Here is a 57671-nt window from a genome sequence, read left to right as displayed (position 1 = left end):
CACGGCGCACCCCAACGGCACCTTTACCCTCACGCAGTCGCTCGCTCCGGTCCGCAAGTGGTCGGGGCACGCCTGGAAGACCCTCGATGCGACGCTGCACAAGAACGCCGACGGCAGCATCGCCACCTCCGTCACCAGCAGTGATCTGACCCTGTCGGGCGGCGGCCCGGGGCCGCTGGCCGTCATGAACAGCCGCGGCCGCAGCCTTGAGCTCACCCTGCCCATGCACCTGCCGGCCCCCACCCTCTCCGGTGCCACGGCCACCTACCGCAATGTCCTCAGCGGGGTCGACCTGACCGTCACCGCCGACGCGCAGGGCGGCTTCTCCGAGGTGCTGGTCGTCAAGAACGCCCAAGCGGCGGCCAACCCCGCACTGCAGCAGCTCACCCTGGCCACGCGCACCCATGGGGTGACCATCTCTGCGGACCACGCGGGGAACATCACCGCGGCCGACCGCGGCGGACACGCGGTCTTCACCGCGTCCGCCCCTCAGATGTGGGACTCCGCCTCCACCCACATAGCCGCCGCATCAGTGGTCCGTGACCCGATCACCGGCCGTGACGTCGACCGCGCCAGCGGCCAGCCCATCACCTCCTCAGCCACCGGGCCCGGCAAAGGTGCGCACCACGCCCGTATCACCGCCAAGTTCACGGGCAAGGGGATCGCTCTGACGCCTTCCGGGTCACTGCTGAAGGGCCACGGGACGGTCTACCCGGTCTACATCGACCCCGACTTCAACTCCCCGTCCGCCTCCAGCCCCCGGCAGGCCTGGACACAGACCAACTCCTACTACCACGACTCCAGTTACTGGAAGTCCTCCGACCTGCTGCGCGTCGGGTACCAGGACTGGCAATCGCCCGTCTTCACCGCACGCTCCTTCGTGCAGATCGGCGTGCCTTCCCAGATCTACGGCTCCACCGTGGACTCCTCCGAGATCGACTTCACCGAGGAGTGGTCCCCGTCCTGCACCGCCACGCCGGTGCAGCTGTGGAAAACTAGCCCCGTCACCTCGTCCACGACCTGGGACAACCCGCCCAGCCTGATCAGCGAAATCGACCAACCCCAGACTGTCGCGCACGGCTGGAGCTCCTCGTGCCCCGCGGCCAACGTCGGCTTCGATCTGAGCCAGCTCATGCAGTCGGCGGCCGACAACAAGTACACCAACCTCACCCTCGGGCTGCGAGCCGGGGACGAGAGCGATCCGTACGGGTGGAAGGAGTTCGCCAACACCATCACCGTGTCCACCAAGTACGACCACAAGCCGAACACCCCGACCCACCTGACGACGTCACCGTCCACGTCGTGCCAGGACGACACCGTCGTCGGCGACGGCAGCGTGACCCTGTACGCGGGCATGTCCGACCCCGACGGCGGAACGCTCGGCGCTCACTTCCAGCTCTTTCCGCACGGCAGCAGCACCGTCGTCGCTCAGTCCGACTCCAACTCCCTGACCGGTCAGTCCGGGTCGACCGCCGTCTATGTGATCCCGAAGGCCACCCTGGAGGGGGCAGCGGGAGGCAGGGTCACCGAGTTCGACTGGAACGTGGCGGTGAGCGACTTCAAGTACTGGGGCGGCACCTCGACCACCTGCCACTTCTCCTTCGACCCCACCCGACCGGGCGCCCCGGTGATCTCCCAGCCCGGGAGCACGACCATCGGGCAGCCGTTCACGGTCACCATCGCCCCGCCGGCCACCGGCACTACACCGTCGAGCTACGAGTACCAGGTCAACGGCGGCGACCCGGCGAACGTCACCGCCGACTCCTCGGGCAACGCCACCATCAGCATCACGCCCTACCGGCACATCAACGTGCTGTCGGTGTCCAGCCTGTCCGCCGGCTCCAACTACGGTGACAGCGACGCCATCACCTTCGACTCCGGCAACCCCGCGAGTCCGCAGGCCGACGGCGACCTGACCGGTGACGGCGTCCCGGACCTGCTGACCGTCGGCGGCCAGAACAACCTTCCCTCCGGCCTGTGGCTGGCCGGAGGGAAGACCGATCCGGGCAAGATCACCGGTAACGGACACGTCGTCAGCGCTGCGGGCAACATCGGCGTCGACGGTGACGGACTGAACGGTCAGTCCTCCGACTTCGACCATGCGATCGCCATTACCGGGCAGTTTACGGACAGTGGCTTCCAGGACGTACTGGTCTACTACCCGCCCAGCACCACGACCCAGGTCGCCGACGCTGGCGGGGGACTGCTCGTCAACGGCAGCGGAGACGGCTCGCCCCTCAGTCCCGCCGACAATACGCATGAGGTTCCCTCTGTGGGCCTCTGGGACTACAACAGCGACAGTCCCATCCAGCTCGCCAATGCCGGTATGACCTCGGGCAGCAGCGGCGGCTTCCGCAGCCCGTATCCCGATCTGATCGGCACCTCCGGTGATCCGACCCACGGCTACACCCTGAACGTCTACAAGGCTGATCAAGGCATCGGCAGCTGGGTCGCCTGGCCCTTCACCGTCAATAGCCCTGATGGCACAGCCGACTGGAACAACTGGACGCTGGCCACCATGCAGCTGCCCTCCAGCGGCGGTGGCAGCAGCACGGCGATGTTCCTGTGGAACAAGTCCACCGGCCGACTGGACCTGTGGGAGAACCTCGCCGCCGACATCGACAGCGGCACGCTGACCTACACCGATTACCCGGTCGCCACCGGCTTCCACACCGGTATGGCCCTCACCCTGCAGGCCGGCGACATCAACGGCGACGGCACCCCCGACCTGTGGACCACCGGAGCCGGTGCCACCACCACCGCGAACCTTTTCACCAACCTGTCCACCACCGCGCCGGCCAACCTCGCGCAGAACGTCGACACCCTCACCGCCGCCCACGACGCCTGGCCGCTCAACGACGCCCAGACCGGCGCTATCACCACCGCCAAGGACGCGATCGGCAGCCTGAACGCGACCGGGAGTGGCGGCGCCTCCTGGGCCACCGGAGGCCTGTTCTCCCCCGCCGCCCACCTCGACGGCACCGGCACACTCAAGACCAACAGTTCCGCCGTCGCGACCAATGGCAGCTTCACGATTTCCGCGTGGGTCAAGCCGGAAAGCCTCGGTGGCACGGTCCTCAGCCAGAAGGGCACCAGTACCTCCGGCTTCGCCCTTTACACCGACGCGGCGTCCAAGACCTGGCGGTTCCAGATGCCGCAGAGCGACACCTCTTCCCCCACCATGGACACGGCCACAGCCAATGGGCTGACTGCTCAGATCGGTGCCTGGACCCAGCTGACCGCCACCTACGACGCATCAGCCGGCACCATGACGCTGTACGTCAACGGCAAGCAGGCCGCCACCGCCACCCATACCAGCAAGTGGAACGCCACCGGCGCCTTCACAATCGGCAACGGCAGCACCGCCTTCACCGGCAGCGTCGCTGACGTGACCACCTACCAGCAGGCCCTCACCGGCGCGCAGGTCGCTTCCCTCGCCGACGTTTCCTACGTCCCCGCGGGCTCTGTGATCGCCCAGGTGACCGGAGACTTCAACGGTGACGGCAAGGCCGACGTCGCCCACCTCATCGACGCCGGCGGCGGACATGATGCCATCACTGTCGCGCTCGCCGACTCAAACGGCAGCTCGGTCGGCGACGGCGGCTTCCAGCCCGTCCGTCTGATCTGGGACGACCCGGCCTTCGGGCCCAACACCAAGTACATGGCCGCCGGCGACTTCAACGGCGACGGCAAGACCGACCTCGCCCTCTACTACAACTACAGCGACAACAACAGCCAGCACGACGCGATCTTCACCCTCACCGCGACGGGAGGCGGCGGATTCGCAGCGCCGGTCAAGGCGTGGGACGACACCGCGTTCGGCTCCAACACCAAGTACGTGGCGGCCGGTGACTTCGACGGCGACCACAAGAGCGACCTGGCCCTGTACTACACCTACAGCGACAACCAGCACGACGCGGTCTTCACCCTCACCGCCGCGTCCTCCGGCAGTGGCGCTCTGGCCGCACCGGTCAAGCGATGGGACGACCCCACGTTCGGCCCGAACACCAAGATGATCACGGCCGGTGACTTCAACGGCGACCACAAGGACGACCTCGCCCTGTACTACAACTACACCGACAACAACAACCAGCACGACGCGATCTTCACCATGACCGCCGGCACCGGCGGCGCCCTGGCCGCACCGGCGAGCATCTGGAACGACACCAGCTTTGGCCCCAATACCAAATACATGACTGCCGGCGACTTCAACGGCGACGGCAAGGCCGACATCGCGCTGTTCTACAACTACACGGCCAACAACAACTGGGACGTCGCCATCTTCACCATGAACGGCAGCAGCCCCGTCTCCTCCCCCAGCGCCGTGTGGTCACAGACCAACTGGGGTCCCAGCACCCAGTACATGACTGCCGGCGACTTCAACGGCGACGGCAAAACCGACCTCGCCCTCTACTACAACTACGCCGCCCAGACGCCGGCCGTGTTCACCCTCACCGCCGACAGCAACGGCGACGGCGGCTTCGCCGCACCCGTACGCCGCTACACCGACCAGTAACGACACCCCACACCAACCAACCATCGGGCCGGGCCCCTCGCGGGCCCGGCCCGGCTCACTCACAAGGAGGAATGGGTGGCCCAGCACACCCTGAGAAGCGGATGCATCGCGGTCGCCGCGGCATGCGCCCTCACTTCAGGGGCCCTGCCCCTGACCGCAGCCACGGCCTCGGCCGACACCTCCACCGAGACGGTCATACCGGCCGCGCTGCTCAACGACCCGCCCCAGGACGCCATCGCCTTTGCGGGCACCGGTGGCTTCATGCACCAGACCGAAGCCCAGTCCACCTTCGTGTGGACGAAGTACGCGGGCGGACCGGACGTCCCGCTGCCGGAGATCGGGAGCAATGGCTGGGTCCCCGCGACCTCGGGTGCGGGCTCCGACGTGGTGGCCACGCCGTCCGGCGACGGCTACCAGCTGCACGACATGGACTCCGGAACGACGACCACCATCACACCTGGTGCCGGCCAAAGTTACGTCGGAACCTTCGGCTCGCGCGTGCTGACGGTCACCAAGGCCGCGGACGGAAGCGTCACGGGCTTTCACGTGCTCGGCACGGCGGACGGGCAGCAGACCGACACACCGGTCACCGGATGGCCCGAGGGCGCCGTACTGCGGACTCCGGTGCTCGCCGGGGACGCTGACTCGGTGGTGATCTCCTACACCGAGACCGGCAACGGCACCTCCGAGCAGCGGCTGGCGCTGGTGGATCTGGCGACCGGTGCGGTCACACCCACCATGGGGCCGCTGGCCCCCCGTGCCCACGTCGTGCTGTCCCGCAAGTACCTCGCCTGGTACACGTGGACCGGGGCCGACGGAACCGTATCGGCGGGGCAGGTCCACATCGTGTCCCGCTCCGCTCCCGCCGGAACGGAGACCACCATCCAGGTCCCGCCGGCGCCGCTCGGCAGCGGGTACAGCAGCATCTTGCGCTCGATGGGCATCATCGGCGACTCCCTCGTGATGAGCTACGGGGTGACTCACTCCGGTGCGGCCACCACGGACGACAAACTGGGCTACCCGCTCTACACGATGCCGCTGTCCGGCTCCACCACGGTGACCCCGGTCCTGGACCACACCAACAGCATCAAGCAGGAACCGGATGGAGTCGTCGCCGTGGGCGGCTCGTCCGACACCGACTGGGCGGCCCACCTGTTCACCGCCGGAGCGGACGGCACCCCGACGGGCACCGCCGTGGACTCCGACCCCGGCGTGCCCGCTCCCCTCGACGGCCTGGCCCTCGGCGGCGGGACGCTCTACACCGTCCGAAGAGATCCAAGTGGTACGGACAACGTCTACGACCGGATCGTGCAGCTTGGTTCCCCACCCTCCTATGGTGCCGAGCAGGGCTTCGGCCAGCCCTTCGCACCCACCGACTGCGACTCCGCCGCCACCTGCAACCCGCCCATCGCCACCGGCGACGGCAACATCTCCCAGCTGTGGCCGAACGCCAACGCACAGGGCGACGCCGTCACTCTGCAGAACCACAACGGCACCGCGGATCTGGTCACGCCCGGCGCCACCGGCGGCACCCTCGTGGACGCCGAGGGCCACTACGTGATCTACAACGGCGGCTCCACGAAGAGGCAGTACATCGGCGACACGGACCCCGGCGCAGGCGGCACCAGCCACGTCCTGTTCACCCGCCCCATCTCCGCCGCCGCGCTGTCGGGCTCCACGGTGTGGGTCCCCGGTCCTGCCGCCGGAACGCTGACCCAGATCGACCTCACCACCCAGCGCACCGTCCGGACCGTCGCGACCGACGCCTCCTGCGTGCTCAGCGAGCTGCAGGCCGCCGCCCAGCACTGGGTGTACTGGTCCTGCGGGCCCTCGGGCCCGGCCGGCGTGCACGACCTGGCCACCGGCAAGGACGTCACCGTGCCCGCCCATCTGGCCCAGCTCGGCGACGGATTCGTCGTCGAGCACGACACGACCGCGGGGAAACTGACGCTGACCGACGTGCACACCGACACCGCCGCCACCACCGGCCTGGCCGACCTTGCCGCCGGACGGGTCACCGACGACCGCCGGGTGACCTGGGCCGTCGACAAGTACCAAGGCTCCATCGCCTACCTGGACAGCGGCAAGAACGTCCACCTCGTCGACCCGCACATCCCCGCCTCCGCCCCGGCACCCGCCGTCGGCTCCTTCATCTACCCCGGACAACGGCTGGAGTCCGGGCACAGGCTCAGCAGCTCCACCATGACGCTGACCATGCAGACCGACGGCAACCTCGTGGCCCGCCTGAAGACCGGCAGCGGCGCCGGCCAGGTGGTCTGGTCGACCGGCACGGGCGGCAACCCGGGTGCGTACGCGGTGATGCAGACGGATGGCAACCTCGTCGTCTACACGAGCACCGGTGGCGCCGGCAAGGGCGGCGCCCTCTGGTCGAGCAAGACATACGGCAACCCGGGTGCGTATGCCACCGTGCAGGACGACGGCAACATCGTCGTCTACGGCAAGGCGAGCACCGCTGCGCTGTGGTCGAGCGGGACCTACGCCCGGTCGCAGAACGTCGCCTCCGGCACCACCCTCAAGCCCGGCTGGTGGACCCAGGGCCCCTACACCCGCCTGGTCATGCAGACGGACGGCAACCTCGTGATGTACCGCCGACGCGACGGCGCCGCCCTCTGGTCCACCCACACCTCCGGCCACCCGGGTGCGTACGCCGTCATGCAGCCGGACGGCAACCTCGTCGTGTACACGAGCACAGGAGGGCCGGGCAAGGGCGGCGCTCTGTGGGCCACCAGCACCAGCGGCCACTCCGGCGCGTACGCGTACATGCAGAACGACGGCAACCTCGTCATCTACAAGAACACCGGAGCCCCGGCAAGGGCGGCGCCCTGTGGGCCACCAGCACCAACACAACCGCACGATGACCAAGCCCTGAGGACCACAGTGTGACGTTGCCCGGCCGGTAGCACCGGCCGGGCAGTGAACTCCGTTGATGCTCGCTGACCAACGCCACACACGGCCCGCACCTTGGGCGCATTCATGTCCCGGTCGGCGCGTGCTACTGCTGCCAGGCGCTGGCGCTCTGGTCGAAGTCCTCCTTGTATGCGCGGCGCTGGGTGAGGTCGGATTCGGTCAGCTGGGGGTGTACGGGCGGCTGCTGGGGGGCGGCCCAGAGTTGGATCAGGTGGCGTTCGCCGCGGTCGCCGACGCCGGGCTCGGGGTTGGGGGTGTGGCAGTACAGGCGCATCCGGATCCATGCCGGCACGTGGTCGGTAGGCAGTGGGAGGGGGCCGTCTTCGGGTTCGGCTTCGTCGAAGTCGCCGCTGCCGAGGATGTAGATGACGGGGGTGTCCTCGGTGGCGTGCAGGCTCATCTCTTCCGCTGGCCCCCAGGCAGGGTCGGTCTCGGGTGGGGGCGGGGCGTCGTGGATCTGGACGGTGATGGTGATGGTGCCGGTATCGGTGTCGGTGAGGATGTGCGCCGTGTCGCTGCCGATGGGCCCGCACCGCCAGCCGTAGGGCCACTGGGGCGGCCATTCGTAGTCCTCGCCGAGCGCGAGGAGGTAGCCGTACTCGCCGGTCTCCGGCGTCCATGTGGTCTCAGCAATGATCATTGGTGGTCTCCTCACGCGGAGGGGCACCCCCGGCGCGCCGGGGGTGCCCCATGGTGCCGTGCCGTTCGGCCCAGCGTGTCAGGCCGTCAGGCGACGACGTAGAACGGGTCGTTGTCCATGACGTGCATCGGCCGGCGCCAGTTCGTGATGCGGGCGCCCTGGGTGTTGTTCTCGTTCGGGCTCACCCACGTCGTCTCGCGCTGCGAGGCGGGCAGCTTCGTGCCGCCCTCGTAGGTCGAGGCGAACGGGTACTCGTCGCAGTAGGTGCGCCCCGCCCGCTTCATGTCCGGCGGCGCGGTGCGGCCCCCGCAGACCGCCTGCCGGTTCTTGCTCTTCTGCCTGGTGTTGATCATCCAATGCAGGGGCTTGCCGCCGTACGGGTCGCCGTAGTGGCCGCCGCTGGCGCGCAGCTTGCGGATCCCGTCATCGATCCACGGGATACCGACCATCGACACCGCCGTGGGCGCGTCGGTCATGGCGCAGCCGGAGGTGCCGTAGTAGTTGTCGCACCGCCAGGTCGCCGACTTGTAGCCGGTCGAGCCGGGGACGTAACCCGGTTTGGTGAAGCTGAAGACGTACCTGGTCTGGGTCTTGCCGTTGATGCGGCCCTTGCGCATGGGCGCGGTCGTGTAGGTGACGCTGCCGCTGGAGCCGGTGTCGAGCAGGTGCGGCCCGTAGTGTGTCGTCGCGGTGGTGGCGTTCCCGGCCGTGGCGGTGACGTTGACGGTGATGCCCCCGCCCTCGCCGGTGGTACGGGCCTTGGAGAGCTGGAACTTCTCCCCCCAGTTCGCCGACGTGGAGTGCAGGGTCATCGAGTGACGGACGGTGAACGTGGCCGTGCCCACCTGGCGCGGTACACCGTTGGTGACCCGGATGACCTTGACGCGGACGGTGGCCCACTCGCACTCGCTGAACCGGTTGATCACGATCGTGTCGACCCTGCAGGTGGCATTCGCGTCCGGCGCCACTGCCCCCGCGGCAGTGGCCGGTGGGGCGGTCTGCACGGCCACCGGCGCGATGTCGGCCTGGATCACTGTCGAGCCGGCCGGCCGGTCCACGGCCGCCTGCGAGAACCCGGCGGCCGGGACAAGCAGTCCGGCCGCCACAGCAGAGACGGTGAGACTTCTGGCGATCTGATTTCGCAAGACATTCCCCCTGTGCTGACCAACGCTGCGCGAGGCGCAGCCAGCAACTGGCGTGCGCTCTCGCCCCGTTGGCGGCATCCAAGCACGGCGCTGTGAGGGACGGCATCCCAGTAACGGCCGTCCAGGATTTCCTGTCCGGAGTTTCGGCCACACTGCCCCGCCTGAAGTCGCTGCAGGTGAATGCCCTACAAGCACCGCGAGCGGCATGGGCGCCGGTGCCACTCGCGCCAGTGGACACGCCGCGTGTACCGCAGCCACCAGGCATCCGACCAGCGCTCCGGAAGACGACAACCGAGCAGGCACACGGCCCTGCAACCATCGGAGCCGCACACGCCACGCACACGCCAAGCGGAAGTTGTCTCAACTCCCACTCCCTCCTTGGAGTGGATGCCGGGCATCGCCGGAGCGCACCGCAGCATCGGGTGCAGTCAGCGGCCGGCTTCTCGTCCGCGGTGCGGCTGCTGCGGGTGCTGCGCCTGCTGATCGTTCTGACGCACCGGGTGCGCAGCGTCGGCATCGACCCGCTCGGCGTAGCGGTCCGCACGGGCGCGGGAAGCGTCGGCCGCCTTGGTGAACGCGTCCTGGAGGTGGCGCAGCTTCTCGTCTGTGAGATCGAGGGCCTCCACGTCGGTGCGGGACTTCCTCAAGGCCCGCAGCGCCGTCAGGTCGATCGCCTCCCGGGGATCGGCCTCCGGCTCCTGGTCGCCGTGCTCCGGGCCGACGCCCGAGGGTGCGAGCAGCTGCTCGGGCATCGCCGCCTGCTGGTGCGCGACGACGTCGTACGCCCGGCCCCGCACGTCGGCTTCGATGGTGGTGCGCAGCTTCTCGCGGACCACGGCGCCGGCGAGGACAGCCCGCTCGTACTGCAACGGGAGGCGGGGTATCTCCCACTCCCCCGCTGTCTGGTCCGGGACTCTGGGTGCAGCCGGCGCGCCGGTATCGGCCGGGGGTTGCCGGTCCGGGGCGGGCGCGGGGGTTGGTGGGCGGCGCCGGGCGGGGAGGTCGGTCAGCGCCCACCGTGCTGTGTAGAGGCGGTAGCCGGACTCCAGGCCGCGCACGGTCTTCGGCTCGCTGATGTCCAGGCAGTGAGTGGAGATGGCAGCGGCCACGATTCTGTCGTCCAGGCCAGGGTCGCGGCGGCAGCCGCGCAGGACGAGGGCGAGGTGACGGCGGGCTTCGGCGAGCAGATGTCGGCGGTGGAAGCGGCCGCCGTCGTTCATCACGAACACCGTCGCGGTGACGTCGACGGCCGCCAGCGCGACGTCGACCACGGCGGCGACCCGGGCCCGGATCGCCGCAGCCGCGGCACGGGCGTACTCGAGGAGGGAGTTGATGATGTCGGCGGCCACCCCGGAGGTGCGGATCGCGCTCTCCTTCCACTCCTCACGCAGCCGCATGAGGGGCCGGGTCTTCCTCTTGGCGGGGCGGGTCTTGCGGGCAGCGATCTGGTTCAGCTTGGCGCGGGCCCGCTCGGAGACCACGGGCAGGAACTTCGGCTCGCCGTCGTCGTCGACGGCGGTGACGTACTCATGCTCCAGCCCGGCCAGGCAGGCGGCGATCCGGTCGCTGCGCCGGGAGGTCCAACGGATCAGCTCTCGCGGCACCCCGGCAATCTCCATCACCGGCCGGCGCCCCGGGGTGACGGTGCGCGGCTCGGTCGCCAGCCCCAGCGCCTCGCAGACCTCAGCGGCCACGATCTCGTTGTAGAGCGCGGAGACGGCGACGGTGTTCTCGTGCAGGGCCATGGTGTGGATCGAGCCCCACTTCCCGTCCAGGCGCTGCCCCTTCACGGACACAAGCAGATGGTCATGGAGCAAGGGTCGCCCGGAACGTGCCTCATAGTGGCGGAAGCGGGCGGCGACCAGACCGCCGGGCGGCCGCACCCGGTAGACACCGTCCTTGCCATACCGGATCACCGCCACCTCGTCCTCGATCCACTCCAGCACCCGCTCGATCGCCCGCTCGTGCGCCGCCTCGATCACCCGCCCGGTCTCCTCATCCCCCAGCGCCCACAACAGATAGATCGTCGGCTGCGGCCGGAACACGAAGTCGACACCCGTGACAGTCACCTGGCGTCCCAGAGCGCCGGCCTTGAACGCCTTCTTCTGGGACTCGCCCTTGGCGAGCCGGTCGGCCTCGATCCGGTCCGCGTACGGATGCCGGCCCCGCTCGCCGAACAGGTTCCGCAGCTGTGCCTCGGTGACCTCCTCACCCGACGTCAGTCCGAGCACGGCCAGGCCGCGGCCCATCCATCGCCCGGCCGGGACACCGGCCTCCTCCTGAGCCTCGCGCAGCGGCGTACGGGCCGGGCGGCGGCCGTCGCCGACCACGGTCTCTCGCAGGTAGTAGCGGTACATCTGACCGGCCCGAACGACCCTGATATCCACTGTCATGGAGACCACGCCACACGACCCTGACCTGCAAGAAAAGGCCGATCAGCAGTACGTCCCGCCAGGCGGGAGCAGCAGCCGAACTTTTTTCATAGGTGCCCGCCAGACGGGAAGCGACTCCGGCCGGCGAGCCAGTGTCATCGCTCTCCGGTCCCGACCCGCGCCGACGACCAGACCACTACAGCCGCTCGTTTGCTGTTGCCCGGTCCGTGCGGAAGGCGACGCCGTACTCCCTGGCGAACCGGTTGGCCTCGGCGCCGGAGCCGCCCACCGAGCGCAGGTAGAAGGCGTAGGCCACCGACTCGATCTGCTCCTTGTTCAGGTACAGAACCCACCGGTTGCCGAGCTGACGCGCGGTGCGCACCTTCTCCTCCAGGCCGTCGGCCGGCGGTAGACAGAGCCGGGCACCGAGGTATACGTACAGGCGCAGTGCGTCCATCTCCGAGCGGCGCAGCTCGACCAGTCGCTCGCCGTGGGCCGGCCCGCCGGGCCGGCGGTCGGGGGCGTCCTCGGTGTACACCAGCGCATCCCGGCCGTGCCCCGTCAGCCGGGCCGCCCACACAACGGGCCCGCCCTCATACACGGACAACTCCGCGCGCGTCTCACGGTCGGCCAGCTCGACCAGACCCTGCCCCGCGGCACTCTCCACCGCCTTGTGATGGTCGGGACGCAGCATGCCCAGCAGCACCCAGCCGTGCTCGGCCACCTCCTCGTGGTCGCGCAAAGCCAGCAGCGCCTCGAGGACGGTCTTCCTGCTGGGCATACCGCGCTCCCCCGGCTCCGACTGACTGGACGCTGACGAGTCGACAGTAGGAGCCCGTCCGGCAGGTTCGGGACGAATCCGGGAAAGATCGCCCGCGTTGACGTCGCGGCCCCGGCGTCGGCGCGGGGCGGAGGGGCCAGGGTGCGGGCCGGAGATCAGCGGGCCCGAGTCACGGTGACAGGCACGTCCGAACAGCTGCTCAGGACTTCAGCGAATGGTGCTCCTGTTCGCCACGGCGAAGAGGAGCAGCACGTCGGCATGCTCCAGACCCCCCGACTACGCCCGCCACGTCTTCGCCCACTACGCCGAACTCCAGCAGTCGCCCCGCGACATCGAGGACGCCGTGCGGGCCCGCATCGCCCGCCAGGCGCTGCTGTACCAACCCGGCCGGGTCTTCCGCATCCTGCTGTGGGAAGCAGCCCTGTACGCCGCTGTGGCGCCCCGCGACGTCCTCGCCGGGCAGATGGACCGGCTGACATCCGTCATCGGCCTGGACACCGTGCAGCTAGGCATCGTGCCCTTCGGCGCCCAGCTGTCCATCCCGCCGGCCAATGCGTTCTGGCTGTATGACGACCGCCTCGCCATCGTCGAGGACTGGCACGCCGAACTCTGGCTGGACGACGCCGATACCGTCGCCCTGTACCGCCGCGTGTGGGACACGCTCGCCGCATCGGCCGTGTACGGCACGCAGGCTCGCCGGCTGCTCGCACGGGCCCGCGCCCAGGCCGCCGATCTCGCCTGATCGTCCCGGCGAATCACGCCCGCGGCTAGGCGAATATTCGCGAATCAGGCCCTCCGCTGGTTCTCGGTCGTCCCTAACGTGCTGGTCATGGCCCATCCGATGCGTTTCGCCGCACTGTACGAGGCCGAGGATTCGTGGCTCGCCGAGTGCAGCGAACACCCCGCCCTCGTCCGCGCAGCTTGGGACGAGGAACGCCTTGCCCCCATCCCGTCCGGCGCTCACTGGCTCGTCGCCGAGTCCAGCCTCACCCAGGGATGGCCGGCCGCCTCCCGACTCCGCGACTCGCCGCACGGCCCCGTCCTCGCCGACCCCGACGCGAACAAGATGTACTGGCTGGTCGCACCGGACGCCGCCGAGGAACTGGCCGACGTCCACCGCCTGGTCGTGCACCCCGCAGGCTGGTCGCTGTCCTGCCCGCCCACCGGCTGGCAGCTGGACGGCAGGTTCTGGCTCTGGCGCCCTGACGGGACGGGCCACCTGAACGACCCCGCGCTCATCGCCGCAGCGTTCGGCCCCGGCGGCTACCGCACCGAAGCGGAGGCCCGCGCATGACGACCGCCGAGACCAGAGCCCTGGTCGACATCCCCGCCGATCTCCTGCCGCTCATCCTGTTGCCCCCCGCTGGAAATCCTGCCCGACGCCAGAGCGCGCGGCGCCGAGTGCGTGTGGGGCGGCGAACCGCTGTCCACCGCGACGGCCATTGACCTCGGCGAGCGCGAGACCGATGGCGGGCACTGGTTCCCGCGAGCCTGCCGGCCCTGCACGAGGCGCGCCGTCCTGGCCGCGCGCAACGACCACCCCGGCCAGTGCGAGCAGTGCACGGACGACGCCACCCTCTGCGAGACCCGCCAGGCCCTGCACGCCCTCGCCCTGGAGCTCCGCCGATGAACTGCGCACGCTGCACCGAGCCGATCCGCCCCGACGAGGAGACCGAGGAGATTCAGGACCACGGCGCGAGTGGCGCTGGCTCCTCCGTCGTCGTGCACGCCTACCGATGCCGGCGTGCTCCCCAGCAAACGACGCCGACGCGCCGCTGATGCTCCCGCTCCCGACGCACGCCGACGTGCCGGGAGCGGGCAAGACTCCAGTGGGCTCCCCGACGGCGAATCGGGAGCTGGGTCTTCCGCTGGAAACGCGGCCGTCCCCGCCCCCCGTCGGGGACGGCCGCTGCACGGCTCCCTGGTGTCCCACACGCGTGCAGCACCGCCTGAAATCCCCTGGTCACAGCCGTCGAACCGCATCCCCCATGCGATTAGAGGGTGCGAGTATCGGTCAGTCCCCCTGGCTGAGATGATGCGCTGCCGAGTGATCAACTGGGGAGGGCTCATGAACGTCACTACCACCTACGAGCAGAACGTCGACGAGAGCTACAGAGGCCTCAAGGCCGGCATGCGGTCCAGACGCCGCTTGTGGTGGACGTGCTGCACGGTTGTGCTGATCTGCGGCATAGGCGAGATCGCGAAGGGCCGCAAGTGGACCGAAGGAGCGCGCTGGCCGGTCCCGGAGCATGTTGACTTCTCAGTCCCGTCAGTCCCGTGACTGTGGGAAGGCGTGCCCCTAATACTGCGCTGCACCCGTGACACCACCCTGCTGCAAGCCGACGACCACAACCAGGATCACCGCGACGACGACTGCCACCCATCTGTGTTGCAACCCGCTGCACACCACGGCTGTCGACGGTCATGCAATTCCCCACCTCAGGTGGGTTCGGCGTCAGCTAATTCCCCATCCTCGCGGTCATGTTTCCCCATGGGGGCGGCGGTCGCGAACGGCGCTAAGGAATGGCGGCTGCTGCCTTGGGGGCGGCGGCCAGCCGCAGGCCGACTTCCACGAGGGCCCAGCCGAGACGGGTGCGGAGGTCCCGGGGGTGCCGGGCCGCTGCGGCGAGACGGTATGCGTCGGCTTCGGCGCGGAGTTCGGCGGCGCGGGCATGGTGCAGGGCAAGGTGGGTCTCGGGGTGCATTGGGCTTTGGCCTTTCACTCCGTGGTGAGGGGGAACGCGTGTGTGTGGATGCGTACCTGGGCGGTGTTGGCGTCGTCTTCGTCGGCGGCCCGGTCGCGGTAGGCGTCGACGAGCGCGTGCATCTTCTCGACGAGTTCCTGGGTCAGTTCAGGCGTCAGCCGTAGTGTCGCGCTGCTCATGTCCCAGGTGCGGTTCCATTCCTCTGGCCATGTCTGGCGGTTGCCGAGCCAGGTCGACAGGTCCCGGGTCTGGGTGGTGGCGATCTCGTGGAGGTACATGTCGGCGGCCCCGCGCACGTCCGGGCTGGCGTCCGTGAGCAGTGCGTCATCGAAGCGCAGGCCCTTGTGGACCGCCTTCCACCACCGCTCCCGACCCTTGCCGCGCTCGGGGGCGTCCTCAATGAAGCCGTGAATGGCGAGCTGCCGCAGGTGGTAGCTGGTCGCACCGCTTGACTCGCCCAGTTTTTCAGCGAGTTGAGACGCGGTGGCCGGGCCACCGAAGCGCAGGGCGTCCAGCAACTGCATGCGCAGTGGGTGTGCGAGCCCGCGCAGGGATCGGGCATCGAGATTGCGGACGTGCGAGTCCTGGGGCTCGTTCATGTCTACAAAGGTAGCGATGCAAAGCAATGCTTGCAATGACATCTTTGCATCGAATGCTTTGGGGCGGCCGCACCTCACGGGACGGCGTCACAGACACCAGGGTTTCAGCAGATGGGGCGGTTTGATAGATATGCGATCTCTATTCTGAATCCTCCTGATTGGCCATGGGTACGGCGGAGTTCGGGATCGAGGGACCTGGTCATCGCGGAGCTGCGGATGACCTTCACCCGGTGGGTCCCGAACGCCGATGGGCAGCCCGGATGGCAAGGAGAACGTTCGTCGTGGTCGACATCACCGAGATCTACGTCCACTGGTACGCGGGCCGCTCGAAGAGCGCGCTGGCCGCGTCGCTGGGAGTGGACCGCAAGACAGTCAGGAAGTACCTGGCGCCAGCGGAGGCGTCCGGGATCACCCCGGGCGGCCCGCCGATGACCGAGGCCGACTGGGCCGGGCTGATCGAAGGGTGGTTCCCCGGCCTCGTCGACAGGAGACTGCGGCAGGTCACCTGGTCAGACATCGACCAACACCGCGACTACATCAAGGACTTGCTCGGAACGGTGACGGTCTCCACGATCCACCAGCGGCTGCGGGACGAGCACAAACTGAAGGTGTCGATCTCCTCCTTCCGCCGCTGGGTGCACGCCACGCTGCCCGACGAGGTGAGCCGCTCGCAGGTCACCGTCCTGCGCGACGAGATCGAGCCGGGCGAAGAAGCCCAGATCGACTACGGCTTCCTGGGCCAGTGGACCAACCCCCGCACCGGCAAACGGCACCGCGTCTGGGCATTCGTGATGGTGCTGCCCTGCTCACGGCACATGTTCGTCCGCCCGGTCCTGCACCTGGACCAGCACGCGTGGACCGAGGCACACGTCGCGGCCTTCCGCTACTTCGACGGCGTCCCGCGCCGACTGGTACCGGACAACCTGAAGACCGGCGTCGACAAGCCCGACCTCTACGACCCCAAAATCAACAAGGCGTATGCCGAACTCGCCACCCACTACGGAGCGTTGGTGGACCCGGCAAGGGCATCGAAGCCAAAGGACAACGGGAAGGTCGAACGCTCCCACCGCATCGACGCCGAGGAGTTCTACCGGCTCCTGGACGGCGTCGTCATCGACGACGCCGAGGTCTTCAACGACAAGTTGCGCGAGTGGGAGGACTACTACAACTACCATCGCCCCCACGGCGGTCTCGGCGGCCAGACCCCCTACGAACGCCTCAAGCAGAAGACCACGACTCAGGCGTAATCGATCTTCGTCAGTGGCACACCACAACCCGGACCTGCAGCGCTCCCTGCCCCAGTTGGACCTGCACCACCGAAAGTCAGCCACGCCGATGCCAGCAGTCGACAGAGCAGGCGCGCGTGTGTCACAGCAACCCTGTCCCGGTATCAGCAACGCTTCCTGTCTTAAAGACCCCTACGGACCGCAGGCCGCCCGCGGCGGACGACCACGTTGGCGGGGCACCGCAAGCCCGCCAGGGCTGAGGAGCTACCGACCCCACGCGCAACGCCCCCGATTGCGTCAAACCCCGCGCTCCGTCGCCCGCCCGGTCGGCGTTCGGCGGGTGAGGGCTGCGGGGAAGAACCCTGCTGGCGTAGGGACATGGGCGAGGACGTACCGTGCGCCCGTTCTCCTGACAGGTGAACCGCGCAGTCCCCATCTGCCGTATGCCCCGGGCCCGTGGGCCGCCTGGGTGCCGGCGTCGGAGTGTCAACGCTCTCCGGACGAAACAAACACCCGCAGCCGACCACCATGCAGCACCAGCCGCCACCGCCCCCGCACGGCCAGCAGACACCGCAGTGCCCCGGGCCCGTCCCGGGCCGGGGCACTGCGGTGCTTCAGGCTTCGACGTACGCCACGATCGTGATCTGACGAAGGGCGGTCACGAAGTAGATCACCCGGACCCCGTCGACATCGTCCACGTAGTCGCGCAGCAGGGTGTCGGGCACCGGGGTGCCCAGCTCGGGGTTGACGCTGATCGCGACGATCGCGCGGTCCAGGCGGTGCGTCTCGGCCGCCGTCAGCTTCGCCAGCTGGCTCAGCGCGGGCTCCACCAGGACGACCTGGGACCGGCGCGGTGCGCGCTCAGGCGACACGGGGCTGCTCGCCAGCGAGGCGCTCCAGGTGGGCGTCGCGGGCTTCCTCCCACAGCACGCCGGACTCCGCGGCCGGGTAACCGTGCTCAGCGATGTCCTCCAGCACCGAGGCCAGGACGTCGACCCGCGCGCGCTGGTCGGCCGCGTAGGCACGCAGCGACGCGGCGGCGTCCTCATCGAGGGGCTGACGGTCGGGTGCGGGGGCCGGCTGCTGACTCATCCGAGGCTCCTGGGCAGTCGCTGGCGTGTGTCCTCACGATAGCGCCGGGGCGGGGCGCTCCGGGACGGTACAAACGAAATCCGGCGCCACGGACCGCCCCGCTGGACCCAGGACCCAGGACCCAGTTACGTGTACAGAACGTAGCTGCCGGGGGAAAGACCCGGCCCAGGACTCCAAGACCCAGGTTCAGGCTGTGCTTCTGGGTCTGCTGGGTCCGGCCCGTGTGCCGAGCTCTGACAGGTGAGACGTAAGCGGGTGACCCATCGACCCATGCCCAACATCATCGCGCGTCCGGTCAGCCCTCACCCAGGCGGCGCCGGTCGTCCTCGTCCCACTTCTGTGTGTCACGGGGCTGGGTGTACGGCTCGGTGTCCGGCGGCAGGCCGCCCGCGATGGCCCTCTGACGTACGGTCTCGGCGTCGAACTCCAGGCCCAGCAGGATGGCCAGGTTGGTGATCCACAGCCAGACGAGGAACACGATGACACCGGCCATGGTGCCGTAGGTCTTGTTGTAGGAGGCGAAGTTCGCCACGTAGAACGCGAACCCGGCTGAGGCGATCATCCAGATCACCAAGGCGAGGAAGCTGCCCGCAGCAGTGGGCACGTGGTGGCCGCCAGCCAGAACCTCGTCGGCCGCCCGGCCGTCGCCGACCTGCGCCCCCATGAGGGCAGGCTGCGCGCCACCTGGTCCGGCGAACGATTCGGCGAACGACACCGCCAGCGGATCGTCGCCGTCACGGCCCAGACCCCTGGTGGCGCGGTCACCGTGTACGCGGGCACGTCGCTGCGGGACGCGGACGCGGCCGACGAGATCACCAAGGCCGCGCTGGGCATCGGCACACCGCTGCTGCTGGCCACGGTCGCCCTGGTCACCTGGTGGGTGACCGGCCGGGCCCTGCGTCCGGTGGAAGTCATCCGCTCCGAGGTCGCCGAGATCACCGGACACGCCCTGCACCGCCGCGTCCCGGTACCGGCCGCCCAGGACGAAGTCGCCCGCCTCGCCCGCACCATGAACGCCACCCTCGATCGCCTGGAGGACGCCGTCGTCCGCCAGCGCCGGTTCATCGCCGACGCCTCGCACGAACTGCGCAGCCCCATCACCGTCCTGCGCACCCAGTTGGAGGTCGCCCTCGCCCATCCGGATCCGGCCCTGTGGCCCGACCTGGTCAGCGACGCTCTGGAGGACATCGTCCGGCTCCAGGACCTCGCCTCCGACCTGCTGCTCCTCGCCCGTCTGGATGCGGCCGAGCCGGTCAGCCGCATCCCGCTGGACTTGGCCGAACTCTGCCGTATGATCGTTGCCGCGCGTCACGGTGACCGACTCCCCATCGACACCAGGCTTCACCCCGGCCTCACCGTGGAGGGCAACCGCGGCTGGCTGATCAGACTCCTCACCAACCTCCTCGACAACGCCCAACGGCATGCCGATCGCCGCATCGAAGTGGCGCTGCACACCGACCTGGACGCCGGCCTGGCCGTACTGAAGGTGACCGACGACGGACCCGGCATTCCCGATGCCGACCGTGAGCGGATCTTCGAGCGCTTCACCCGTCTGGACGACGCCCGCAGCCGGGACCTCGGCGGAGCCGGCCTCGGACTGGCCATCGCCCGCGACATCGCCCATCAGCACCACGGCACTCTCCGCATCGAACCCCGCCCGTACGGCGCCGCCTTCGTCGCCCGCCTCCCGCTGTCGCCATCCGGGCCCTGAAGCGGACGCCCGGGTCCACGGCGATCGCCGCGTCCGCCCCGCGACTTCGAGTGCATCGCCGCCGTGACCGGACAGGCGCTCCAGTACGGGCCCAAAGCAGGGAAGTGATGATTCAGACGGTGTCCGGGTCGACGCCCTGCGCGCGGGCGAGAGCGAACAGAACCCTTTCAAAGGTCGGCGGGCCGGCTGCGGGCATGCAGTGCCGGCAGCCGGCCTCGCTTCGCCCTCGGAGAGCAGGCCAAGCCCGGCCCATCAGGCCGGCACCAGGTGAAGCTCTTCCCGGTCGGCCTCACACTGGAAACGCTCGCACGGCAGACGCGCTCGGTGTTCAGCTCTGGTCTCCGAGCCCTTCTGCCGGTCGGGCCCCCAGCTCCGGCTCAAGACCGACTTCACCTGCGGCAGCCGGGCTGGGGCCCGCGATGCCACCCCGACCGCCGGAGCTGCTGTTCCTGAAGCAGAGGGGCGGCAGTCAGTTGATGCCGAGCCTGCTGAGGGCTGTGGTCCAGTCGGTGACGATGGCGTTCTGCGCGGCGGCGAGGGAGACCTTCCCGGAGCAGACGGCCGTGTGCAGCTTGGTCTCCACCGGATCCTTCTTGTTGTTGATGCCACCACCCGGCTTGTGGCCCGGATCGGCGGGTTCCACCCACAAGTTGCGGGCATCGTTCGGGTCGCCCCCGAGCTGCAAGGAAATCAGGTGGTCATACTCGGCATCCGCCATGCTGCCGGTGTAGCCGTAGGAGGCGGCGTTGAGCCTTTTCTCCTTGCCAGTGACGGAGGCCGGCGGGCGAATGCCCTTGGTGTAGCCGCCCTTGCGGCAGATCGTCGACGCCAGGTTCGCCTGCGTCACCGCCGGTGAGATCGCACCCGGCGTGCACGACCGGTCTTCGAGGGGCTCGCCCTTCTCGTACCGGTAGTGACAGCTGCCTGCGGGCGGCTGCTGCTGCACCGTGTACGTCGACTGCGGCCCCGCACCCACCGGGATCTTCGCTGCTCCCGCCGGCAGGGCAGTCCCGGACGGCTCCGCCGCCGACGCTCCGCCCTTCCCCGAGGTGTCCGACCCGGAGTGCGAACCGGATGAACAGCCCGTCAGCAGCAGACAGGAGAGCAGCACCGGCGGCACGGCGCGGCGGATTGAACCCATCACGACCCCTCAGAATGAGCGACAACTGCGCACATGCTCCCCCACCCAGACGCCCTCCTACCGCCCGCCCCCAGGCGCACGGGTGCGCGGAGCCCGGGGCACCCCACACCTCCGCCTGACCGGCGCACGTCGCGCAGCAAGAGTCGTTAGAAGTAGGAGGCCACCAGGTCGCGGTCCACCGTGATGGTGTCACGATCCAGTTCGGGCAGCCCCAGGTGGTCACAGATCAGCTGGGTCAGCTGCTCCTCGTAGGTCTCGTTCTCGTGGTCCAGTCCGGCCGCCGTGATGAGAGAGGCCATCTTGTTGGGCCAGTAGTCTCCGACGTAGTCGGGGCCTTCGTAGTCGATGCAGGACGACATCTGGCCGTCCTTGTAGTGGTACGCCTTGGGCCGGTGGGCCTGGGCAATGGACGGGTTGGGAACGAACACCATCAGTTCAGCGCCCTGAGGGCACAGCTCACGGTAGTCGATCTCGTCGAAGTCGCCGCGAGACGGGTTGAACATGTGGTGAACGATCACGCCCCAGTCACCGAGTGCCGTGTCGTCGCCGTAGGCGAACGGCGGCCGGTCGTGCGCGGACAGGCCATCGGCCATGGCGGCCAGGCCGGTCCCCTTGAAGTAGACCAGGACGCTTTCGTCGTCCCCACACCAGTCTTCTTCCAGCCATGGCATGACGCCGCAGTTGATCCAACTTGTCATGCCCAGCAACGTAACCGGCGCCACTGACATACCAACGTCCAGAGCTGCCACTCGACGCCAGGGCCAACCGCCTCCCCCCGGCGCGCCGTCGGGGCTGGTTGAGTGCTCCGGTCACGCCGGTCCGTTCGAACTCCCCGGCGTAGACGTCGAGGTCCCGCTCGCTGAGCCACGCGGGCAGCCGGCCGATGGGGAAGCGATCACGCAGCATCCCGGCCCTGCTGACGAAGTGCGGATCGGGAGTTATCTCGGGTTCGAAGAACTCGTAAGGCACGTAGGGCATGTAGGAGAATCCAGCACGTGCCTGACTGGTTATCTGAGGGAAGTCAGGCATGTACGGCAAGGTGGCTCGGGACCCTCGGGCCAGCGGGGAGCGGGCCGGCGTTCCGCTGTACACCTTCTCGGAAGGATTCGATGGTGTCGGAACTCACTCTGCCTGCCCCCGCGCGGCTGCACCCCGTGCGTGACGAGCATGCCTGGCACTTCCCCAACGCGAACCGTCGCCGCATGCATGTACGGGCGGGCCTGGCCGACGAAGGACGGCGGGCATGTGGTCATCGCCAGTCCTGATACCCGGCGGCGGGTTGGTCAACATGGCGGAGGGCCTGTGCCGTGCCGCCGTAAGGGAGTTCGGCGACTCCGTCGCGGTCGTGCGGCCCTTCCCCGCCCGGATCATGCTTGCCCACGAGAGCGACGTCCTGGATGGACTCGTGCAGCCGCTCCCCGCCGTCCCGGCCGCGTGTGCGGTCGGGACGGCGGGGAGTGGCGGGATGTGGTGTGGTCAGCCTCGAGGCGCCCAGGCTGTCGGGGTCCTCAGCGGGTCACCGGGTGAGGGCCGCGTGGGCCTGCGCTGCGGCTTCGACGACGCCTGGCCACAGTGGATGTCCGAGGTAGGCGGCGTCGTCCGCCTCGGGCTCCAGGGCGTCGAGGATCTCGTCGAGGCGGTCGGCGAGGCGTCGCATCGCCTGGGCCTCCGAGACGTCGCGGAGTGTGGTGCCGATCGCCGCGGAAGGGTCGTCCAGTACGGCGGTGTCGTCGTAGAGGATGTGGATGTTCAGCGTGAGGTCGTCGAAGTAGCCCGGATGCGGGTATTGGCGCTCGATCCAAACGCGTCGCTGGTGGTCGGGGTCGGACAGCGCATCGACCGCGGAGATGATCTGCTCACGCATCTGGGGCAGTCGCACCTGCGGTGTCTGGTTCACGGCTTGTCCCATTCCTTCCAGCGGAGCCATTCCTCCAAGGGGATGTGGGCCTCCTCGGCGTGATCCTTGATCGAGCCGACTATGGGCTTTCCATCGCGGCCGATGATCTTACCGCCCGAGTTGATGACGACGTGGTCGACCTGCTGGAACACCTGGGAGTTGTTGGGGTTTCCCTGGTCGATACGGACGCCGTTCCCCTTGCCGTCGTTCCAGCGGTAACCGACGCCCTTCTTGTTCCCCTTCATGAACGGCTTGAGGGAGTCCGGCACCTTGTCCACGGCGTCCTGGGGGAGCCAGCCGTCGACGGTCTTGCTGACCCGGCTGGCCTCGGCGACGCCCTCGACGCCCTCTTCGACCTTCTTGGCGGCCTTGAGTTCGCCGACGCCGGGGATGACGACCATGGTGGCGAAGGCGCACTTGCCGAGGGTGGGACGACGCCGACACAGAAGCCGTGGAGCCGGTCGGAGAGGAGCTACCCCCGCGGGCGCGGGGACGACCGCTCGGCGAGGGCGGCGGCCATCTCCCCCGCCGAGCTACCCCCGCGGGCGCGGGGACGACGCCAAGCTCCTGCGCGACCTCGGAGACGACGTCGAGCTACCCCCGCGGGCGCGGGGACGACCCTATCGGTAGCGACCGCTGCACCGTGCCGTACGAGCTACCCCCGCGGGCGCGGGGACGACTCGGTCACTTCGAGGTGCTGGAACTCCTCGGAGGAGCTACCCCCGCGGGCGCGGGGACGACCCGCTCGGTGAGCTGGCGTACGGCGTGTGTGGCGAGCTACCCCCGCGGGCGCGGGGACGACAAGCCTTCGAAGGACTGCGCTACGTGCGCAGACGAGCTACCCCCGCGGGCGCGGGGACGACCGGCTCTGGAGGATCCGGTGCGGGCAAGGGCAGGAGCTACCCCCGCGGGCGCGGGGACGACCCACCATGAGTGGTGGGAGTGGTGCCATCCGCAGAGCTACCCCCGCGGGCGCGGGGACGACCAAAACGGCGTCATCGTGACGCTGGTCGGCAGGGAGCTACCCCCGCGGGCGCGGGGACGACGCCTGCTGCCCTTCCAGGGCGGCGCGGTTGGCGAGCTACCCCCGCGGGCGCGGGGACGACCCTCCCAAAAGAAATCCGCCCGACACATAGGACGAGCTACCCCCGCGGGCGCGGGGACGACGTCCTCGAACGGCAGCAAGAACGCTGGAGTAAGGAGCTACCCCCGCGGGCGCGGGGACGACCTTCATGGCTGGGAGCCTCTCGATTCCGTTGGCGAGCTACCCCCGCGGGCGCGGGGACGACAGGAAGTGGTAGAAGCCGACGGCCCGTCCGTGCGAGCTACCCCCGCGGGTCTCGACGACGGCCGAACCCTGACCCTCTGACGGCGTATCAAAAGTGACCCACTTGGTGATCTTCGTCTGACTCTGGCCTTGGCGATCAAGGTCAGGAGGAAGGGTGATCCTCGTGGAAGACTGGGCAGAAATCCGTCGACTGCACCGGGCAGAGCAGATGCCGATCCGGGCGATTGCTCGGCAGCTGGGCATCTCGAAGAACACGGTGAAACGGGCCCTGGCCAACGACCGGCCGCCGAAGTACGAGCGGCCGGCGAAGGGGTCGGTGGTGGACGCGGTCGAGGTGCAGATCCGGGAACTGCTGCGGGAGACGCCGACGATGCCCGCGACGGTGATCGCCGAGCGGATCGGCTGGGACCGGGGCATGACGATCCTCAAGGACCGCATCCGTGATCTTCGGCCCGCATATCTCCCGGTCGATCCGGTGTCCCGGACGACCTATCGGCCTGGTGAGCTGGCCCAGTGCGACCTGTGGTTCCCGGACGTCCAGATTCCGTTGGGCTATGGGCAGACCGGCCGGCCGCCGGTGCTGGTGATGGTGTCGGGGTATTCGCGGGTGATCGCCGCGAGGATGCTGCCCTCCAGGAGGACCGGCGACCTGATCGACGGGCACTGGCGGCTGCTGTCGCAGTGGGGCGCCGTCCCCAAGACTCTGGTCTGGGACAACGAGGCCGGCGTCGGCCGCGGACGGGTCACATCTGAGTTCGCCGCGTTCGCGGGCCTGCTCGCCACCAAGATCTACTTGTGTCGGCCGCGGGATCCTGAAGCGAAAGGGCTGGTGGAGAGGGCCAACGGCTATCTGGAGACCTCCTTCCTGCCCGGCCGTCACTTCAGCGGCCCGGACGACTTCAACACCCAGCTCGATGCCTGGCTGAAGGCCGCCAACCGGCGTGTTCACCGGACCCTGGGCGCCCGCCCGGTCGACCGCTGGGAGGCGGACCGGGCCGGGATGCTCACCCTGCCGGCGGTCGACCCGCCGACCTGGTGGCGGTTTTCCACCCGCCTGGGCCGGGACCACTACGTCCGCGTCGACACCTGCGACTACTCCGTCGACCCCGCTGCCATCGGCCACCACGTCACCGTGCTGACCGACAACGACCAGGTCATCGTCCTGACCACGGGCGGCGAGATCGTCGCCCAGCACGTCCGCTGCTGGGCCCGCCACCAGACCATCACCGATCCCGAGCACGCCGAGGCCGGAGCGATGATGCGCCACCAGGCACGGCATCGCCCGACGGGTCACATTCAGGCCGTCGGCACCGGCGGCGGCCCGCTGGTCGAGGTCGAACAGCGGGAGCTGGGCACCTATGACCGGCTGTTCACCGTCATCGACGGCGGCGGCGACAAGGAGGCGATCTGATGCCCCGACCTTCTGCCACCGTCGACGGCGAGTCCGTGCTGGCCCAGCCCGTCGACAAGCCGGTCGCTGGACGTCGCACTGGTCAGCAGACCACTTCCGAGCTGGCCTTCCTCGCCCGGGCCCTGAAGGCCCCGGCCCTGCTGGAGGCCGCCGACCGCCTGGCCGAGCGGGCCCGCAAGGAGTCCTGGACCCACCCGGAATACCTCGTCGCCTGCCTCCAGCGCGAGGTCGCCGCCCGCGAATCGCACGGCGGTGAAGCACGAGTACGCGCCGCCCGCTTCCCCGCGATCAAGACGCTCGAAGAACTCGAGGTCGCCTACTTGCGCGGCCTGACGCGCGAACAGCTCTCCCACCTGGGAACATTGGACTTCATCGCGGGCAAGGAGAACGTCGTCTTCCTAGGCCCACCGGGCACGGGCAAGACCCACCTGGCCATCGGCCTGGGAATCCGGGCCTGCCAGGCCGGCCACCGCGTCGCCTTCGCCACCGCCGCGGAGTGGGTCGACCGGCTCGCCGCCGCCCACCAGGCCGGAAACCTCGCCGCCGAGCTCACCCGGCTGGGCCGCTATCCCTTGATCGTGGTGGACGAGCGGGCGCGGGGACGACCATCCCGGCGAACGACACGACGGCGACGCCCGAGAGCTACCCCCGCGGGCGCGGGGACGACGGCGCGCCCGAACCCGCCACGGGCGCACGGGTGGAGCTACCCCCGCGGGCGCGGGGACGACTCCACGGCCGCCACGGTGTCCGTGATCCAGGTGGAGCTACCCCCGCGGGCGCGGGGACGACGCCGCGGTCGTTGAGGTCGCCGCGCTTCTGGTAGAGCTACCCCCGCGGGCGCGGGGACGACTCGACGTCAGTTCCGAGCAGTCGGAAGACCTCCGAGCTACCCCCGCGGGCGCGGGGACGACAGGGCACCCCCTCTGACCTGGGGGACCGTAGTTGAGCTACCCCCGCGGGCGCGGGGACGACGATCCGGGCGGGTGAGTCGGTGGTCATTCGTGGGAGCTACCCCCGCGGGCGCGGGGACGACCTGCGACCGGCATCCGGGGCGGTGATGTACGCGGAGCTACCCCCGCGGGCGCGGGGACGACTCCCTCACGGGCGGCACTCAGCCGCTCGTTGGAGAGCTACCCCCGCGGGCGCGGGGACGACGGAGGGCTACATCACCACCTCGCGCAAAGGCACAGAGCTACCCCCGCGGGCGCGGGGACGACAAACTCAAAGCTGCCGTGGCCGTTGGTGTCGCCGAGCTACCCCCGCGGGCGCGGGGACGACTCGGGCCCTAGCCATGCGTAAGACGGGCCCCTGGAGCTACCCCCGCGGGCGCGGGGACGACGGCCAAGCGGCCGGCGTCAAGCCCATCATCGGCGAGCTACCCCCGCGGGCGCGGGGACGACGGGAAGCCGAGGACGGTCCCCCCGGCGTCGTCGGAGCTACCCCCGCGGGCGCGGGGACGACTGCCCGAGGCGGCCCGAGGCGGAGTGCGCCGCGGAGCTACCCCCGCGGGCGCGGGGACGACGGCTCACCGCACGCGATCGGGTACACCTCGACCGAGCTACCCCCGCGGGCGCGGGGACGACCAACTACAAGTTGAACTGAAAGTTCAGCAGAATCGAGCTACCCCCGCGGGCGCGGGGACGACAACTTCCAGTTCTCGACGTACCTCCCGCTGGAGGAGCTACCCCCGCGGGCGCGGGGACGACCTGGCTGGTGAACTCCGCTGGTGACACGATGAGGAGCTACCCCCGCGGGCGCGGGGACGACCTGGACCCCGTGCCGTCCGCTGGCGCCCCGGAGCTACCCCCGCGGGCGCGGGGACGACGGTGCTCATCCCTGCGCCCCCTGCTCGTGCACGGAGCTACCCCCGCGGGCGCGGGGACGACGGTCGCGGGGTCGGGCTTTTCGGGGAGTCGGGGGAGCTACCCCCGCGGGCGCGGGGACGACGTCGCGGCGGCGATGGCCGAGTAGGACTGCAGGGAGCTACCCCCGCGGGCGCGGGGACGACCACGGCTCGGCGGCGGCGGCGGCCCGCGCGTGGGAGCTACCCCCGCGGGCGCGGGGACGACCCCTCGTCGCATCCTGGGGGCTCATCTGGGGCGGAGCTACCCCCGCGGGCGCGGGGACGACCCGGCCAATCAACGGGCCCTGCACGCCGCGTTGGAGCTACCCCCGCGGGCGCGGGGACGACTCCATGGCGCTCTGAATACCCTGGACGACCGGAGAGCTACCCCCGCGGGCGCGGGGACGACCTATGGCGGCATAGTCGGCAAAGCTGTAGGGAGGAGCTACCCCCGCGGGCGCGGGGACGACTACCCCCGAGTGGCGAAGCCAAATCGCCAGCGGGAGCTACCCCCGCGGGCGCGGGGACGACCGCATCACCGTGATGCATAACCATCCCTGCATGGAGCTACCCCCGCGGGCGCGGGGACGACGCTTCGTGACCTGCAGGGTTGTCAGCCGGTCAGGTCATTTTGCTTTGCCTCGTTCGCGGGCCGCCATGGTTGTCCGCTCTGGCGTGGACGGGCAATGAGGGTGAGGCCGTCGAAGTCGACGGGTGTCCAGCGGTTGCGGCCGGCGGTGCGGGCGGACCAGCCCTGTTCTGTGGCCGCCGGTTCGATCATGACGGCTTGGCCATCGTTGATGCGTTCGGCGAGGACGTTCCAGAGGCGGTCGCGGATGCGGGGGTTGGGGTTTCCGACGTAGACGCCTGCGGCTACTTCGACGAACCAGCGGGTGAGGTGTCCCCGGAGCCCGGGTGGGGCCGCGATGAGGACGACCACGGTCGTCCTGTCGCTCATGGGGCAACTCCCTCGGAGGTGGGGTCGGTGGGTTCCGGGATGACGTCGAGGTGGTGGACGGTGCCCCAGTTACGGCCGCCGCTGACGACGGTGTCGCCGTTATCCCATAGGGCGCCAAGGTCCTCGTCGGACAGGTCGACTCCGTCGGGGACTAGGAGTTGCTTGATGTCGGCGACGATGCGGGGCAGGAGTTTGCCCCGCACGGCTGCGTCCCGCAAAGCAGTACGCGCGTCACGCTCTGAGGTGAGGCCCTGCGCGCAGAGGTCGAAGGCGAGGGGGATGGTGAACTCGGCCTTGTAGAGGTCGGCGATGTCCAGGACGAAGGAGAGGGCGTTGCCGGTGTGGACGAAGCCGAGGGCGGGGCTGGCGCCCAGTCCGGTGATCGCGGCGTGGCAGATGCCGTAGAGGGCCGAGTTGGCGGCGGACAGGAGCCGGTTGACGTCGTCGCCGGTGGCGAAGGCGTCACCTGGTTTGTAGTCGCGTTTGGTCCAGGGCACTCCGGTCCGCTCTGCGTGCTGGGCGTATAGCTTGCGGATGCGGGTCCCCTCGCGGCCGCGGAGCTGCTGGAGGGTCAGGTTGGTGGTGTTTTCGCCGGGGAAGCGCATGTCGTACATGCGGCGGGCGACGGCGACACGTTCCTTGGGGCGGGTGACCAGCCAGGCCTGTCGCAGCTGGAGCTGGGAGCCGCGCGCGGTGCTGGTGCCGGTGGCGTACAGGCGCACGCCCTGCTCGCCGACCCAGCACACGGCGGTGCCGGAGTCGGCGAGCAGGGTGACGGCGGGGTGGGTGATCCGGCTGCCGGGACCGATGAGGAGGACGGCGAGCCAGGCGGCCGGGACGTGGACGGTGCGCGTCTTGTTGACCAGGACGATGGCGTTGTCGTCCCGGTCGATGTGGCAGCGTTCGGCATAGAGGCTGGAGATGCGGTCCTCGAGCCTGTGCACGTCCTGCGGTCCAGTCCGCCACCAGGGGTCAGCCATGCTCGTCCTCGCTGACGCGGAGTGGGGCGAGGGTGAGAAGGCCCTGTCCGTAGCCCTTGGCGGGGCCGATCCCGCCGAGGAGGCTGGCGCGCAGCGTGTCGGGGTCGGTGACGCGCAGGCGTCCTTCGTACGTGACGGTGGACAGGGTGACGCGTGGGCCGTCGGGGCTTTTGTGGAAGCGGAGGATGTCGCGGCTGACGATGGTCACGGCGGGTCCGGCGGACAGGTGTTGGCCTTCGGTCTGCAGGCTGGGGGCGGGAGGCGTGGTGGTGGCGTCGGGGATGCTGAAGCCGTGGCGTTCGCACCGCTTGAGGAGCCATTGGAGTTGCTGGGCTGCGGTGCGGTGGGCGACGCGGAAGCCTCGGTGCCGGCTGCCGTTGTCGGCTCCTTCCTTCAGGCGTGTGGCCTGCTGCTCGCTCGGCCGGGTGGGCCGGGGAACGTTGTGGACGGGGTTGGCGGTGAGGCGGAAGGCGAACTCGCGGCCGCGGGCGATGCGCTCGAGGAGGGGCGTGTAGTCGGCGATGAGCGGGGCGCCTCCGTCGGCTCCGGGCCAGCCCGCGTCGTCGACGAGGTGGGCCCAGCAGGGGCGGCTGTCGGTGAGGACGAGGATGTCGGCCCGGTGCGCGGTGGTGCTGTCCAGGCGCCACAGGACGCGTTCGGTGACGGGCTGTATGGCCAGTCCGGACAGGATGGCGGCGTGCAGGCGGTGTGGGCTGGAAAGCAGGGCCGTGGCGGCACGGCGGCGGGGGTTGAGGGCGATCTTTGACAAGTAGGGCATGTGCTCACCAGCCCAGAAGGGCGAACGGGTCGTGGTCGGAGGGGCCGGCGGTGCCGGTGCCCCCGTCGGGGCGGTCCGGCTGAGTACGGCCGGTGGGGACGGTGACCCAGAGGTGACGGACAGCGCGTCGGCCGAAGCGGGTGCCGGTCTTGAGGTCGTAGGTGTCGGGGACGTCGACAGCGAGCTGGTCACCGGTGGGGTCCTCGACGGTTGCTTCCAGGGACACGGTGGATCCCTTGGCCTGTCGGCGGCGGTGGCTGCCCGCCTGCCAGGGCACTTCCTTCAGGACTTCGTCCAGCCGGGTGTCGTCGCGCAGTCCGAGGCTGACTGGCCCGGTGGGCGGGCAGGAGCGGCGGCCGAGACTGAGCGGGAAAACGGGGTTGCGGACGGCCTTTTCCAGGCCCTCAATCAAGGCGCGCGGACCGCGAAGGGCTGCGACGAAGACGGCGTCTTGGAGGTAGAAACGCCGGGTGACGCCGGTGTACTTGGGCGGAGCGGTCCTGGTCTGCTGTCCCTTGGCGTTGGCCTTGGCGGACAGCAGCGGCAGCCCGCGGTAGTCGCTGTAGGTGTGGTAGTCGCGCAGCAGGGTGCCGGGCTGGTCCACCCGGACGCCGAGTTGCAGGCCGACCAGGTCGGTGAGAGATGCCTCTCGGTCGCGGCCTTCGGCGGCGGACAGGAGACCGAGGATGCCGGACTTGGTGGGCTGGGGACGCGTTTCGCGCCAGTTGTAGCGGGAGGGGCCGCCCCAGGACTGCAGGGGTGCGGCCAGCCGCAGCACGAGGACGGCGTGGTAGGTGCCGGTCACCGGGTGCTGGCCTGCGTGGTCTGGGCGGGGGCGAGCTGGCCGTCGGCGAGCCACTGCCCGACCATGGCATCGACGGTGTCGAGCAGGGCAGGGAAGGGCAGGGAGGGACCGAAGACCTCGGTGATTTTGTCGCCTTCGGCGGTGTAGGTGGCAACCGTGCGCAGCGGTTTGTCGCCCCAGGTCTCGCCGACCGCCTTGAGCTCGTCGGCGAGCCGTACGACGGATTCCGAGGCCAGACCGGTGACGCCGGTGACGGGCTCTTCGTAGGCGGAGACCAAGTTCACGGGCTGGTCGGCGCGCACTGTCACCAGCACCAGGTGGGGCAGGGTGCGGTGTGCGAAGGAGTTCTGGTGCCCGGTCGGCATGGACCGGGCGAACGCGTCGACGAACCGGACCGCCGCCTGGCGGGTCTCCTCGGTGTCGGTGAGGTTGTCGCGCAGCTGGTGCACGCCCAGCACGGCGTAGCGGTACAGGGTGGCGGAGTTGAACTCGACGGTGCCGATCATGCCGGCGCCGTGGTCGTCGGTGTTCTCGTCGTCGACGGCGGTGTAGTAGTCGAACTCGGTGCGCACGGCGTGGGTGGACAGGGCGTGGGCGACCTGGACGGAGGCGTCGACGTTCAGGGCGGGAAGATCGGCGACCATGCGGCCGAACAGGGCGACCTCGGCGGGGTGCCCGGTGGACAGCGTCTGGACGACGGAAAGCTTCTTCACCTCGTTCTTAAGGTCGTCGTCAGGCAGAGCGGCGAGTTCGGCGGCTTTGCCGTCGAGCAGTCGGACCAGGGCGTCGAGCTGCTTCTTGCCGAAGAACAGCAGGTAGGCGGACTGGTCTTCCTTCTTGCTGGACTTGGTGATGCCGAGCGGCTCCAGCAGGGCGCCGGCCAGGCGGTCGGCCTGCTCTCCGGTGAGGCCTGCGCCGCCCTCGTCGGCGGGGCGGGCCAGACGCGCGGCGAGCAGGGTGGCGATCCGCTTGGTGCGGGTGGCCCGGTCGGCCTCCGGCACATGGTTGGCGTATTCGGTGCGGGTGGCCCGCTTCCAGGCCTGCGAGGAGACGCGGGCGCGGCGGGCGCCGCCGTAGACAGCCTGTTTCGGGGTGCCGGAGTCGTCCCGGTTGACGTTGGACGGCGGCAGGCTCTGCAGGATGTGGATCTCGACGAAGAGAGCGGGCTGGCTCATGGCATGACTCCTTGAAGGCACAAGGCGCCTGTTGGGCGGGCGCCGAAAAAGAAGGCGGGCAAAGCGCGGTTCGACGTGTGCGGGTGCGCCGGGCCGAAAGCCCGGGGCCTGGCGGCCGGTGGGGCTGGGCGGCGTCAGGAGGAAGCAGCGAGGTGGAAGTCGCGGTCCCATCGCTGCCGGAAGGTGGTCGCGGCGTCCGGGCGGCGGGGGTCGTCCCAGGTCCGCAGAGCGGTGCGCAGCAGGTCGTAGTCGAGTCCGATGCGGGCCTGGTTCAGCAGCGGGATGAGGGAGCGCAGGTGCATGGCGAGCTCGTCGGCGTCGGCGGAGGTGAGCAGAACGCCGAAGCGCCGCTCGAGCGCCGCGGTGGCGGCCTTTCCTTCGCTGCCCGCGGCAGCCTTCCTCAACAGCAGACCGGCGGCGGTGCCCGGGCTGGCGCCGGCGACATGCATCGGGCGGTTGTGGGTTTGCTGGTGGCGGGCGAAGAGGGTGAGCGCAGTGTGCTCGGCCGCCAGGTCCCGGGTGAGGGAGCCCTTGTTCCGCCACTCGGATGCCATGTGGGTGCGGTGGAACGGCCACATCGCGGCGATGGTGCCCGGCTCGCGGCCGGTGCCCGAGCGCAGCGCGGCCAGTTCCGCTCCGGCCTGCGGGCTGCCGGGGACGAACGTCACCCAGTACGGCGCCCGCTCCTGGCCGGCACCCTCTTTGCCCTCAGTGCCCGGCGTGCATGGATCGGTGTACTGCAGGCCCCAGGCTCGCAGCACCCGGTTGCGGCCCGGTCCCTCCCACGCGGTCAGCTCGCGCAGCACGCGGCTGTAGTCCAGGCCGATGCCCGCGTGCCGCAGGAGCGGCACGAGCCGCTGAAGGTGCTGCACCAGTTCGTCCAGGTCCTGGGCGGTGGCGGCCGCGATCAGCCGACGTTCCACGGCGGCCTGCGTCAGCGCCTCGCTGCGGCGCAGCAGCAGGCAGGCGGTACCCAGACCGACATCTGGCTGGTGGACGGGTTCGGACGCGGCATGCTGGTGCAGCCCGAAGAGGGTGAGCGTGTGGTGCTCTGCGATATACCGGTTCGGAAGGTGGTCCAAGCCGTCGTCCTGCAGGGGGACGCGGTGCAGGGAGCGCAAGGCCGGGTTGGTGCCGGGCTCCTGGTTGACGCCTTCACGCAGGGCACGCAGGTTCCGCGTGACGTACTCGGAGAGTCGCGGGCGCTGCCCTTCCTTGCGCGCCGACTGCCACTCCTGGACGGTCTCCTCCCAGAAGAACGACCGAGTCCGGCCCTCCTGGGGGCGGGTGCAGGGGGTGCTGCCGTTGGTCGTCATGCGGCGGCTTCCTCCTCGCGCTTGACGCTGCGTTCCTCGGCGGCCCGCGTCAGGATGCCGGCGAGCCTGGTCCGAAAGACGCCGATGGCTTTGCCGCTGCGGTAGACAAACTCCTTGTCACCGTTCTTCACCGTGCGGCCCACCACGGCCCGCGGCGGGGCTGCCGCGAGCAGGAGGCCTGCCTCCCGGTCGGCGGCGATCTGCACGGACTGCTCCCACGCGAGCTGGGCGCGCTCCAGGAGTTCTTCGTCGTCCTCGTCGACGGTTCGCAGCCCGGCCAGCAGGCGGCGCATGGTTGCATCAAGGCAGTGCAGGAACTGCGCGGACGGCCGGCTGCCTTTGTCGCGGGGCAGCGGATCGCCGCCAGCAGCGATCCGCAGATCGTTGTTGAGACCGTCCAGGGCACGGGCGACCTGGTCCGCCTGTGCCACGCACTCCAGCAGGGCTTCACGCAGCCAGTCGTCCTGAGCGAGCAAGGCTTTCACCGGCAGGGGCAGGTCGTCGCCGATGGCGTTCTCCACCACGGCGGACTGCGTGCCGTACTCCAGACCCGACGTCTCCACACCCAGCCGATACCGCGCAGACAACACTTTGCCACCCTGCAGGTCTCCGACCTGCCGCAGCAGCAGCGAGGTGTAGGGGCCGTCGCCCTGAACAGGCAGGGTCATCGCCAGGAGCGTTCCCAGCCCCTGCCAGGCGGCGCGGCCCGAGGTGTGGCGACGGGGCCGCCGCTGCAGCTGGCCCTTCTTCGGCTTGGCGGTGTGCTGCCACGCCGTGTGCGGCTCGAACTCGGGCACCTGCGCCAGCCGGTCTCCGGCCGACACGATCGCCCGGTGCACCCGCCTGCCCTGCTCCGTCTCGCAGGCGATCAGCCGGATCCGGCGGGCCTGGAAGGTCAGCAGGTCCAGCAGACCGGTCGCCGACCGCTCGGACCAGGCGGGCTGGGCCGGCGACATGCAGCCCAGGCCGACCGGACGCTCGCTCCACGCCCACTGCGGCCGGTCTGCCGGCTCCAGCCCGTCGGGCAGGATCGGCGTGTTCAGCAACAACGTGTCGTACAGCGTCTCCCCAGTGGGGACGACGATTCCGAACTGACCGAGCGGCCCGGTCGGGTTGCCGGTCGTCTTCCCGTTCTTCGCCTGCGGATCCCCCACCGCACCGGTCTTGATCGACGCCGTGTCCCAGCAGTGCACGTGCATCAGCCACAGCGCCGCATCCCCCGGCGCCAGCAGCAGCTCATCGGCCTCGCTGAGCGCACTGAACAGGGGCACGTTGTTCCCAGACGCCACCGACGGCACCAGCTGAGCGGCCGACTTCGTCTCCCCGTTCAGCGCCTCAAGCCCGGCGACCTGCGCGAACGGGCGTTCCGGGTCGAACAGGCGGAACCGGTCCCCGTAGCGCGGGCCCAGGTAGTGCACGAGACGATCTTGTTCGTCCTTCGAGAAGCGACCGCGATGGAACCGCTCACTCCACTCCTGCCGGGTCCGCGGTGCTCCCAGCGCGTCGATCATCACCGGCAGCAGCATCTGCCGCAGCACCACCGGCAGCATCGTGTGCACCGGCAGCTCCAGACGCCGAATCGTGTGCGCCTCGGACAACGCCTCCCCCAGGCTGACGCACTGCTGAACGCCGTCACGATCGACGACGTGGAGCCATTGGTCGTGAACGAGGTCTCCCTCGCTGCTCATGGCGGTTCCCCCCTCCATGTAACTGAACCCTCCCGCATCCCCCCGGACGCGCCGACCGGCAGGCGTAAATCCCCTACCACTGGCGGCAGTTGGCGCTCACCCGATCGTTGAGAGCGTGTCAGGCAACGCTTGCTACTTCAAGCGGATCGAGGAAAGTCAGGGCCGAAACGGCCGGGCCACGGCGATTTCGTCAATGAGCGGGTACTCTGCGCACGGCTTGTGGAGCCGGAGCCTCCCCGAGACGGTTGTGATCGGCACGGGGGTGTTCCCGCTTGGTACTTCGACAGGCACGAGAAGCTGTCCCCGCAGCGCGGGGAGAAGCGGCCCCGGCCCGGCTCCACAGCCCCTTCACCGCCCTCCTCGCTCGATGACCAGGCCCAGCACGTCGTCGTACGACACCCGGTCCGCGCCCAACTGCCGTGCGCCGTCGTCCTCCAGCACGAGCGCAAGGCGGTATCGAAGCCACGGCCGACCCGCCCACCCCGCGAGCGGGCTCAGCTCCGCCCGCGCAGCGTCCGTCAGACGTGGGGGAAGGCGGACGGTGCCGCCGATCAAGCGGTCGGTCACCTCGTCGTCGTCCACCTCACCATGCACCCCGAGCCAAGTTCCGTCGACAGCCCGGTAGCCACCACCGGACCGCCGCACGATGATCACTTCGACGGACGGATCCCCGTCCCGGACGACGGCATCAAGCTGATCCTCCGATGCGGCCAGGCTGCCGGCGTAGTGCAACCCCTCCAGGGTCGGGAAGGCCCACTCCCGCCGCCGGCACAGCAGGAACTCCTCGGCCGTCTTCTCCCGCTCCCGTTCCCCCGCCTGCCACCGCGCCCACGCGGCGCCCTCGTTCCAGTGCGCCGGGCAGATCTCGCTGTCCCCGTAGGCCCGCGCGACCAGAGTCGGCACGTCGGCGGGAATGCTCCACTGCGAGGGCGCCTCCTCCCCCGCATCCGCGGCCGCAAGAGGGCCCGCGGCCTCCGACACCAGAGCCGCCGACCGCAGCAACGACCACTCGCCATAGATCCCCTCCGAAGCGCGCAGGAACCGCGGTCTGCCGTCGCTTCCGGGCGCCACGCCGGTGACCAGCACGCGGGGCACTCGGTGTGCCGCCGGACGATACGTACCGCTGTGGCGGTGCAGCCGGCCAATGCGCTGCAGGAGAAGGTCTGCGGGCGCCAAGTCTGTGATCAGCACGTCGGCGTCCACGTCGAAGGACTGCTCGGCCAGCTGGGTGGCGATCACCACCATGCGCGGCGGCCGCTCACCGCCCGCCTCTGGCCCCATCAGATGCAGACATTGCGCTGTCCGATCTGCACGGTGGGCGGCGCACAGCCGCGCGTGCAGCAGGTGCAGGACGCCGTCGAAGCCTCCCTCCTGCAGCTCGCGGTAGATCCCCTGAGCCCGGTCGACCTGGTTGACCACCACCAGGGCGATACCTCCGTCGGCGACAGCCTCACGTACGGCCGCGGCGACCCGCGCGCCGGCGGGGTCCGTGTCGGGCAGCCAGGACAGCCGCACGGCTGCCGACTCCCGCCAGGACGGCACCGCCTTACGGGACGTCTCGGCAACCGCCCGGCCGCCAACGCCGTAAGCAACCGTCACACACGGGTACCCGGCCGGCTCCGGCACGCTCTGATGCACGTCAGCCGTGCCCAGCACACCGGACAGGTAGGCGTCGACGAACAGCTGCCGCTGAGCGGGCGGCAGCGTCGCGGACAACAGCACCACAGGGGTGCCCGCCTGGCCCAGCCAGCGCAGCGCCTCAACGAGGAACTGCCGCATGTAGACGTCGGCCGCATGCACCTCGTCCACGACGACGACCTTCCCGGCCAACCCTGCGAACCGGAGCATGACATGCCGGGTCCGGGTCGCCGCATGCAACAGGTGATCGACCGTGCCGACCGCGAACGCGGTCAGCAGGCCGCGCTTGTCACCCAGAAACCAGTACGCCGGACCATCCGCCACAAGACCGGTGGCCCGCTCCGCCGCAGGCTGAGCCGACGCCATGCCGAAATCGGCATCCTCCTCGATCGCGCCGAAATCGTCATCGGCCATGCCAGCAACGCCGAGACGGCCCTCGCCCCCGCATCCGCAGCCATCGCCGTCCGGAAGCGGCTTGCCCTCCCAGATCGCCCGCCACCAAGCGTTGAACCGGCGCCGACCGTGCAGCAGCGCGACCTGTGACTCCAGCTCCGCATCGAAGGTGCGCACCCACTGCAGCACCTGCTCGTACATCGGGTCGCTCGTCGCCTGCGTCGGCATCGCCACGAACACCCCATCGAGGCCGAACCGCGCCGCCAAAACCTCCGCGGCCGCGAGCGCCGCCTTCGTCTTCCCCTCCCCCATCGGAGCCTCAGCCACCAAAAGCCCCGGCGCCGGCATCGACCACGCCCGCTCCACCAGCTCCCGCTGCGACGCCCGCGGCTCAACACCCAGCCGGTCAGCCAGCGGGGCCAGCGGATCCTTGGGCAGGGGCAGCTCCCGCCACCCGCCATGCAGCCGCAGCCGCTCCCAGGCCGCCTGCGCACGGCGTCGCGCCCCGGCGAAAGAAATCAAATCGGCGTCCGCCAGGCCAGGGAACTGGCTGTGGTCGCTGGCGATCCAGTCCGCCATCACGATCAGGCCCGACAGCGCCAGCTGCTCGGCCTTACGCAGCGAGCCCACCGGCCGCAGGTCCGCCAGATCATCGAAACCGACCGCGCGCGTGAAGACATCCACGACCGCCCGCTGGGCCTCCTCCCAGGCGGCGCCGCGGCCCTGGGCCCCTCGCGGCGGGCTGAGCGCAGCCGCCGACGGAAACGTGCCGTGGTGTCCGGCGACTAGCGGCCACACCCACCCGGCGGCCTCCTGGCCACCCCACTCCGCGACCAGCCGCGGCATCAACAGCACGGCGCCGGCCACATCATGGCGCCACCGCTTGTCCCGGCCCGTCGGTAGCCGCCCCCACGTCAGCCCCGCCGCCAGAACCGGCGCCGCCTCGACAGCGTCCACGGCCTGGAACGCCGGACAAGCCTTCCCGCAGTCGTGGATGCCGCACACCCACATGAACCACAACCGGCCCCGGCCACCGCTGATTTTGTCCAGCCGCCGCCGGAACGCGGCCGCCACATACCGGTCCCACATCACAGCCGCCACAGCAGCCGTGTCCAGCAGATGCCCCAACAGCAGATGAGTCTGTCCACCGTTGCGCGCCGCCGACTTGCCCCACAGCCGCGAGACCCGCTCGACGGCGTCCGGCGACAACCCCATCGCCTTCATAAGCTCAACGACCGAAGTCTCGTGATCCACGAAACCCCCCAATCCGACATCCCAGCACCATAGGCGCCGCCACTGACATCGACCCTGGTAAGCAGGTACCGGCAGGTGGCTCTGCCACCTGCCGGGAACCCTTCCTCACCGCTCCGACCGGGCGAAACGTGGCAAGAACATCAATCAGTGAAGGAGAGAACCAAGCTGAAGCCAGGTGAATGAAGAACGGAGTTCTTGGTAGCGTCACCGCAGCTCAACGAGTCGTCCTCGCGCCTGCGGGGGTTGCTCCTGGCACACGGTGTGCTCCGCCACGTTCACCACGTCGTCCCCGCGCCTGCGGGGGTTGCTCGTCGTGGCGCGGCAGCATGGCGACCGACGCCTTGTCGTCCCTGCGCCTGCGGGGGTTGCTCGACGGTGAGCCGTGCGCTTGCCGTGCTCAAGAGGTCGTGCCCGCCCCTGCGGGGGTTGCTCTCCGACCGGTGTTGTGATCATCATCGCGGGTATGTCGTCCCCGCGCCCGCGGGGGTTGCTCGGTGTGGGGCACCGCCCCCACGGGTGACCTCGGGTCGTCCCCGCGCCCGCGGGGGTTGCTCCCGCGGCTTGGAGTCGTCGGCCGCCCACCGCTGGTCGTCCCCGCGCCCGCGGGGGTTGCTCGGCGGAGCGGACATCATGCCGAAATCGGAGTCCGTCGTCCCCGCGCCCGCGGGGGTTGCTCCCTGCGCCCGCGGGGGTTGCTCGCTCGTCATGGTGGCTCTCCGCGCGACACTCATGTTGCTCCTCCCACGTCGCCCCGGGCCCGATGCTGGCCAAGTCGTCCCCGCGCCTGCGGGGGTTGCTCCCCACCATGACGGCATCACGCACCCGGTCTGACGTCGTCCCCGCGCCAGCGGGGGTTGCTCCACCGGCCGGTAATGAGCGCAAGGGCCTGTTAAGTCGTCCCCGCGCCAGCGGGGGTTGCTCGGTCAAGCACGGCCACATCAAGGCCTTCGACGCGTCGTCCCCGCGCCAGCGGGGGTTGCTCTGATGTCGTCTCCCATTCCGGGCACGAAGCGGAGTCGTCCCCGCGCCAGCGGGGGTTGCTCTCGTGATCTTCACCGTGCCGCCGGCGCCAGCCGGTCGTCCCCGCGCCAGCGGGGGTTGCTCCCCGGCCTCGGCCGGGCCGCTCGCGGGCGCGGAGTCGTCCCCGCGCCAGCGGGGGTTGCTCCTGCTGCACAGTGCCGACTACCTCTCCGGTGATGTCGTCCCCGCGCCAGCGGGGGTTGCTCCATCACCATGTCGACCGGGCCGCTCGCGGGCGCGGAGTCGTCCCCGCGCCAGCGGGGGTTGCTCCTGCATAGGGGGACGCCATGGCCGACCGCACCGGTCGTCCCCGCGCCAGCGGGGGTTGCTCGAGGCCGCCCGGCTCATCACCGCGCTCCGGCACGTCGTCCCCGCACCCGCGGGGCGTCGATGCCGAGTTCTTCGCTCAGCTCGCGGAGCGTCGCCGTGGCGTAGTCCTCCGCGTCCTCCAGTGAGCCGCCGGGCGTCGCCCAGAAGCCGCCCTCCTCGCGCAGCAGCATGACGCGGTCGTCGGCGTCGAGGACGATGGCGCGGGCAGCTTCCCGCAGCGGCGGAGTGGAGGACGTCATGCCCTCCAGTGTGGCCGCTACTGTCCGGCTGCGGCCTTCTGGTCCTCCCGGGTCCATTGCACGATCTTGGGCCAGGGAATGCGGAGGGGATCGTGCTGTTTGGTGGCCTGGATCGCCTTCCACAGGCCGCTGCTGTGGGAGCGCCGGCCGGCAAGCCGGTTGAGCCACTGGGAGGTGTCTTCCCAGCTGTCGAGGACTGCGGCAGCGAGCGCGTCGTACAAGTGGCCGGGCCCGGTGCCGGGGTAGCCCCAGGTGTACTCGGTGGCGCCGCCGGAGGACGGCAGCGGGTCGATCCGCAGCCCGCCGTCCGGGGTGGGGGTCAGAGCGAAGACGCCGTCGCTGGATTTGTCGCCGGCGATGACGGTGTGCTCGCCCCAGCCGGCGGGCGGTTTGCCGGTCGGCCATTCGACGGCGAGGTCCGGGTGGTCGGCCTCGTTCGGCTTGAACTCGGCGACCCAGCGTCCGGCCGGGTCCGTGTAGAGCTGGGCCAGATTCTCGACCGCATCCATGAGAAAGCCGTAGTGCTTGAGGGTCGGCAGGTGCGTCTCGTTGGTCAGCAGGCGCAGCAGCCGTCGTGTGGGCTTCGCCCGCAGCTCCGTCACGGTCTGCTGGGGCAGCGGGGTCAGCTGAGCCCGGTAGTCCTGGGCGACCGGGCCCGCCGTGCTGATCAGCTCGCGGTTGACGGTGGTGAAGACGTCCTCGGGCGAGTAGCGCACCAGGTGCCCGGCCAAGGAGCGGGCCGCTTCCCACAGGGCCTCGCCGTACGGAGAGTCCCATGGCTGTTCGGCTTCGGCCGCCCGTACTTCGTGGAGTTCCGCGGCCGCATACCCAAGGTGGAGCTCGCGCGCAGCAGCAGTCCGCACGGCCGTCTCGATCGCCAGCGGCCACTCCGGTGCCACTGGGCGGGCCGGTGCGTACCAGCCCTCGCCGCGCCCTGTGGCATTTGCGATCTTTGTTCGGGCCTCCTCGAAGGTGCTCAGGGTGTCCGCGGCGAGCGCGATCCAGGCCTGCGGGAACTGCGCGTGCATCTTGTTCTCGTATGCGGCGAGGATCCGCTCGCGGTGCTCGGGCCAGGCGGTGGTGCTGTCGGCCACGGTGAAGGCGGCGCCCTCCCCCATGGTGCGTGCGCGGCGCACTGCGTCGCGCGTGCAGGTCCCGCGCCACCACAGCGGCAGGTCATGGCCCACGGCGCGGGCGACGACGTCAACGTCAGGAATCCCCGCGTCCCGTACGGGGACCGTCGCCGGGTCGGCGGGCGGCCGCTCCTGTTCCTCGGCGCGGGGTTTGATGAACTTCGGTACCCAGCGGGGAAGTTGCTCCGGCTGGCTGCCCTCGGGTGGGTCCAGTCGGAAGGCGTCGACGTCGGGAGCAGACCGCTCTTCCCGGTCGAGGAACGGCAGTGCGTCCGGGACCAGGACGACGGCGTCGCGCCACAGGGCGGGAGGCAGCACGTGCGCGGCCGCGCGGGCCGCCCTGTGCTTGCTGATGTCGTACTCGAGGCCGCTGTAGCGCTGAACCCACACGATGGGTCCGTGGTCGGTCTCGTAGAGGGTCACGTGCACGGGGATTTGCTCACCGGTGCGCCTGCTGCCGGGCAGCAGCACGTCATCGGCGAAGGTGACGGGGGCCGGGTGGGTGGCCGGGGGACGCCGGTACAGCGGGGCGGCGTCCTCCGGCAGGGGCCGGCCGGTGTCCTGGCACCAGCGGTCTATGGTGTCCGGCCGCCACCACGGCTTTCCGTCGGTGTCGGTGCCGTCCGCCCTTGGCAGCCGGTCGCCTTTGGCGAGCAGGGTGCGTGCGTAGCTCTCGGAGATGTGCACCCGGCGGGCGAGCTGCGCGAGCGTGTACCGGGTGCCGATGTCGGCACCACGGTCATTGCCACGGAAGGGAAGTGACGTCATGTCACCCACACTACACCCGCCAAAAGCGGAAGCGCTTTTCGAAGGAAGCGGTTTGGCTTGAAGTTGTGCGGCATCCGCTTTCAGGGATGGGTAGGCTGCTCCTGTCGTACCGTTCGTGCGTGTCCCGCCAGGGGCGGCGACGCCCATCAGCCGCGGCGGGCGCGGTCGGTCGATGGCATATAAGGAGCGTCATGGACTTCCGCCCCATCCCCCGCGATCCGCACGCCTTCCAGCAGCCCGTCACCGCCGAGGACATTCAGGCGATCGGTCAGCGCGCCTTCGGGGACGCCGCACGCGTCACGTCCGCCGTGGAGCTCGGCGGCGGCATGTACAACACCACCTACCGGATCACCGTCGACCACCTGGAGACACCGAGCATCCTGCGCATCGCCCCCGCTCCGGGACAGCAGTTCAGCTCCGAGCGGGAGCTGATGCGCAACGAGTACGTCACCGTCCCCTACCTCTCCCCCATCGCCGGCCTCGTCCCGCGCGTGCTGTTCGCCGACTGGTCGCAGGAGATCACCGGCCGGGACTGGATCCTGCAGAGCCACCTCACCGGTGTGCCCGCCCCCGAGCGTCTCGGTGCCTATCCCCGCGACCTGTGGCCGGGCTTCTTCGCCCAGCTCGGTGAAATCACGGCACGCGTGCACGCCGTACGCGGCCGGTACTTCGGTCCGGTCGCGGGGCCGGGACATCCCACATGGAGCGCAGCCGTGATCGCCTCCCTCAACGCCATCGCCGACGACCTGGGGCATCTCGGCCTGGACGCCGCCGACGTACGCAAGGTCGCCGACCTCGCCGGCGAACACCACCGTGTCCTCGACGAGATCACCGAACCGCGGCTGCTCACCGGGGACCTGTGGACCGTCAACACCATGCTGGACTCCAAGGCACCCGAACCGGTGATCACCGGGGTCCTCGACCTGGACCGCACGCTCTTCGGGGATCCGGCCGCTGACTGGACCATTCGCATGGCCAGCGCCAAGCAGGACGAGCGCACCGCGTTCTGGGACTCCTACGGCCCCCGCGACACCTCCGCCGCGGCCACCTGGCGCTCCCTCGTCTACGAAGCCCGCCACCTGGGCGCCATCCGCCTGGAACGGCATCGCCTCCACAAGGACGAAGGCGTCCGCGACACCTACTCCTCGATGGCTGCCGTCCTGACCCAGCTGACCTGACGCAGAAGAAGACGGACCGCATGCGGTATCGGCCCGTGACGAAGCAGGAAGCGCTGCGAAGCTACGGCGCTGCTGCTCTCGCCACGAACGTCTGACGGCTGACGGCACGGTCGAGTCCGGCTGGTCCGGCCCGCCGACGTGCAGAGCAGCTTCGCTTCCTGGTACGGCAGCGCCATTCGGCTGGGCGCCACCGCGGAGGAACTCGACAACGCCCTCGAGGCAGCCCGCGCCGAGCGCGAGGCGGATCTGATCGAGAGGGAGAACAAGGCCCGCGCCCAGGACGCTGCCAGGCGGCGAGCACAGACGACTTTCCCCGGTCAGCTCCGTACAGCGGTGACAGCGACGCGATGCAGCAGGTGCGCGGTGGGCAGCCGCCGTCGGGCCTCGCCCTGCAGTCCGGCGAGCGCCGTGCCGGGTACGGCGTGCAACGTCAGCGCGGTGCGGTAGATCCCCTGGTAGGCGGCGTCCCACGCCGGCGCCCTGGTGCAGTGCACGTCGGTGAAGCCCGCCGCGAGCAGCACACGGCTCCAGTCGGTGTGCCGGTGCCGTGCTGGAAGGCGCTCGTCGCCGGGAATGTGCGGGTGCCAGCCGGTGAGCACCAGGCGGCCGCCGGGCTTGAGGATGCGCAGTGCCTGGCGGGCGGCGGCGAGGCGGTCGGGCGCGTACTGCAGGGCGTCCAACGACACAGCCCTGTCCACGCATTGATCGGCCAGCGGAAGGCCGGCGAGGTCGGCCACGGCGAAGGCCGCTTCGACGGGGAGCGACGTGGCCCGGTGACGGGCCTGGGCGATGGCGACCGGGGAGAAGTCGATGCCGATCAGGGCCGCGTGCGCGTGACCGGCGAGCCACAGGCCGGGACCGCCGCGGCCGCAGCCCAGGTCGGCCAGGAGCTGCCCCGGGTGCAGGTCGAGCTGTCGGGTGATGTGGTGAAGCAGGTCGGCACACAGGAAGGAGAACAGGTCCAGATCCGTCGGGAGGTCCGGGTCGACCAGGCGCGCGATCGCGCTGAAGGCACTGTCACCGGGCTGTCCTTCGCTGCCGAAGAGACGGTCGAACTCCGAAGCGCTGGTGATCTGGTGGCCGGCCGTGTCGGCCGGACGGTTGTCGGGTGGCGTGCTCACGTCCCGCTCCTCGGATCGACGGTGACGGTGATCTGGCGCAGGATCTGGTCGGCCTGGTCGTCGACCGTGTGAGGATCGCGGCCGGTGACGATGACATGGCCGAGGCGGCCGCGGTTGGACGTCGCCGGACCCACGTCCGCACCCGCAGCCGCCCGCACGCGTACAGCGGGGATAGTGGTGGTCACTTTCGGCAGGCCCGTGACGGCGACCAGCCGGCCCGCGCGGGACGTGGTCAGGAACCGCACGGTGGCGTACCCGCTGCGTGCCGGGGCCGGGGTGGCCGGGTGGCCGAGGGCGATGTCCCACAGGGTGCGCCACGGGTCGATGCCAAGCGCGTGCTGGATCAGGACGCCGATGTGTCCGGCGCCGAGGCGGGCGCCGATCTCCAGGACGGTGCACCGGCCGTCGGGGCCGAGGACGAGTTCGGTGTGGGTGGCGCCGTTGCGGACGCCGACCGCGGCGATCGCCCGGTCGGCCTGTTCGAGCAGGGCCCCTTCGGCGGCCGCGGGCAGGCGCGCGGGCAGCGCGTGGCCCAGCTCGACGCGGTGGATGCCGCCGGTGGTGTGCTTGCGGGTGATGCACAGATGGGTGGTGACCTCGTGCTGGGTGACGGATTCGACGCTGAACTCGCGGCCGCAGACGTGTTCTTGGACCAGGACGCGACCGTCGCGCGGCATCCCGTACATCGCCTTCGCCTGGCGGGCGGCGTCCCAGGCCGGCTCCAGTGCTTCGGGGCTGGTGACCACGGTGACGCCGGCTGATCCGGCGCCGTCGGCCGGTTTGACGACGCAAGGGAAGCCGACCGCACCGGCCGCGGCTCGCAGCTCTCGCGAGTCCGTGACGATCGTGGTGCGGAGCGTGGAGACGTGGCCGGCTTCGAACGTGGCCGCCATGAGGGCCTTGTTGCGTGCGGCGGCCGCACGTTCGGGATCGTTGCCGGGCAGGCCGAGAGCCGCGCACGCCCGGGCGGCCAGGTCGGTGAGGTACTCGTTGACGGTGAGCAGGGCCTTCGCGCCGATCCGACGCCCGTAGCCGGTGATGTCCTGCAGGGCTTGGTCGGGCCGGACGAAGTCGGTGACCAGGCGGCCCGCCAGGAGCTGGCGCAGCTCGCCGGAGTAGGTGGCGAGGGTGGCGGCGTTGGTGACGGCGTGAACGGGGTGGCCGGAGGCGGCCGCGGCCCGGGCCAGGTGCTCGGACTCGGGGCCGGCCGCCTCCAGCAGCAGGACCGGCATGCTCACCGGTAGTCCTCCGGTCCGCCCGCGCGGCGCATGTCGAGGGTGAAGCAGTGGAATCCGCCGCCGAACAGGCGGCGGTGCCGGTGTCGGACCGGGATCACGGTGAAGCCTTCGCCCTCCAGGGTTTTGATCAGGCCGGTGCAGTCGGCGTTGACCAGCACTCGCTGCTCGTCCAGGGACAGCACGTTGATGTCGATGTAGGGGCTGGTGAGGACCAGGTCGGTGTCGTCGTAGGTGGGGAAGCTGCCGGGGCCGGGCTCGGGCGGCACGATGAACTTCCAGCTCTGGAAGGCGTCCGGGAGCATGTCGCGCAGCCCGGCGTGCCGGGCGAGGAACACCCCGGGCTTGAGGGCCAGGAGCATGGAGTCGATGTGGTTGTCGGCCATGCGGTGCACGCGGTGGAGGCGGAAGCGGCCGGTCACCTGCCGCTGGAGCCAGTCGGCGCCGAGCCGGTGGTTGTCCTGCGCGATGTTGACGATGAGGTCCTGGCCCAGGCGCAGGACCTGGGCGCCGTCCAGCATCATCTCGATGCCGACGTCGTACGGGCTGGGCTGCGGGTTGGTGATCGGTTCGGTCGGTCCGCCGAGGGTGGTGGCGGCGTCCCGGGCGTAGGAGAGGTCGAAGCTGGCGTCGGTGAGAGTGGGCCGGGGCATCGTCGACCAGCGGGCGCCGGCGTCGGCGTAGTGGCGGAAGACGGGAGTCAGCAGCCGGGTTTCCAGGTAGCGGCTGCGGATCGCGGGCGCCGTTTCGATGATCTCGTCGCCGAGGATGAGGGTGTTGTCGCGTACGTTCAGGGCGGGGGTCGGGGCGGCCTGCCAGCCCAGCCCGGCGATCGGTAAGGCGTTTTCGGGCAGCGGCAGCGGCCGGTGCACGGTGATGCCGAGCGAGGTGAGCGTGGCGGCGAGGTGCTCGACGTCTTCGTGGAGTTCCTCGGTGTACCGCTTGCTGATCTTCCACGTCTCTGCCTTCCCGCCGCTGCCGCGGGCGGCCAGGCGCGGGTAGGCCCAGTCGGAGCGGTAGCCGCCGAGGGCCTCGTGGAAGAACAACTCGAAGGTGAGGTCCCGGTCGTGCCCCACGTAGTTCTCTGCGGACCCCACCACGATCTCGCTCAGTGGGGTGAAGTCGTCGTAGCTGTTCAGCATGGGTGCGTCCTCGCTTCTTCAGGCGCCGGCCCGGCTGTCGGCGGCCGGGAGGGGAATGTGCTGGCTGGTCAGGGCGCGGCCGTGTCGGGCGTGCAGCACGACGTGGTCGCTGCGGAGCTGGAGGGTGCGCTGCTCGCTCCAGCCGGCGTAGCGGTACTCGCCGTCGGCGACGGGCACGAGGGCGTAGCGGTGGTCCCCGGCCTGAAGGACGAGCCCGTCGCCGCGCTCGGCGAGCCGGACGGCCGTGCTGGGGCCCTCCAGCGGGGTGTCGTGGCCGAAGTCCATGAACCCGGACGGCAGGGTCAGGGAGGTCGGCAGCGCGGCGGGCGGCCGCGTGGGGGTGTGCTGCCGGTTGAACAGCACGTCGGCGGCGGCGAGTTCCTCCTGCCACGGTTCGGGGAAGAGTCCGGCGAGCTCGCGGGTGAGCAGCGTGTCGATGACCGCGTGGACGCGCCGGACGGGCCCGGTGTTGCGCACCAGGTGCTCGCGGGAGAAGTCGCCGTACCAGAAGGTGCCGGGCTGCCACCGGTGTTCGGTGCCGTCGAGGACGAGGACCGCGCCGGGATGGGTGACGATCGGGATGTGCAGGCGCATCATGCCCCGCTCCAGGGCGTACTTGGGGTCGCAGTGGGGCTGGGAGGCGGCGGCGGGGCCGAGGGCGAGCAGCCGTACGGCGTTCAGCGGGGCCGGGATGCTGTCGAGGATCTGTTGCAGGTAGGGCAGTTGCTGCAGCCAGCAGGTGGCGGCGTAGTCGTCGGGGCCGGGGCCGCCGGGGTCGGTGCGGGTGGGGTCGCCGCCGGGGCTGCGCAGCGGAAGGACGCGCCAGTCGGTCGGCGTGTCCGGGCCGATGCGGTCGGCGGCGTAGTGGGTGCGCTGGCGCTCCCACTCGTGTTCGGTGACCTGGGTGAGTTCGCGGGCGAGGCGGGCGGCGTCGAAGACGGGGGTGAGGCGGGCCGCCGGTGCGGGCCGCGCGGGTGTCGTGGTGCTCATCGGGGTGTGCCTTTCGTCAGGCCGCCGCGCGGCAGGGCGCGGCGAAGCGGGTGTCCAGGGCGTTCCAGATCGCGTCGTGGCCGGCCGGGGTGTCGTAGATGGTGGAGAAGGTGAACTGGGCGCCGTTGCCGGCGGGCGGGTCGACGATGGGCATCGACACGATCACTCCGGTGCGGGTGGCGGGGTCGTAGCCGAGGCCGAGCTCGGTCAGCGTGCGGTGGAAGGTGGCGCTGTCCGGGATCGTCCAGTGGGCGGGGACGTGGGATTCGGTGACGGTGCGCTCGGGTGCGGCGTTCGCGTGCACGATGTGGTGTGCGAACACCTCGTAGATGTGCCAGGACCCGGTGACCTGGGCGTTGACCTCGGTGAACAGCACCTGACCTTGGGGGGTGACGATGGCGTCGGTGCTGAGGCGGCCGCGGTAGCCGACGTCCCGGTAGGTGGCGGCGAGGCGGGCCGAACCGTCGAGCAGCTGCTTCTGCACGGCCGGGGTGAGATCGCGCAGGGGGACGCTCTCGTGGCTCAGGCGCCGGCTCGTGTAGCGCAGCTCGCCCATCTCGGTCGGCTGGATGCCGGTGTCGGTGAGGTGCTGCTCGCAGTACACGGTCCGTGCGTCGGGGATGAACTCCTCGAGGACGACGGGGAAGCGTCCGTCGGCGGACGCCCACGTCCAGCGCTCGGACCAGTACGCGGCGATGCCCGCGGTCAGGTTCGTGCCGTCCAGCTGGTGTTGGTGGCGGGCGCCGACGTGGCCGGTGGCCAGAGAGGGGTCGGCCACGAGCAGCTCGTTGCCTACCCCGGCGCCGTTGTGGGCCTGCTTGACCACGACCGCCCCGGCGTTCTCCAACAGCCGCTGCGTCGCAGCGGCAGCCTCGCCCGGGTCGCGGACGACGGTACCCGCCGCGACGGGCGCGCCTGCCGTCGCCGCGAGCATCCTGAACACCGTCTTGTTGTTGACGAGTTCACCGCCGCCCTGGGCGAGGAAGCCGGCACCGGGCAGCTTCTCGGCCAGGCCGAGGGCCGTGGCGAAGCGGGCGACGGACGCGGACGGCCACATCGCCCACACCTCCTGAACCGCGCGGGTGCCGCCGTGCCCGGCGAGCACGGAGCGCACCTGGTCGATCAGGGCGGGGTGGGTGAGCATCTGCGGGTCGAGCAGCCGGTGGCCGAACTGGCCGGGCGGCACCGTCACCAGGTGTAGCTGGCTGGGGTCTGTGCCGGTCAGGGCGGTCGCGTAGCGCAGGAAGTGCGGGTCGGGCGGGGCGCACAGGACGACGAGGTCGCCGTTGCGGGCGCCCCACAGCGCACGCTGCGTCCACGCCCACAGGTCGGTGCGGTTGCGGATGGACGGGTCGATGTGGTTGGCGATGATGATCCTCAACGCAGGCTCCAGGGAGGGCAGGAAGAGCAGAGGTCAGGGCTGGAGGGAGAGCGGCAGGCGGGCGAAGGTGCGCATCGTGGCCGTGCGCCGGCGTGGTGCGTCCCCGGCCGGGCACGGCCAGGTCTGGGTGTCGAGCAGGGTGTCGACGAGCACGGCCAGGACGCACTGCGCCATGACGGTGCCAAGGCAGGCGTGGGTGCCCCAGCCGTAGCCGAGGTGCCGGTTGGGCGTGCGGTCCAGCACCAGCCGATCGGGGAGTGCGAACATGTCGGGGTCGCGGTTGGCCGCGGCGAACAGCACGGTCACCTTCTCGCCGCGGCGCACGCGTACGTCGCCGATCGCGACGTCGCCGGTGGCCAGGCGGGTGGTGCCCTGCACGGGGCCGTCGAAGCGGACCAACTCGTCGACGGCCGTACGCACCAGGCCGGGGCGCTCGCTCAGCGCGGGCCGGATCTCGGGATGGTGAGCCAGGGTGTGCAGCAGGTTGCCGAGCGCGGCGGTGAGGGTGGAGTAGCCGCCCTGGAACATCACGCGGGCCGTGTGCCGCACGTAGGCCGTCTGCTCCGGGCTGGCGTCCGCGGTGTGAGCGCGGACATGGCCCAGCAGCCCGGTGGGCCGGCCGGTCGTGGTGAACCAGGAGGCCACCAGGTCGCTCAGCTGTGCGCGGGCGCGGCGGCCGGGCTCGATCAGCTCGGGTTTCAGGCCGGCGTCCATGCTCCGCATGATCGTGTCGGAGATTGCCGCCCACTCGGCCAGCGGCGGCGGCGTGACGCCGAGCAGGTCGGCGATGGCGGCCAGGGCGACAGGCTGCGCGAGCTCGCGCATCGCCTCCACCTCCGGCTGCGTGGCGCATGGGTGAAGCCGTTCGCGGATCACCTGCCCGACCGAGTTCTGGAGGGCGTCCAAGTCCTGGGCGTGCAGCGCGGTCATGAACAGGCTGCGCACGCCCGCCTGCTGGGGCGGATCGAGGACCTGCACGCTGAGGTGCGCGTCCGGTACGGGGATGCCGAGGCGGCGCGGATCCCGCGCGAACGTGCCGTGGTCGCGCAGCACGCGCAGGCAGTCCTCGTACCGGGTGATCAGCCAGCACTCCATCACCTCGTGCCAGGCCACCGGCGTCTGCTCGCGCAGGTCGGCGAGTTGCGGATACGGGTCGGCGAGCGTCGCCTCGTGAAGCGGGTCGTAGCGCACTGGGGATGTCATCGGCCCTGCAGCCATCGCGGGGTTCTCCTTCACAGCAGGGGGTGATGCGGTCCCGGCCGCCGGCGATGCCGGCGGCCGGGATGCGGACAACGGGCCTCGTCAAGTGCGAGGCGATCAGTGGTCGTAGCCCATGACGGCCCCTCCCCTCATCCGGAGGTGTCCCGGCCCGAACCGGCCGGATGCACACAGCGTCGCCCGCACCCCGCCGCAAGGTCATTGCGCCTGTTCAGGGCCGGGATTGCGGCTTGCCGCAATGCTCGTTTCCGCCCTGCCGGGGCGGCGGCGCCTGGGATAGCGTGAAAGCTCAGGCTTGGTATGACGGGGGCGCCCATGACCGCCGCAATCACCCGCTCGCGACGTGCCGCCATCTCGCGGGAAGCCGCGCTGATCCGCAGACGCTGCCAGAGCACCGGCTTCACCACCGAGCACATCGCCGCGGCGATCCGCGAGGAACTCGCGGAGGTCACCGAACTGGAAGCGTGGAGAATGGCGTTGGGCTGGTCCCGGGCCGACACCATCGCGCAGATCGGTGAGCTGTACATCGCGGACGGGCTGCTGCCGCCCGGATTATCGGAACAGATGCTGTGCCGCTGGGAACACAACCCCAAAGAGTGGCCTGGGCAGGACTACGCGGTGATGCTGTGCCGCGCCTACCGGGCCACACCCGAGCAACTGGGACTGCACCAGGTTGCGCGTGTACGGCAGTTGTCGGCGTGGACCGCGGAGCTGATCGGATACGGTCGCAACGACGCCGGCGGTGCCGTATCCGGCCGGCAGGAAGGGGCGGATCCGATGACCACCGACGCGGGGCTTCCCTCGGTCAGAGAGTCCCTCCAGCTTGCGCTCCTGGCGGAACCCGAGGGAAGCCCGCTGGTCGACGAACTCGCCGAAGCTGCCGCCGACCACTACCACCTGAACTACAGCAAGCACCCCGTCCCGGTGCTGTTCAGGGAGGTCCGCGCGGCCCGCACCCTGCTGGCCAGGTTGCTTTCTCCTGGCACGGAGGGCACCGAGCTGCACCGCCAGGTTGGCCGGCTCTCAGGGCTGCTGGGCAACCTGGCCTTCCACCTGGACGATCCGGCCGGGGCGCGCACCCACCTGGGTACCGCCGTGTCGTACGCCAACCGGTGCGGTGATACGGCGCTGGCGGCGTGGGCGTACGGGGCGCAGAGCATGGTGGCCCGCCACACCGGCAACCTGACCGCCGCGCTGGCGTACGCCGAGCGTGGCGCGGCCGCCGCCCCCGCCGGCCTGGTCCGTGCCCAGCTCCACGCCTGGGCGCTGCTGCCCACCCTCGCCCAGCAGGGCCTGGACCGGGAGGCGGCCGCCGCCCTCGACGTGGCCTTGACCGAACTCGAAGCCGACCCGGCCGGCCAGGCCCCGGGCCGTTTCGGCTTCGACGAACCCGAACTCGCCCTGCACCAGGCCGAGGCTCACCTCACGCTGGGCCGCACCGACCAGGCCCGCGCCCGCGCCGAGGCCTCCGCGGCCGCCTGCACACCCGGCACCCCTGGATGGGCCGCAGCCACCCTTGTCCTCGCCCAGGCCGAGGCCTCCGACCAGCCGTCCGACGCCGCTCAGCGCGCCCTGGACGTCCTCGACCGGGTGCCACCGAGCCGCCTGCGCGCCACCGCCCGCACTCGGCTGCAGCGACTGGAGGGCCTGCTCGCCGCCCGCCCCGCCGAGTACGTGGCCGATCTGCGTGAACGCCTGCGCACCCTGCCGCCTCCTGTGGACGCGTCCGGCGCCGCATCGGCGTGAGGTGAGCCGGACATCCGGCCGTGGTCCGCGGTCAGGGGTGGCTGAAGCCACGGTCGGGGTTGCGGGCCTGTTCGGGGTCGAAGGCGGCGAACCAGTCGTGCGGGGCGAGATTGACCATGCCCAGGGACTGATGGATCTCGTTGTCAGGCTGTTCGATGCCGTCAAGGGAGTTGTCGAACAGCATCAGCACGTCGTGGTCTTGGAAGAGGAGATCGGAGCAGGCGTCCCAGTCGAAGTCCGCCCGGTCTTCGGGCAGGCCGACCACGGTGTCCCGCACGAGCCGCGGCCGGTTGCGCGTCAGGTCCTGGGCGCGGGCGATGCCGAGGTGCAGGGCCATCTCCTCGCCGGTGCTGCGCGGTTCGACGTCGGCGTTGGTCGAGCAGTCGGCGGCCAGGTCGTCGAAGGCCCGGGCCATCTGCCGCCGCCAGGTGCCGTCTTGGTTCCAGGTCACCCGCGGCAGCGAGCCGAAAACCCCGCCGGCACTCCGCTGGGCCGGCTCATCCCCTAGCGCGGACACTTCCTGCCACGCCTGGTCCGACAGCTGCTGAAGGGCCAGGTGCAGCACCGCTCGCGTGCGCGCGGTGAGGACCTCCTCCCCTTCGTCGTCTTCTTCGTCCCAGTCTTCGCTGAAGGGATCGGCTCCGCCGTAGCGGGCGCGGGAGCGCAGCTGCGCGCGGACACGATGCGCGGCCTCTTCGGGGGCGGCGAGCGACGTGTCGATGATCAGCAGTTCGTCGGAGAACGGTTCGGCGCTCAGCAGGACGGCGGCCTCCGTGAGGAGGGCCGTCTCCGTGTCGCCGGAGACACGGGGGAGGACCACCGCGTACTGATTATCGGTCAGCCGATCGATGATGCTGGAGGCCAGCCCGGCGACGATCCAGGGGTCATCCCAGGGCGCGGCAATGTGGAGGTCGTCGACCACGAGGACGTTGCCCGGCAGGTCAACGAAGTTCTCGTACTCCGGAGTGAACTGGCCGTCGGCGTCGAAGAGTTGTTCCGCCACCACCGCGGGGAAGGACTGCTCGTCGGCGATGCGCTCGTGAAGGTTGTGGGCCTTCCAGTACAGGCCGCGCGTCGCACGCACACGGGCCACCATCTCGTCGTCGGCGAGGAGAGAAATCTGCCAGGTCTGCACGCCCTCCGCGGAGGGATCGATAAGCCGGTGGACATGCCGGAACTCCAACGTCAGGGTGCTGGGATCCGCCTTGGCATGAGACCTGGTTGTCTGATCGGTCATCGACTTCCTCTCGCCGTGCAGCCGCCGCGAGGGCGCGATCCCAGGCTAGTCAGCACGAAGCCCGCCCTGTGCACCATCAGCACAAAGCACCCGATCCAGCGGCCCATTGTCTCCAGGAGCCCGGGGTTTAGGAGGCGTGGGAGCCCAGGAACACGCCGGCCAGCGTCCCGGCGAGCAGAAACGGGCCGAACGGGATCCTGCTCGTACGGTCGGCCCGGCCCGCGAGCATCAGGCCGATACCGTACAGCGCGCCGAACAGGTACCCGGCGAAGGTCCCGACCAGGACGATCGCCCAGCCGTACCAGCCCAGGACAGCGCCCAGGACAAGGGCGAGTTTCACGTCGCCGAACCCGAAGCCCTTGCTGATCAGGAAGAGCACAAAGTAGCAGGCGGCCAGGATGAGGGAGCCGAGCAGCGCGGACGTCCAGCTGCCGCTGGCGCCGGGCAGCACCGCGGCGACGCCGAGCAGGACGAGCGCGGCCGCGGCGAGCGGCAGGGTGAGCACGTCGGGCAGCCGGTGCGCCGCGAAGTCGACGGTAGCGAGCAGCACGGCGGCCGGGGCGAGCAGCAGCCAGACCACCAGCTCGGGGCGGGCCCCGGTGGCCGCCGCGAGCAGGGCGCAGACCACGGCCGTAGCGGAGGCGGCGGACAGTGCGCTCGGCCCGTAGGTGTCCCCGGCGGCGCAGCGAGCACGCCCCAGCCAGCCGCCGCCGGAACCGGTGAGCGGATGGCCGGCCGGGCACACCGACCGCCAGGGTTCCTCGGACGGCACGGACAGCCGGTATGCGGGACGGGGTATGAGCACGCCCGTGCCGTAGCCCCACAAGGCGGCAGCCGTGATGATCAGCAACGTCTCCACCGGACGGAGCCTATGCTCAGCTGCGCTCGGTCCCGTCCTGCAGGGCCGCGGCAAGGACGCGCGTCCACGTGGCCGGCCGCGTCAGTCGTTAGGCGTCTTCTCCGGACGATCTTCCGTGCGGGCGTGGCTCCACTTATCCCTGAGCTCGTGCCACGTGTCGATCACCTTGAACAGGTCCCGCATGAACGAGTCGAGATCGTGCACGAAGGCACGCAGGAACATCAGCAAGAGCCCCGCTATCGCAAACACGGCGACGATGATCAAAACGATGTGGTCGGTCTCCACCGGCGGCCTTCCCTTTCCCAAGGGAAAGCCGAACTGATGCAAAGCAGCCTCAGCTCGACCACCCTCAGAGCGGTCGTCGCTGAGACCTGCCGACGTTCAGCGTCTCAAGCAGCGCGTGTCCGACGCGCGCGGGTACTGCCACCGTGGAGCGGGTGCAGCTCCTTGCTCGATTACTCAGAGTGAGGTTCCCCCGCTGCGCGGGAGCGGATGACTAGCTGGTCAGGGCGGATTGACGTGGTTTCAGGTTCACTGGTTCGGCTGTTGCCCGGCTGGCGTAGTGCTTCTCCTCGTACTCGATCGGGCTGAGGTAGCCGAGGCGTTTCTGGATGCGGCGGGGGTTGTAGAAGCCGTCGATGTACTCGAAGAGCGCGAGGTTCGCTTCGGCCCTGGTCGCGAAGACCCGGCCGCGGATGCACTCGGTCTTGATCACCATCCACAGGTTCTCCGCCAGGGCATTGTCGAACGAGTCGCCGACCGAGCCCATGGACGCCTGGATCCCGGCCCTGACCAGGCGTGTTGTCAGCTTCACAGAGGTGTATTGGGTGCCGTGGTCCGCGTGGTGAACAAGCTCACCGGGCGCGACTTCGCGGCTGGCCAGGGCATACTCCAGCGAGGTCAGGACCAGGTCCGCGTCCGCACGGGCGGAGGTCTCCCAGGCCACCACCCGGCGGGAGAATGCATCCCGGATCGCGGACAGCCACAACGGCCCCTCCAGCGTCGTGACCATGGTGAGGTCGGTGACCCACAACCGGTTCGGCCCGGCCGCAGTGAAGTCGCGTTGCACCAGGTCAGGGGCAAGGTTGGCGGCCGGGTCCCGGTGAGTGAAACCTTTGTTCCGGCGGGGGCTGATCCCGGCCAGGCCGGCCTGGCGCATGAGCCGTTCGACACGCTTGCGGCCGACGTGTACGCCTTCACGCTTGAGGACGGCGTGCACGCGGGGTGAGCCGTAGATCCCGCCGGAGTCGGCGTGGACCTGCCGGATCTTCCCGGTCAGCTCGGCGTCCTGGCGGCGCCGCTCGCACGGCTCCTTCTCGGCCTGGCGCCAGCGGTAGTAGGTGGAGGAAGGGATGTTCAGTTCCCGGAGTACGGGCTCGACCCCCAGGTGCGGGTGCTCGTCGACGAGCGCGGTCACCTGGGCCGGGTCGGGTCGAGCTGGGCCGCGAAAAAAGCCGAGGCCGTCCGCAGGACCTCGTTGGCCCGGCGCAGTTCCCGCACCTCGCGCCGCAGCTGAGCCAGCTCTTCCTTCTCCTCGGTGGTGAGCATGTCGTTCCGTTCGCCGGCGTCGGCCTCGGCCTGGCGGATCCAGTTGCGCAGGGCCTCGTGGTGCACACCGAGCTCCTCAGCCATGCGGCGGATCACGGGCTTCGGCTCAGCGGTCCGGTACATCCGCACCGCACGTTCACGCAACTCCAGCGGGTACTTCCTCGGGGCAGGCATCGTCAGGGCTCCTCTCGTGAGACCCATCTGACCCTCTGTCACCTCGTCCCGCATCTCGGGGGAACCTCAGAGCTGCGTTCGATCCCACCTGCAGGTTCCTGATACGTCGACTCAGGGCCGCCCGCAGGCGAAATCAGGCTAACTCGGACGCGACCACTCAAGCCAGCCCGTCGGACAAGGTGATCACCGGGAGCATGAGTGCGCCGCTTCTTGCTGCTCAAGCACCGTTCAGGTGCGTTCCGTCCACTCCTTGAGCGCCGCAGCCAGGGCGCGCACATCTACCTGCCCGGCCGACACCTGGTCGGCAAGGTCGGCGGCCTCCTTGGCAGTGAACCGTACGGGCAGGCCGGACGCGTGCAGGTAGCCGGCCGCGACCGTCGCGCCGAAGAGCTCGTTGCTGTGCTCCAGGGCCGGGACCCGGGCCAGCGAGTGGAAGAGAGCGGCGGCCCGGTGATGCGGCCGCGGGTACACGGGTTCATCCAGGACGCGGAAGGCGTGCCGTGCACGGGCTGCTTCCAGCGCTCCCCAATCCGTGACGTCCGGATCGCCCAGCTGCGTGCGGGCGATCTCCAGGAGCCACGGAACATCTACCGTGAGGTCCACTAGGTCGCTGCCCGCCCTACGCCGCGGACGCGGCGGTACCGGGCTGCGGGCCGAACCGGCTGGCGAATTCCTCGCGCACTCCGGGCGTGGCGAGGAAGAGGGCGCTGCCCTCGAGGAAACGTGCCTTGTTGAGCTCCTGGGCCAGGACGCGTCCGGCGTACACCGTCGGATCCTCGTGCCGCTCGTGCGCCTCGCGCTCCAGCTGCGCGTACTGCTCGTCATCGATCTCGATGCGGATTTCCCTGGCCATGGCCCCACGGTAGCGGTGCCAGGCGCCGGATGGGAGTGGATACCGGAGGCGAGATCCGCGGGGCCGTCATGGTCCATGATTGAACTAGACGCAATCAGATCGCTACTGAACGTAATGTTTTTTTGGTCATCGGCTGCACGTTTCGGCCGTCAGGAGCGCTTCATGAGTGGAGGCGGCTGTCGCCTCTGGTGCCTAGTAGGGCTTGGTCAGCTACAGGTGTGAGTGGCGTGTCTGTTGGGCAGCGGGCGTCGTTGGGGTGGTGTGACACCTGGGGAGATGGCTGAGGTCCGGGAGGACCTGGAGGCGTTCACGGCGGAGTTGTTCGACGGGTTTGTCCGCGCTGACCAGCGGCGTTGGGGCCAGGTATACGTGCGTGGGCTGCTCCTGGACGGACGGCGCAAGTCGGTGGAGCCGATGGCGGCGAGGCTGGGCGAGGACGGCAACCGGCAGGCGCTGGCGCACTTCGTGACGACCAGCCCGTGGAATCCGGCGCATGTGCGGGCCCGCCTGGCGTGGAAGATGCACGACGCGATCCAGCCGGAAGCGCTGATCGTCGACGACACCGGCTTCCTCAAGGACGGGGACGCCTCGCCCTGCGTGTCCCGGCAATACACCGGGACTGCAGGAAAGGTCACCAACTGTCAGGTGGGCGTCTCATTGCATCTGGCCCACGACCATGCCTCGGCCGCGATCGACTGGCGGCTGTTCCTGCCCGCCTCCTGGGATCCCGCCTCGCCGGAGGCAGATCCGGCAAAGGTCGCCCGCCGCGATCGGTGCGGCATCCCGGCCGAGGCCGCTCACGTGGAGAAGTGGCAGCTGGCCCTGGACATGATCGACGAGGCCCGCAGTTGGGGCGTGGACGTTCCACTGGTCGTGGCGGATGCCGGATACGGCGACGCCACCGCCTTCCGCCTGGGCCTGGAGGAACGGAACCTGGTCTACGCCGTCGGGATCTCTTCCCGCATCACAGCCCACCCCGCACACGCGCGGCCTCTCACCCCGCCCTATCAGGGCACCGGCCGGCCGCCGGTGGCAACGTATCCGGACAAGCCGACGACGGTGAAGGAACTTCCCAATCGTGTTGTCAAGCTGCTCCCGTGACGGGAGGTGAAGCGTGAAAGCATTCTCCGTCACGGATCATCGCCCACAGGACATTGAGGCGTCGGCGCGCGAGGGCCAGCAGCGCCTGCTTGTGGCCCTTGCCCTCGTTCCGCTTCCG

Annotated in this window: 45 protein-coding genes, 5 pseudogenes and 3 CRISPR repeat arrays (1 of these 53 running past the window's edge); of the genes and pseudogenes, 12 read left to right on the top strand and 38 right to left on the bottom strand. The window is 70.1% G+C overall.

The features are described 5' to 3' along the window. On the top strand, nt 1–4516 hold the 3' portion of the coding sequence (locus ACWC2T_RS35310) for a LamG-like jellyroll fold domain-containing protein (RefSeq protein ID WP_450674420.1). 254 nt of this gene lie to the left of the window's left edge; only the last 4516 of its 4770 coding nucleotides appear in the window; its start codon lies off the left edge, out of view; its stop codon occupies nt 4514–4516. 75 nt (nt 4517–4591) lie between these two features. Further along, nucleotides 4592–7420 (top strand): hypothetical protein, encoded by a 2829-nt coding sequence (locus tag ACWC2T_RS35305; RefSeq protein ID WP_450674419.1) that lies wholly within the window; start codon nt 4592–4594, stop codon nt 7418–7420. Nucleotides 7421–7529: 109 nt separating this feature from the next. Here the strand turns inward: ACWC2T_RS35305 and ACWC2T_RS35300 are convergent, their stop codons facing one another. The 4 genes from ACWC2T_RS35300 to ACWC2T_RS35285 form a co-directional block, all read right to left on the bottom strand. Continuing rightward, nucleotides 7530–8084 (bottom strand): hypothetical protein, encoded by a 555-nt coding sequence (locus tag ACWC2T_RS35300; protein WP_450674418.1) that lies wholly within the window; start codon nt 8082–8084, stop codon nt 7530–7532. Nucleotides 8085–8170: 86 nt separating this feature from the next. Next, complete coding sequence (locus tag ACWC2T_RS35295) at nt 8171–9190, bottom strand: NucA/NucB deoxyribonuclease domain-containing protein (protein WP_450674417.1); 1020 nt, start codon at nt 9188–9190, stop codon at nt 8171–8173. Between the two features lie 467 nt (nt 9191–9657). Next, nucleotides 9658–11622 (bottom strand): MobF family relaxase, encoded by a 1965-nt coding sequence (mobF, locus tag ACWC2T_RS35290; RefSeq protein WP_450674416.1) that lies wholly within the window; start codon nt 11620–11622, stop codon nt 9658–9660. 175 nt (nt 11623–11797) lie between these two features. Then, nucleotides 11798–12382 (bottom strand): DUF6417 family protein, encoded by a 585-nt coding sequence (locus ACWC2T_RS35285; protein WP_450674415.1) that lies wholly within the window; start codon nt 12380–12382, stop codon nt 11798–11800. A gap of 214 nt (nt 12383–12596) precedes the next feature. On the opposite strand from ACWC2T_RS35285, the gene ACWC2T_RS35280 reads away from it, so the two are divergent. The 3 genes from ACWC2T_RS35280 to ACWC2T_RS35270 all read left to right on the top strand — a co-directional run bounded on the left by ACWC2T_RS35280 (nt 12597) and on the right by ACWC2T_RS35270 (nt 14012). Further along, nucleotides 12597–13124: a DUF5753 domain-containing protein gene (locus ACWC2T_RS35280; RefSeq protein ID WP_450674414.1), complete on the top strand. Its 528-nt coding sequence runs from the start codon at nt 12597–12599 to the stop codon at nt 13122–13124. A gap of 87 nt (nt 13125–13211) precedes the next feature. Next, the gene (locus ACWC2T_RS35275) at nt 13212–13676 is read left to right on the top strand and encodes a hypothetical protein (protein ID WP_450674413.1); all 465 of its coding nucleotides are present in this window, start codon (nt 13212–13214) and stop codon (nt 13674–13676) included. 111 nt (nt 13677–13787) lie between these two features. Next, nucleotides 13788–14012: a hypothetical protein gene (locus tag ACWC2T_RS35270; RefSeq protein ID WP_450674412.1), complete on the top strand. Its 225-nt coding sequence runs from the start codon at nt 13788–13790 to the stop codon at nt 14010–14012. Nucleotides 14013–14898: 886 nt separating this feature from the next. Here the strand turns inward: ACWC2T_RS35270 and ACWC2T_RS35265 are convergent. After that, the gene (locus tag ACWC2T_RS35265) at nt 14899–15087 is read right to left on the bottom strand and encodes a hypothetical protein (protein WP_450674411.1); all 189 of its coding nucleotides are present in this window, start codon (nt 15085–15087) and stop codon (nt 14899–14901) included. A 14-nt stretch (nt 15088–15101) separates the two neighbouring features. Beyond that, nucleotides 15102–15686 (bottom strand): ArsR/SmtB family transcription factor, encoded by a 585-nt coding sequence (locus ACWC2T_RS35260; protein WP_450674410.1) that lies wholly within the window; start codon nt 15684–15686, stop codon nt 15102–15104. 281 nt (nt 15687–15967) lie between these two features. On the opposite strand from ACWC2T_RS35260, the gene istA (ACWC2T_RS35255) reads away from it, so the two are divergent. Beyond that, nucleotides 15968–16933 (top strand): IS21 family transposase, encoded by a 966-nt coding sequence (istA, locus tag ACWC2T_RS35255; RefSeq protein ID WP_450674409.1) that lies wholly within the window; start codon nt 15968–15970, stop codon nt 16931–16933. 593 nt (nt 16934–17526) lie between these two features. Here istA (ACWC2T_RS35255) and ACWC2T_RS35250 read toward each other — a convergent pair. The 3 genes and pseudogenes from ACWC2T_RS35250 to ACWC2T_RS35240 all read right to left on the bottom strand — a co-directional run. Further along, on the bottom strand, nt 17527–17784 hold the full coding sequence (locus ACWC2T_RS35250; protein WP_450674408.1) for a hypothetical protein: 258 nt from the start codon (nt 17782–17784) through the stop codon (nt 17527–17529). Further along, nucleotides 17774–18004, bottom strand: a complete 231-nt coding sequence (locus ACWC2T_RS35245) for a hypothetical protein (RefSeq protein WP_450674407.1) — start codon at nt 18002–18004, stop codon at nt 17774–17776. Before ACWC2T_RS35245 ends, ACWC2T_RS35250 begins: the two co-directional genes overlap by 11 nt. Nucleotides 18005–18299: 295 nt before the next feature. Continuing rightward, a pseudogene (locus ACWC2T_RS35240) lies at nt 18300–18593 on the bottom strand (YihY/virulence factor BrkB family protein); the annotation flags it as partial. Nucleotides 18594–18608: 15 nt separating this feature from the next. Between ACWC2T_RS35240 and ACWC2T_RS35235 the strand changes: the two are divergent. Next, nucleotides 18609–19715 carry a sensor histidine kinase gene (locus tag ACWC2T_RS35235; protein ID WP_450674406.1) on the top strand — a complete coding sequence of 369 codons (1107 nt, stop codon included), beginning with the start codon at nt 18609–18611 and terminating at the stop codon, nt 19713–19715. Between the two features lie 469 nt (nt 19716–20184). Here the strand turns inward: ACWC2T_RS35235 and ACWC2T_RS35230 are convergent, their stop codons facing one another. The 5 genes and pseudogenes from ACWC2T_RS35230 to ACWC2T_RS35210 all read right to left on the bottom strand — a co-directional run bounded on the left by ACWC2T_RS35230 (nt 20185) and on the right by ACWC2T_RS35210 (nt 23154). Beyond that, complete coding sequence (locus ACWC2T_RS35230; protein ID WP_450674405.1) at nt 20185–20856, bottom strand: hypothetical protein; 672 nt, start codon at nt 20854–20856, stop codon at nt 20185–20187. Nucleotides 20857–21002: 146 nt separating this feature from the next. Then, nucleotides 21003–21554 carry a hypothetical protein gene (locus tag ACWC2T_RS35225; protein ID WP_450674404.1) on the bottom strand — a complete coding sequence of 184 codons (552 nt, stop codon included), beginning with the start codon at nt 21552–21554 and terminating at the stop codon, nt 21003–21005. Between the two features lie 88 nt (nt 21555–21642). Next, nucleotides 21643–21792, bottom strand: a pseudogene (locus ACWC2T_RS35220) (alpha/beta hydrolase); the annotation flags it as partial. Between the two features lie 580 nt (nt 21793–22372). After that, nucleotides 22373–22753 carry an SCO4402 family protein gene (locus tag ACWC2T_RS35215; RefSeq protein ID WP_351621273.1) on the bottom strand — a complete coding sequence of 127 codons (381 nt, stop codon included), beginning with the start codon at nt 22751–22753 and terminating at the stop codon, nt 22373–22375. Continuing rightward, on the bottom strand, nt 22750–23154 hold the full coding sequence (locus ACWC2T_RS35210) for a hypothetical protein (protein ID WP_450674403.1): 405 nt from the start codon (nt 23152–23154) through the stop codon (nt 22750–22752). The genes ACWC2T_RS35215 and ACWC2T_RS35210 overlap by 4 nt, the downstream gene beginning before the upstream one ends. Before the next feature lie 68 nt (nt 23155–23222). Beyond that, nucleotides 23223–24042: a CRISPR direct-repeat array (repeat unit 28 nt; unit sequence GAGCTACCCCCGCGGGCGCGGGGACGAC). Nucleotides 24043–24195: 153 nt separating this feature from the next. Between ACWC2T_RS35210 and istA (ACWC2T_RS35205) the strand changes: the two genes are divergently transcribed. Both istA (ACWC2T_RS35205) and ACWC2T_RS35200 read left to right on the top strand, forming a co-directional pair. Continuing rightward, nucleotides 24196–25452 (top strand): IS21 family transposase, encoded by a 1257-nt coding sequence (gene istA / locus ACWC2T_RS35205; RefSeq protein ID WP_450674402.1) that lies wholly within the window; start codon nt 24196–24198, stop codon nt 25450–25452. After that, nucleotides 25452–25982 (top strand): annotated as a pseudogene (locus tag ACWC2T_RS35200) (ATP-binding protein); the annotation flags it as partial. The gene istA (ACWC2T_RS35205) and the pseudogene ACWC2T_RS35200, both read left to right, overlap by 1 nt. A 109-nt stretch (nt 25983–26091) precedes the next feature. Continuing rightward, nucleotides 26092–27887: direct repeats of the CRISPR family, unit length 28 nt; unit sequence GAGCTACCCCCGCGGGCGCGGGGACGAC. 21 nt (nt 27888–27908) lie between these two features. On the opposite strand, the gene cas2e reads toward ACWC2T_RS35200, so the two are convergent. From cas2e to ACWC2T_RS35150, 10 genes are all read right to left on the bottom strand, one after another. Continuing rightward, complete coding sequence (gene cas2e / locus ACWC2T_RS35195) at nt 27909–28253, bottom strand: type I-E CRISPR-associated endoribonuclease Cas2e (RefSeq protein ID WP_450674401.1); 345 nt, start codon at nt 28251–28253, stop codon at nt 27909–27911. Then, nucleotides 28250–29233, bottom strand: coding sequence for a type I-E CRISPR-associated endonuclease Cas1e (cas1e, locus tag ACWC2T_RS35190; RefSeq protein ID WP_450674400.1), 984 nt, complete (start codon nt 29231–29233; stop codon nt 28250–28252). Before cas1e ends, cas2e begins: the two co-directional genes overlap by 4 nt. Then, the gene (gene cas6e / locus ACWC2T_RS35185; RefSeq protein WP_450674399.1) at nt 29226–30011 is read right to left on the bottom strand and encodes a type I-E CRISPR-associated protein Cas6/Cse3/CasE; all 786 of its coding nucleotides are present in this window, start codon (nt 30009–30011) and stop codon (nt 29226–29228) included. Before cas6e ends, cas1e begins: the two co-directional genes overlap by 8 nt. Nucleotides 30012–30015: 4 nt before the next feature. Next, on the bottom strand, nt 30016–30816 hold the full coding sequence (gene cas5e, locus ACWC2T_RS35180) for a type I-E CRISPR-associated protein Cas5/CasD (RefSeq protein WP_450674398.1): 801 nt from the start codon (nt 30814–30816) through the stop codon (nt 30016–30018). Then, complete coding sequence (cas7e, locus tag ACWC2T_RS35175) at nt 30813–31991, bottom strand: type I-E CRISPR-associated protein Cas7/Cse4/CasC (protein ID WP_450674397.1); 1179 nt, start codon at nt 31989–31991, stop codon at nt 30813–30815. The genes cas5e and cas7e overlap by 4 nt, the downstream gene beginning before the upstream one ends. Before the next feature lie 134 nt (nt 31992–32125). Then, nucleotides 32126–33307, bottom strand: a complete 1182-nt coding sequence (gene casB, locus ACWC2T_RS35170) for a type I-E CRISPR-associated protein Cse2/CasB (protein WP_450674396.1) — start codon at nt 33305–33307, stop codon at nt 32126–32128. Beyond that, nucleotides 33304–34995, bottom strand: a complete 1692-nt coding sequence (gene casA / locus ACWC2T_RS35165; protein WP_450674395.1) for a type I-E CRISPR-associated protein Cse1/CasA — start codon at nt 34993–34995, stop codon at nt 33304–33306. The genes casB and casA overlap by 4 nt, the downstream gene beginning before the upstream one ends. A gap of 348 nt (nt 34996–35343) precedes the next feature. Then, nucleotides 35344–38280, bottom strand: a complete 2937-nt coding sequence (gene cas3 / locus ACWC2T_RS35160) for a CRISPR-associated helicase Cas3' (RefSeq protein WP_450674394.1) — start codon at nt 38278–38280, stop codon at nt 35344–35346. 770 nt (nt 38281–39050) lie between these two features. Beyond that, a CRISPR array of direct repeats spans nt 39051–39631; the repeat unit is 28 nt; unit sequence GTCGTCCCCGCGCCAGCGGGGGTTGCTC. A 16-nt stretch (nt 39632–39647) separates the two neighbouring features. After that, on the bottom strand, nt 39648–39869 hold the full coding sequence (locus ACWC2T_RS35155) for an NUDIX domain-containing protein (RefSeq protein WP_450674393.1): 222 nt from the start codon (nt 39867–39869) through the stop codon (nt 39648–39650). A 17-nt stretch (nt 39870–39886) separates the two neighbouring features. Continuing rightward, on the bottom strand, nt 39887–41770 hold the full coding sequence (locus tag ACWC2T_RS35150) for a hypothetical protein (protein WP_450674392.1): 1884 nt from the start codon (nt 41768–41770) through the stop codon (nt 39887–39889). A 191-nt stretch (nt 41771–41961) separates the two neighbouring features. Between ACWC2T_RS35150 and ACWC2T_RS35145 the strand changes: the two genes are divergently transcribed. Next, the gene (locus ACWC2T_RS35145) at nt 41962–42948 is read left to right on the top strand and encodes a phosphotransferase family protein (RefSeq protein ID WP_450674391.1); all 987 of its coding nucleotides are present in this window, start codon (nt 41962–41964) and stop codon (nt 42946–42948) included. Between the two features lie 317 nt (nt 42949–43265). On the opposite strand, the gene ACWC2T_RS35140 is transcribed toward ACWC2T_RS35145, so the two are convergent. Genes ACWC2T_RS35140 through ACWC2T_RS35115 form a run of 6 tightly spaced genes read right to left on the bottom strand, consistent with a single transcriptional unit; the run spans nt 43266 to nt 50035 of the window. Continuing rightward, nucleotides 43266–44069, bottom strand: coding sequence for a class I SAM-dependent methyltransferase (locus tag ACWC2T_RS35140; protein ID WP_450674390.1), 804 nt, complete (start codon nt 44067–44069; stop codon nt 43266–43268). Continuing rightward, entirely contained in the window at nt 44066–45301 is a 1236-nt protein-coding gene (locus tag ACWC2T_RS35135) for an ATP-grasp domain-containing protein (RefSeq protein WP_450674430.1), read from the bottom strand. Before ACWC2T_RS35135 ends, ACWC2T_RS35140 begins: the two co-directional genes overlap by 4 nt. A gap of 2 nt (nt 45302–45303) precedes the next feature. Then, nucleotides 45304–46446, bottom strand: coding sequence for a glycine amidinotransferase (locus ACWC2T_RS35130; RefSeq protein WP_450674389.1), 1143 nt, complete (start codon nt 46444–46446; stop codon nt 45304–45306). A gap of 18 nt (nt 46447–46464) precedes the next feature. Continuing rightward, on the bottom strand, nt 46465–47436 hold the full coding sequence (locus ACWC2T_RS35125; RefSeq protein ID WP_450674388.1) for an aspartyl/asparaginyl beta-hydroxylase domain-containing protein: 972 nt from the start codon (nt 47434–47436) through the stop codon (nt 46465–46467). Nucleotides 47437–47452: 16 nt separating this feature from the next. Continuing rightward, the gene (locus ACWC2T_RS35120; RefSeq protein ID WP_450674387.1) at nt 47453–48817 is read right to left on the bottom strand and encodes a preATP grasp domain-containing protein; all 1365 of its coding nucleotides are present in this window, start codon (nt 48815–48817) and stop codon (nt 47453–47455) included. A 33-nt stretch (nt 48818–48850) separates the two neighbouring features. Continuing rightward, a complete protein-coding gene (locus tag ACWC2T_RS35115; RefSeq protein WP_450674386.1) occupies nt 48851–50035 on the bottom strand; it encodes a cytochrome P450 in 1185 nt (394 codons plus the stop codon). Nucleotides 50036–50350: 315 nt separating this feature from the next. Here ACWC2T_RS35115 and ACWC2T_RS35110 point away from each other — a divergent pair, with 315 nt between their 5' ends. Beyond that, nucleotides 50351–51781, top strand: a complete 1431-nt coding sequence (locus ACWC2T_RS35110) for a Twin-arginine translocation pathway signal (protein WP_450674385.1) — start codon at nt 50351–50353, stop codon at nt 51779–51781. Nucleotides 51782–51812: 31 nt separating this feature from the next. On the opposite strand, the gene ACWC2T_RS35105 is transcribed toward ACWC2T_RS35110, so the two are convergent. From ACWC2T_RS35105 to ACWC2T_RS35075, 7 genes are all read right to left on the bottom strand, one after another. Then, nucleotides 51813–53018, bottom strand: coding sequence for a hypothetical protein (locus tag ACWC2T_RS35105; protein WP_450674384.1), 1206 nt, complete (start codon nt 53016–53018; stop codon nt 51813–51815). Nucleotides 53019–53145: 127 nt separating this feature from the next. Beyond that, entirely contained in the window at nt 53146–53877 is a 732-nt protein-coding gene (locus ACWC2T_RS35100; protein ID WP_450674383.1) for a prepilin peptidase, read from the bottom strand. An 81-nt stretch (nt 53878–53958) separates the two neighbouring features. Continuing rightward, entirely contained in the window at nt 53959–54162 is a 204-nt protein-coding gene (locus ACWC2T_RS35095; RefSeq protein ID WP_450674382.1) for a hypothetical protein, read from the bottom strand. Nucleotides 54163–54373: 211 nt separating this feature from the next. Then, nucleotides 54374–55294 (bottom strand): IS3 family transposase, encoded by a 921-nt coding sequence (locus ACWC2T_RS35090; RefSeq protein WP_450674381.1) that lies wholly within the window; start codon nt 55292–55294, stop codon nt 54374–54376. Next, a complete protein-coding gene (locus ACWC2T_RS35085) occupies nt 55291–55599 on the bottom strand; it encodes a transposase (protein WP_450674380.1) in 309 nt (102 codons plus the stop codon). Before ACWC2T_RS35085 ends, ACWC2T_RS35090 begins: the two co-directional genes overlap by 4 nt. Nucleotides 55600–55827: 228 nt before the next feature. Next, nucleotides 55828–56202 (bottom strand): fic family toxin-antitoxin system, toxin component, encoded by a 375-nt coding sequence (locus ACWC2T_RS35080; RefSeq protein ID WP_450674379.1) that lies wholly within the window; start codon nt 56200–56202, stop codon nt 55828–55830. 16 nt (nt 56203–56218) lie between these two features. After that, complete coding sequence (locus ACWC2T_RS35075; RefSeq protein ID WP_450674378.1) at nt 56219–56452, bottom strand: hypothetical protein; 234 nt, start codon at nt 56450–56452, stop codon at nt 56219–56221. A gap of 276 nt (nt 56453–56728) precedes the next feature. Here ACWC2T_RS35075 and ACWC2T_RS35070 point away from each other — a divergent pair. Next, nucleotides 56729–57523 (top strand): annotated as a pseudogene (locus ACWC2T_RS35070) (IS701 family transposase); the annotation flags it as partial. Nucleotides 57524–57536: 13 nt separating this feature from the next. Here the strand turns inward: ACWC2T_RS35070 and ACWC2T_RS35065 are convergent. Continuing rightward, nucleotides 57537–57671: pseudogene (locus ACWC2T_RS35065) on the bottom strand (IS110 family transposase); the annotation flags it as partial.

Source organism: Streptomyces sp. NPDC001393 (assembly GCF_053597455.1).
This window is presented reverse-complemented; position numbering and strand designations above follow the sequence as displayed.

Bases quoted from the DNA above. Each gene is read 5' to 3' on its own strand.
- ACWC2T_RS35225 (WP_450674404.1), bottom strand. From the start codon at position 21,554: ATGACAAGTTGGATCAACTGCGGCGTCATGCCATGGCTGGAAGAAGAC.
- ACWC2T_RS35145 (WP_450674391.1), top strand. From the start codon at position 41,962: ATGGACTTCCGCCCCATCCCCCGCGATCCGCACGCCTTCCAGCAGCCC.
- ACWC2T_RS35075 (WP_450674378.1), bottom strand. From the start codon at position 56,452: ATGGCCAGGGAAATCCGCATCGAGATCGATGACGAGCAGTACGCGCAG.
- ACWC2T_RS35085 (WP_450674380.1), bottom strand. From the start codon at position 55,599: ATGCCTGCCCCGAGGAAGTACCCGCTGGAGTTGCGTGAACGTGCGGTG.
- ACWC2T_RS35150 (WP_450674392.1), bottom strand. From the start codon at position 41,770: ATGACGTCACTTCCCTTCCGTGGCAATGACCGTGGTGCCGACATCGGC.
- ACWC2T_RS35210 (WP_450674403.1), bottom strand. From the start codon at position 23,154: ATGGTCGTCATCCCCGGCGTCGGCGAACTCAAGGCCGCCAAGAAGGTC.
- ACWC2T_RS35125 (WP_450674388.1), bottom strand. From the start codon at position 47,436: ATGAGCACCACGACACCCGCGCGGCCCGCACCGGCGGCCCGCCTCACC.
- ACWC2T_RS35135 (WP_450674430.1), bottom strand. From the start codon at position 45,301: ATGCCGGTCCTGCTGCTGGAGGCGGCCGGCCCCGAGTCCGAGCACCTG.
- ACWC2T_RS35285 (WP_450674415.1), bottom strand. From the start codon at position 12,382: ATGCCCAGCAGGAAGACCGTCCTCGAGGCGCTGCTGGCTTTGCGCGAC.
- ACWC2T_RS35265 (WP_450674411.1), bottom strand. From the start codon at position 15,087: ATGCACCCCGAGACCCACCTTGCCCTGCACCATGCCCGCGCCGCCGAA.
- cas6e (WP_450674399.1), bottom strand. From the start codon at position 30,011: ATGCCCTACTTGTCAAAGATCGCCCTCAACCCCCGCCGCCGTGCCGCC.
- ACWC2T_RS35245 (WP_450674407.1), bottom strand. From the start codon at position 18,004: ATGAGTCAGCAGCCGGCCCCCGCACCCGACCGTCAGCCCCTCGATGAG.
- ACWC2T_RS35230 (WP_450674405.1), bottom strand. From the start codon at position 20,856: ATGGGTTCAATCCGCCGCGCCGTGCCGCCGGTGCTGCTCTCCTGTCTG.
- cas7e (WP_450674397.1), bottom strand. From the start codon at position 31,991: ATGAGCCAGCCCGCTCTCTTCGTCGAGATCCACATCCTGCAGAGCCTG.
- ACWC2T_RS35300 (WP_450674418.1), bottom strand. From the start codon at position 8,084: ATGATCATTGCTGAGACCACATGGACGCCGGAGACCGGCGAGTACGGC.
- ACWC2T_RS35115 (WP_450674386.1), bottom strand. From the start codon at position 50,035: ATGGCTGCAGGGCCGATGACATCCCCAGTGCGCTACGACCCGCTTCAC.
- casB (WP_450674396.1), bottom strand. From the start codon at position 33,307: ATGACGACCAACGGCAGCACCCCCTGCACCCGCCCCCAGGAGGGCCGG.
- cas2e (WP_450674401.1), bottom strand. From the start codon at position 28,253: ATGAGCGACAGGACGACCGTGGTCGTCCTCATCGCGGCCCCACCCGGG.
- ACWC2T_RS35260 (WP_450674410.1), bottom strand. From the start codon at position 15,686: ATGAACGAGCCCCAGGACTCGCACGTCCGCAATCTCGATGCCCGATCC.
- ACWC2T_RS35155 (WP_450674393.1), bottom strand. From the start codon at position 39,869: ATGACGTCCTCCACTCCGCCGCTGCGGGAAGCTGCCCGCGCCATCGTC.
- ACWC2T_RS35275 (WP_450674413.1), top strand. From the start codon at position 13,212: ATGGCCCATCCGATGCGTTTCGCCGCACTGTACGAGGCCGAGGATTCG.
- mobF (WP_450674416.1), bottom strand. From the start codon at position 11,622: ATGACAGTGGATATCAGGGTCGTTCGGGCCGGTCAGATGTACCGCTAC.
- ACWC2T_RS35105 (WP_450674384.1), bottom strand. From the start codon at position 53,018: ATGACCGATCAGACAACCAGGTCTCATGCCAAGGCGGATCCCAGCACC.
- ACWC2T_RS35110 (WP_450674385.1), top strand. From the start codon at position 50,351: ATGACCGCCGCAATCACCCGCTCGCGACGTGCCGCCATCTCGCGGGAA.
- cas1e (WP_450674400.1), bottom strand. From the start codon at position 29,233: ATGGCTGACCCCTGGTGGCGGACTGGACCGCAGGACGTGCACAGGCTC.
- ACWC2T_RS35130 (WP_450674389.1), bottom strand. From the start codon at position 46,446: ATGCTGAACAGCTACGACGACTTCACCCCACTGAGCGAGATCGTGGTG.
- ACWC2T_RS35280 (WP_450674414.1), top strand. From the start codon at position 12,597: ATGGTGCTCCTGTTCGCCACGGCGAAGAGGAGCAGCACGTCGGCATGC.
- casA (WP_450674395.1), bottom strand. From the start codon at position 34,995: ATGAGCAGCGAGGGAGACCTCGTTCACGACCAATGGCTCCACGTCGTC.